Below are 55905 nucleotides of genomic sequence, written 5' to 3'. Positions count from 1 at the left end.
CATCTCTTCCAGGACCAGGTCTGGCCCGCCTACCCGGGCATGTGGATCGCCGAGCTGCACGCGAATCTCGCGATGGTCGGCTACGCGCACGAGGTGGAGCCGGAACTGCTGCCCGCCCTGCGGGCCTTCACCGCGACCGTGGACGAGTTGCCGGTCGAGGTCACGCCGATTCGCGAACTCGTGGACATGGAGCGCTCGTTCGAGCGGGGCGCGATCAACTTCGGGTGGTATCACTTCTCCCTGACCCGGGTCGCGGAACGGTTGTGGGCGGCGGCCGGCGCGGAGGGGCTGCGTGCGTTGTACGAGCACATCCGCGCCGGTGGCAACGCCGAGCATCCGGTGCTGCGCGGGGTTGCGGCGGAGTGGAATCGGCCTGCGCGGATCGGGGCCGGGGGCTGATCGCCGCGGTTTGCGGGGGCGGTGATCGGTGGTCCGGGCCGGTGGGTCGGGGGCTTCGGGTCAGCCGGCGAGTGCGGCCAGTTCGGGGATCGTGCTCAGTTCGGTGCGCGAGACGATGCCGAGTTTGGGATACGCCTTGTAGAGGTGATGACCGACGGTGCGCGGGCTGAGGAAGAGTTGGGCCGCGATGTCCCGGTTGGACAACCCCTGCGCGGCGAGCCGGGTGATCTGCAACTCCTGCGGGGTGAGCAGTGCGAGCACACCGGCGGGCCGTGCGCCCCGGGGGGTCGCGCTGCCGCCGATCGCGCCCAGTTCGGTGCGTGCCCGATCCGCCCAGGACCGGGCGTCGAGGCGTTCGAACTCCTCCAGTGCGGTACGCAGCCGGTCGCGCGCGTCGGTCTTGCGGCGCATTCGACGCAGCCACTCGCCGTACAGCAGCCCGGTCCGGGCCCGCTCCAGCGGTCGGCGCTCGCTCTCGTGTCGGGCCAGCGCGGCCGCCCACGACTCCTCGGCCGTCTCGTCGCTCGCCAACAGCGCGTGGCAGCGCAACACCAGTGCGTCGGCCCAGCGTTGGTCGGCGCGACCGGCCCATTGCTCGAAGCGGGCCAACGGCTCGCGGGCCCGCTCGGGGGCGCCGGACCGCACGGCCGCCTCGACCAGGTCGGGAATCGATCGGGTCGCGCTGATGTGATGCCGCAGCGGTTCCCGGGCGAGCCGCTCCAGCCGGTTCAGCGCCGACTCGGGGCGGCCCAGGCCCAGATCCAGCAACCCCAGCGCCCATGCGGACCACGGCGCGCCCGCCGGCATCGCGCTGCCCACGCCGCCGGCCAGGGCCGCGTCCGCGTGCCGGTGGGCGGCCTCCGCGTCGCCCGAGACGCCCGCCAGGTAGGCCAGCACGCTCTCGAACTGGCTGATCCACTGCTGTTGTCCGCTGTCCTGCGCGATCCGCAGGCCCTCGGACGCGGTGGCCAGCGCGTCGGTGTGTCGGCTCTCGAAGATCTCGGCCTCGGCCACGAAGAACAGGATGGTGGGCAACCGGCCGATGCCGCCGCGCAGTCGGCTCTCCCGGGCGAACAGCGACGCGATGTGGTGCGCGTCCGCGTCCTGACCCAGGGCCAGGCCGACGCCGCAGGCGAGCAGTAGGTCGCGTTGCTCTTCGGTGTCGGTGCGCGGGGCGACCCGGATCAGGTCGCCCAGGCTCGGGCGTTCGGTGTGCAACGGATCGGTGTCCGGGCGCGGGCCGTCCTGCTTCGGGGGGAAGGCGGCGATCATGAATTCGACCACCGGGGTCACCGAGGCCGTCGGGGGCAGCTCCAGGGCAGCCAACTCCAGGAGCGTGGTGCCGAGTTCGGCTTCGCCCAGGTACCACGCGGTGTGGATGGACTGAAGCAGCAGGCGCGCCGCGCGCTCGGGTCGACTCCCGGCGGTGAGCGCGGCGCCCTGAAGCAACAGCTCGTGTGCGTTGGTGAACGCGCCCTGCCAGAAGTCGGACAGCGCGCGCACGTGCAGCAGCCGCGCCCGGATCGCGTCGTCGGCCGCGGCCGACCCGGCGCGTTCGGCGAACGCGCGGGCCTGGTCCAACTCCCCCGCCTCGGAGGCGGCTTCGGCGGCGAGTACCAGGCGGCGGGTGCGCGCCGGCACGTCCTCGCTCAGCCGCGCGGCCTTCTCGTAGGCCAGCGCGGCGGCGAGGTGGCCGCTGCGCTCGCGGGCCCGTTCGCCGGTGCGCTCCAGGGCGCTCGCGGCCGGCTCGTCGACGCCGGTCGCGGCGGCGGCCAGGTGCCAGGCGCGGCGATCCGCGTGGTCGGGCGCGTCGAACGCGTCGGCCAGTGCGCGGTGTGCGGCCAGCCGGCGGTCGATCGGCGCGCGCTGCTGGACCGCGGCCCGGATCAGCGGGTGCCGAAAGCGCAGCCGGTCGTCGTCGACGACGATCAGCGACGCCTCCTCCGCGGCGGCCAGTTCGGGGGGTCCCGCGCCGAATCCGGCACCGGCTCGGAGCAGGATGCCCAGGTCGCCGGAGTCGTCGATCGCGGCCAGCAGCAACAACATCCCGGTCCCCTCGTCGAGCCGGGTGACCCGGCCGTGGAAGGCGATCCGAAGTCGGCTGGTGAGTGGCAGGGCGCCCGGGCGCAGGGTGTCGCCGGCCCGTTCGCCGGTCAGCGAGACCGGCAGTTCGATCAGCGCGAGCGGGTTGCCCCGGGACTCGGCGAGTACGCGGGAGCGGGTGGTCGCGGAGATGTCCCGGGCGTGCTCGTCCAGGAGCGCGCCCGCGTGCTCGGGCTCCAGCGCGGCCAAGGCCAGTTCGGGCAGGCCCTGGACCGGGAAGGCGTGTGCGTCCTCGCGGGCGGCGAAGATCAGCGCGATGCCCTCGGCGTACAGCCGACGGGCGGCGAACACGAGGGCGTCACGGGAGGCCCGGTCCAGCCACTGCGCGTCGTCCACGACGCACAGGAGCGGGTCGTCGCTGGCGTACTCGGACAACAACGACAACACCGCCAGGCCGACGAACATCGGCTCGGAACGCTCGCCCGCGGCGAGGCCGAAGGCGGCCGCCAGGGCCTGTCGTTGCGGGTCGGGCAGCCGGTCCAGGTGGTCCAGGGCCGGGCGGAGCAGCAGGCTCAGCCCGGCGTAGGGGAGTTCCGCCTCGTACTCGACCCCGGTGCCCCGGATCGTGCGCAGGCTCGTGTCGGCGAGCACGTGATCCAGGAGCGCGGTCTTGCCGATGCCGGGTTCGCCGCGCACGACGAGCACGCCGCTGCGGCCTTCCCGGGCGTCGGCGAGCAGGCGCTCGATGGTCCGCAGTTCGGAATCTCGTCCGTACAACATGCCTTGGCGTCCCCCGTGTCCTTCGAGCTTTCGTGCCGATCTCGGTGCCTTGGTCGCGGTGCCGATACCGACTTCTTCGGTGCTCGGGTGCGACGTCGGTACCGGCTTCGATATCGACCCCGATACCGACCCCCGTACTGATCCCTCCTGCGCCAAAGTACCTATGCGGGACTGATTCCGGTCGGTACGCGGCTCCGTAGGTTCATGGCAACGGAGCTCGCCGGAACGGCCGGGAGCCCGGAGGAAGCACAAGGACGGTCGCCATGACCACGAACATCGACTTCACCGCCCTGGCCGAGCGCTACATCGCCACCTGGAACGAGGCGGACCCGGCCGCCCGCCGCAAGCTGGTCGAGGAGGTGTACACCGAGGACGCCCGCTACGTCGATCCGCTGGTGGTGGCCGAGGGCCACGACGCGATCGACGCCACGCTCGGCGCGGTGCAGGGGCAGTTCGGGGGCCTGGTGTTCACGCTCGGCGGTGCGGTGGACGGTCACCACGACCTGGCCCGTTTCACGTGGAACCTCGGCCCGGCGGGTGCGGAGGCCGTGGTGGTCGGGTTCGACGTGATCCAGGTCGCCGCGGACGGCCGGATCGCCCTGGTGAGCGGCTTCCTGGACAAGGTCCCGGCCGGTCTGTGATCCGCTGAGGTCCCCGCTGGACGGATCCGGGGCCGGGGCACGGTAGCGCCCGGCCCCCCGGTGTCCTCGCGGTGACGCGTTTCGCGTCCTCCTCGCATATTCCGCGCGAATTCCGCGCTTTCCTCTCGCGCCGCTCGGCGCCTTCGCCCGGAACGGAAAGGAATCACCCATGTCCGCCACCACGACGGCCACGGCTTCCGCAGCACCGGCATCGACGCCCCGGCAGTCGTGGGGTGCGCTGCTGGTCCTGCTCACCGGAATCTTCATCACCACGCTGGACTTCTTCATCGTCAACGTCGCGATCCCGGCCACCCAGGCGGATCTGCACGCGACGCCGGCCGCGACCCAATGGGTGGTCGCGGGCTTCGGCCTCGCGGTCGCCGCCGGGCTGATCACGGCCGGTCGGCTCGGTGACATCTACGGCAGACGCCGGATGTTCGCGATCGGCCTGGGCTTGTTCACCGCCGCCTCGGCGGCCTGTGGGTTGGCCGGGAACGCGGAGATGCTGATCGCCGCCCGGGTGCTCCAGGGTGCGGCGGCGGCGCTGTTGATGCCGCAGGTGCTCGGGATCATCAACGTGCTGTACGTCGGCGAGCAGCGGATCAAGGCGTTCACCGCGTACGGGCTCGCGATGGGCTTCGCGGGAGTGTTCGGTCAGCTCATCGGCGGTGCGCTGATCCAGGTCGACCTGTTCGGACTCGGCTGGCGCAGCATCTACTGGATCAACGTCCCGGTGGGCCTGATCGCGCTGGCCCTGACCCCGAGGTTGGTGCCGGAACGCCGGGGCGTGGGCGGTACCCGGCTCGACCCGGTCGGCACCGCGCTGATCACGCTCGGCCTGGTCGCCGTGGTGTTGCCGCTGGTCCAGGGCCGCGAGCAGGGCTGGCCGCTGTGGACGTGGCTGTCCCTGGGCATCGCTCCGCTGCTGCTCGGCGCGTTCACGCTGTACCAGCGCGGGCTGGCCGACGGCGGCGGCGCGCCGCTGGTGGACCCGGTGCTCTTCCGCGAGCGGCCGTTCTCGGTCGGCATCACGATGGCGCTGGTGTACGGCCTGGTGAATGCGGCCTTCTTCCTGATCCTGGCGCTCTATCTCCAGCTCGGACACGGGATGTCGGCGCTCGACTCGGGGCTGCTGTTCATCGCGCTGGGGGTCGGCTACTTCCTGTCCTCGGCGATCTCGGGCCGCGTCGCGGAGAAGCTGGGTCGACAGGTGCTGACGGTGGGCGCGCTCGTCCAGGGCCTGGGGCACGTGGTGCTGGTGGAGACGCTGTCCGGGACCCACGCGACGTTGGCGCTGATTCCGGGGCTCGCGTTGACCGGGTTCGGGATGGGCCTGGTGATGGGGCCGATGGCGGCGACGGTACTGGCCGGGATCAAGGCCGGGCACGCCGGTGCGGCGGCGGGCCTGCTCTCCACGGCTCAGCAGGTGGGCGGCGCGCTCGGGGTGGCCCTGGTGGGCATCGTCTTCTACGACACGCTGGGTGACGCGCCGACGGCGGACACCTTCGGGGATGCGTTCGTGAATGGTCTGTGGTTGCTGACGGTCTTCTGCGTGGCGGTGGCGGCGCTGGTGCAGATGTTGCCGGGGCGGCGGCGGGGGGACGGGGCGGAGGTCGTGGGGGACCCGGGGGCCTTGGCGGCCTCGGAGGAGTCGGATGGCTCGGCGGTGAAGGTGGACGTTCCGGTGTGAGTCGGAGCAGCACGAGCGTGTGTGTGGCGATGGGCCCCGGCCGGGTGGTCGGGGCCCGTTTGTTGGTGTTGTGCCGTGGGTGGGCGGGTTGATCGGGGCCGGTGGGTTATCGGTCCGTCGGGTCGTCTGCGGTGGTCGTTTCGGGCCGGGGCGGCGCACCGTGTTTGGCGGCGTAGCGGCGGGCCTTGGTGCGGTTGCCGCATACGCGCATCGAGCACCAGCGGCGGCTGCGGTTTTTGGAGACGTCCCAGAAGACCCAGGCGCAGGCGTGTTCCGCGCAGCGCTTGAGCCGGGTCGATTCGCCGGAGCCGGCCAACTCGCCCCAGGCGATCACCAGTTGGGCCAACGCTCGCTGTACCGGAGGGAGTTCGGGGCTCGGCGTGAAGCCGCCGGGCCGGCCGTCGGGGCCGAGGACGAAGACCACGGGCAGGGTGCGCAGCACGTCGTCGGCCTGCCGGAGCGGCTCCGGGGCGGGGGTGGTGCCGACGGGTACGCCCAGTTTCTCGCGCAGGCCGACGCGTAGTCGCCGGGCCGCGTCGAGGTCCGTGGGGTCGACTCGGGTGTCGGGGCGCCGGCACCTCGACCGACCCCGACTCGGTTGCCCGGCAGATCGGCGCCGGGCTGCGCTTCCTGTGGCGGGATCGGCTGCTCCGCACGATGTCGCTCATCCTCACCGTGCTGTGCGCGAGCTGGGGCGGCTGGTTGGCGCTGATGCCGTTGGTCGCGCACGACGTGATGCGGCTGTCGGCCCGCGAGTACGGGGTGGTGTTGAGCGCGCTGGGTGTCGGCGGTCTGCTCGGCGCGTTGTTGGTCGGGTGGCTCAATCGCCTGATCGGCCACCGGCGGGTGATGCTCGCCGATCTGGTCGGCACCTTCGCGATGATGGCGGTGCCCGCGGTGACCACCGACCTGCGGGCGGTCGCGGGGGGCGGCCTTCGTCGGCGGTCTGGGTGGCACGTCGTGGTCGGTCGACGCCCGGCTGATCGGTCGGAACCTGGTGCCCGAACACATGATGGGCCGCTACAGCGGGGCCGCCCGGCTGCTCGGCTGGGGGGCGATGCCGCTCGGTGCGGGCCTGATCGGCGGGCTTGCGCAGTGCTTCGGGGTGCGCGCCGCGTTCGTGGTGTTCGCGGTTGCCGTGGCGGCCGCGATTCCGGTGTATCTGCGGGTCGTCACCGAGGAGCGCCTGGCGCCCGCCTTGCGGGTGCCGGGGGCGGCGGATGTCGGCTGAACCGGGCCTACCCGGGCGGCTCCGGCCACATGCGCCCCGCCGGCGTGTCCGGGCCGTCGACCACCGCGGTGATCATCCGCAGGTTCGCCGCGAACACCTCGGCCTGCTCGGTGCCGATCGCTCGGCTGATCAGGCTGTCGGCCTCCTTGATCACCCGTCGTCCCTCGGCGACGCCCGCGTTGCCCAGTGCGGTCAGTTCGAGCAGGACCACCCGTCGGTGTACCGGGTGCGGGCGGCGGACGATCCAGCCGGCCCGCTCCAGCGCGGCCACCGCGGTGTTCACGCTCTGCGGGGTGATGTGGTGGGCGCGGGCGAGGTCGGCCGCGGACATCGCGCCGTTCTCGTCGAGTCGGCCGGCCAGGCCCAGTTGGTTGATCGAGACGCCGATGCCTTCCAGTCCCTCGTTGAGCAGCCGGTGCATGGACTGCTGCGCACGCCAGAGCAGATGCGGTAGCTGCTCGCTCCACGCGGGTTCGACGATTTCGTGGTGGGCGGGCATCGCGCGCTTCCCTTCTCCGACTGGCCGGGGCCTGCGCCGCACGGGCGCCTCACCCCGTCACCGTAGGGCACGCCGACGGGCGGCTCGGCACTCGACACCTTGGCAGACGCCGAACAAGATGGCAGTTCTCATACATGTTCTAAGTCTTCTGATAACTTAACAGCCTACGGATAACTTGGAAGGCTGTCGCACCATGCCCACGAACCCCCAGCCCGCTGCTTCGCCGGCCGCGCATGCGCCGCCGACCTCCACCGCGACCCGCCCCGCGCTCACCGTCGTGCTCGCGTGTCTGGGGGTCTTCGCCTCGTACGTGCCGATCGGCGGCGTGGCGGTGTCCCTGCCGACCATCCAGCGCGGGTTGCAGGCGTCCACGAGCGATCTCCAGTGGATCAGCGACTTCTTCATCCTGCCGATGGCGGCGCTGATCCTGACCTTCGGCCTGATCGGCGACCTGTACGGGCGCAAGAAGGCATTCCTGGCCGGCCTGGTCCTGCTCGCGGCCGGCGCCACCACCAACCTCACCGCGCACAGCGTTGCCCAGGTCTGGGTGGGCCAGGCGCTCTCCGGCGCGGGCGGCGCCGCCCTGCTCACCTCCAGCCTGGCCCTGATCAGCCACGCCTACCCGGACTTCCGGGCCCGCGCCAAGGCCATCTCCGCCTGGGCCGCCTCCCTGGGCCTGGGCATGTCGCTGGGCCCGCTGCTGAGCGGGACGATCCTCGAACACGCCTCCTGGCGCTGGATCTTCGCGCCCATCGTGGTGGTCTGCCTGGTCGGCGCGGTGGTCGCGGCGGTACTCCTGGAGGACTCCCGCTCGCCGCACGGCCGGGCGATCGACGTCCCCGGCCAGATCGCCGCGATCATCGCGATCACCAGCCTGATCTACGGCGTGATCGAGGGCGGCACCGTCGGCTGGACCGACGGCCCGGTCCTGGTCGCCTTCGCGCTGGCGATCCTCGGCCTGGCCGCGTTCATCGTGATCGAACACCGCTCGGCGACCCCGATGTTGTCGCTCAAGCTGTTCTCCTCGCGCTCGTTCACCGGCGCCGGCGTGGTCACCATGATCACCATGTTCGGCCTGGTCGGCATCGTCTTCTCACTCAGCCTGTTCTTCGGCAACGTCCAGCACCTGAGCGCGCTCGACGTCGCCTACCGGTTCCTGCTCATCAACGGGCTCACCGTCGTGCTCGGCCCGATCGTCGGCCGGCTGATGGGCCGGATCCCCTCGGGCGCGCTGCTCACCTTCGGCCTGGTGTGCACCGGGATCGGCATGTTGACCCTGAACACCCTGGAGCCGGACACCGGATTCGCCGCGCTGATCGGCCCGCTCGTGGTGATCGGTGTGGGCTTCGCGTTCGTGATGACGCCGATCACCTCGGTCGCGGTGAGCAGCGTCCCGCACCACCTGGCCGGCATGGCCAGTGCGGGCAACAACACCCTGCGCCAACTCGGCGGCGCGCTCGGTCCGGCCGTCCTGGGCGTGGTGCTGACCAACCGCATCACCGCCGCCCTGCCGGAGCACCTGACCGCCTCCGGTCTGGCCCCCGCCGACCGCGAGCACGTCACCTCGGCCGTCTCGGACGAGGGCCTGTCGGCGGCCGGCCATCTGGGGCTGGCGCCCGAGGCCACCGGCAAGGCCCTGTCCGCCGTCGGCGACAGCTTCGCCGACGCGCTGCACCTGTGCATGACCATCGCGGGGCTCGGCATGTTCGTCGCCGCCGCGGTCGCCGTGCTGACGATCGGCGTCCGCCGGCCGAGGACGCCCATCGGCGCGACGGCCTCGCGGGTCCCGGCGTCGGCGTCGGCGTCGGCCCCCGTGGTCGACTCCACCCGAGCCTGAGCCGGCGCCGCTCGCCGATCCGGGTCGATCGGCGAGCGGCGCCAGGCCCTTCGTGCAGCGGCACCGCGCACTATGCGACCGGCACCCGCACCCGCCTGCGCAACCCCACGACGGTCACCACCGCGCCCAGCAGCGCGCCCGCCAGCGGCACGGTCAACGCCACCCGGAAGCCGTCCAGTTCCGAACCGCCCGCCCCGGCCAGCACCGCGGTCACACTCGACAGGCCCAGCGCCGCGCCGAACTGGAAGGCGGTGTACAGCAGTCCGCCGGCCAGACCCTGCTCGTCCTCGTCGATGCCGTCCGTGGCGGCGATCGTGAGCGGCCCGTAGGCCAGCGCGAAGGCGAGCCCGAGCAACAACATCGTCGGGAACATCGCCGCGTAGGAGGTGTCCGCGTCGATGGACAGGAACAGCGCGTACGCCACCGCGGCCAGCAACATCCCGCCCAGGATCACCCGCAGGTTGCCGAACCGCTCGACCAGGCGCGGCGTCACCGTCGGCGCGAGCACCGCGTCCGCGCCGACCGCCAGCAGCGCGAGACTGGTCTCCAGGGTCGACCAGCCGCGTACCTCCTGGAGGTAGAACACCGCGATGAACTGGAAGCCGAAGAACGAGCCCGCGAACAACATCGCCCCCAGGTTCGCCCGCACCAGCGCCCCCGAGCGCAGGATGCCCAGCCGCACCAGCGGGGTGCCGGCGCGACGTTCGGCGGCGACGAAGGCGAGCAGCAACGCGATCCCGCCCGCGAAGACCGCGATCGTCCAGCCCCAGCCCCGCGCCGGGTGCTCCAGCCGAACCACGCCGTACACCAGCAGCAACATCGAGCCGGTCACGCTGATCGCGCCCGCCACGTCGAAGCCCTGACCGGCGCGATCGGGACGCTCGTCCTTGGGGATCAGCGCCAGGGCCGGCACCAGGATCACCGCGGCCAGGGCCACCGGTACGAAGAACACCAGCCGCCAGTCGATCGCGGTCAGCAGGCCACCGATCACCAGCCCCAGCGAGAAGCCGCCCGCGGCGGTGCCCGCGTAGAACAGCAGCGCCCGGTTGCGTCGGGGTCCCTCGGGGAAGCTCGTGGTGATGATGGCCAGCCCGGCGGGCGTCATGAAGGCGGCCGAGGCGCCGGTCACGAAACGCGCGACGATCAACATCCAGCCCTCGTCGGCGAATCCGCCCAGGCCGGAGAACACCAGGAAGACGGTCAGCCAGAACAGGAACATCCGCCGCCGGCCGAGCAGATCGGCGGTACGCCCGCCCAGGAGCATGAGACCGGCGTAGGCGAGTACGTACGCGCTCATCACCCAGCTCACCGCGCCGGTGGACATGCCCAGGTCCTCGCGGATCGTCGGCAGCGCGACATTGAGCATCGCGACGTCGATGCCCTCCAGGAAGATCGCGCCGCACAGCACGATCAACATGCCCCACGCGCGGGCGCCCATCCCCCCGGCGTCGTTCTCCGGCGGCGTGTGCGGCGTTCTGGGCGCTTGCGCCGCGCCCGCTCCGGAAGCGGAGGCGGGCGAGGCGGTGGTGGTGGACGAGGACGTGGATGCGGACATGCGGCAGCCCCTCGGGACGCTGGATGCGGGTGGATGGTGGCGTCGAGGCGCGGGGTCGGTTATCCGACCGAACCCGGTTCCCTCTTGTAACCACCCCCATCCTTCGGCAGCATCGACGTCCATGGAAGAAGGCACTTCAAAGGAACCGACCCCCTGCGTGAGTAACCAGGACGACTACGACGCGCTCCAGTGGGACGTCCGCGAAGGGTGCGAGGTGCGGCAGATCCTCGACCGGGTCGCGGACAAGTGGTCGCTCCTGGTGATCGCGATCCTGGAGAGCCGCACGCTGCGCTTCACCGAGCTGCGTCGGGAGATCGACGGGATCAGCCAGCGCATGCTCACCGTGACGCTGCGCCAGCTCGAACGCGACGGCCTGGTCCGACGCACCGTCTACCCGGTGGTGCCGCCGAGGGTGGACTACGCGCTCACCCCGATGGGCACGACGCTGCACACCACGATCCGGTCCCTGGTCACCTGGACCGAGGAGCACCAGGAACGCATCGCGGAGGCCCGGGCCCGGTACGACGCAAGCGTCGACGCGGAGCCGGCACCCGCCGGTCGCTGAGTCGGGCCGGCCGCGCGGGCGATCGGGAGGGGGCCACCAGGGCGGGTCGGCAAGTGGCGAACGGGGGCGGCCCGTTCTTCGCGCCGATGACCACGGGCCGGATCGGGCGGCGCACCCCGATCCACCGGATCCCGACGGCCGGTCCTGCGACCGACGGACGAGACGACGACCGGGGCGGCGAGTTCGATCACCCCGGCCGACCAGCCGCCGCCGACGTGGGCGCATCGCGACCGTGCGCCGTCGATCGTGGGCGGTCAGATGCGGAGGCCGTCGGTGAGGATCCGCAACTGGCGGTCGTACAGCTCGACCAGGTCCTCGATGCCCTCGTGGTCCACCCAGTACCGCATCACCGCGGTCGAGACGCCGATGATCGCGGCGGAGGCGCACCTGAGTTCCAGGTCGCCCGGGTCGCGGCCGGTGCGCTCGGCCAGCAGCGCGGTGATCCCGTCCTGGGTGCGCAGCAGTTCGTCCATCGCTCGGGCGCGGAGGGCCGGGATGGTGAAGATCATCCGGTTCCGGTACAGGAGTTCGTCCCGGTCGGCGGTGAAGATGTGGGCCAGCGACTCGGTCATCGCGTGCCGGATGGCGGCCACGATCGGTTCGTCCGCCGGCCTGGCGGCCAGCGCGTCGCCGAACACCGAGTCGTACTCGTCGGTGAGGACCACGTCCTCCTTGGTCGGGAAGTAGCGGAAGAACGTGCTGCGGGAGACGTCGGCGGCGGCGGCGATCTCGTCGACGGTGGTCGCGTCGTAGCCGTGTTCGGCGAACAGCCGGTACGCCTGGTGGCGAATGCTTTGGCGGGTCTTGAGCTTCTTGCGTTCGCGCAGACCGGGGGCGGCGGGGCGGTGCGCGGGCTCGGTCGGGGTCTCCCTGGGGCTCATGCGAGCAATTCTCCGTGGCGGGAAGCGAGGGCCGGCGGCGTGGGGGCGGGCGTGTCCGTGCTCTCGCCGGGCAGGCGGACGGCCGCGAGGGCGGCGGCGACCAGTGCGATCGCGCCGCAGACCACCAGAACCAGGTCCATGCCGTGGACGAACGCGTCGTGCGCGGACGCCAGGAACGCGGGATCGTGCGTCTGTACCGCCACCGCGTTCGCGCCGGACAACGAGTCCCGGGCCGCGTCGCCCGCCGGTTCCGGCAATCCGCCCACCGCGAGTCGGTCCAGGTAACCGGCGCTCAGCACGCTGCCCAACACGGCCACCCCCAGCACCCCGCCGACCTGTTGCACGGTCTCCAGGAGGCTTGCGCCCGAGCCGGTGTTGTCGGCGGGCAGCGACCCCATCACCATGCTGGTCGCGGGCACCACGGCCATCCCGAAACCGAGCCCGGCGAGGCCCAGCCAGCCGGCGGTGAACCCGTACCCGTCGCCGCCGTCGGTGCCGGCGCCGAGCAGCGCACCCGCGCCGAGCAGTGCCAGGCCGACCGAGATCACCGGACGGCCGCCGAACCTGGGCACCAGCGTCTCGCTCAGCGTGGCGGACACCAGCAACCCGCCGATCAGCGGCAACATTCGCAGCCCGGTGCCGAGCGCGTCGTTGCCGAGCACACCCTCCAGGTACTGCGGCACCACGAACAGGATGCCCATCACCGCGAAGTTCACGAACACCGCGATCAGCGTGCCCCACCGGAACCGGGCATTCGTGAACAGCCCGAGATCGACCAGCGGACGTGCGAAGCGCCGCTGCCGCAGCACGAATCCGCCCAGCAGCAGCGCCCCGCCGAGCAACGTGCCGAGCACCGGCGGACTGCCCCAGCCGTCCCGCGGCACCAGGATCGTCCCGTAGACCAGCGCGGTGATGCCCGACGCACTCGTCACCATGCCGAGTACATCGACCGGCGCCCGCCCGCCTGCCGCCACCCGCACCCGCTTCGGGTCGGCGGGCAGGAACACCGCGCTCAGCACCAGGGCGAGGGCGACGACCGGGATGTTGAACAGGAAGATCGACCCCCACCGGAAGTGATTCAACAGCCAGCCGCCGACGACCGGCCCGATCGGCATGCCCAGCGCGGTGGCCGCGGTCCAGGTCGCCACCGCCTTCGGCACCTCCGCCGGCCCGAAGATCCTGGGCAGGATCGCCAACGACAGCGGCATGATCATCGCCGCCCCGAGCCCGAGCACGGCCCGCACGGCGATCACCTGCCCCGCCGAACCTGCCCAGGCTCCGGCAGCCGAGGCAAGCCCGAAAACCGTCATCCCGGCAAGCAGCACGCGCTTCAACCCGTACCGGTCGCCCAACAGCCCGATCGGCAACATCGCGGCCGACAAGGCGAGCAGGTAGCCGCCGCCGATCCACTGCAACTGCGCACTGTCCGCGCCCAGTTCGCCGGCGAGGGTGGGCAGCGCCACGTTGATGATCGTGCCGTCGAGACCAATGATCAGCGCGCTCGACACCAAGGCCGCGAGGGCCCACCAGCGGCGGGGGGAGAGGGGCACGGGCGGTGGCGGGGTCATGTCCATCTCCGATTCCATGGGTGACACTCGACATTAGGTCACAACAGAACCTTGGTATCAATAGAACCTGAGTTTCACTTTTAAGTTGTGGCGGCGCGACCTGGGCCTGTCGCGTGACGCAGAACGGGCCATGCGCGACCTGTTGACCTCGATCGACCCGCGAAAGAGGAACGATGAGTAGCAAATTCCTGTCCGCCACCTGGTCCGGCGGCGCCGTGCCGCCCGCCCTCTCGGTCGCCCGCGCGCTGCGCGAACGCGGCTACGACGTGCGGGTGTCGGCCGACAGGTCGCTGCACGACCAGGTCGCCGCCGTCGGTGCGGAGCCGATTGCCTGGCCGTGGACCCGGCGACGATCCGCCCGCCCGGCAACGTCCTGGCCACCGCGGTCGCCGCCGAAACGACCCCCGGCCGCGCAGTCACCGAACTCGAAGCCCTGGTCCCGCAATCGCCCCACCACGCCGGGGCCACCCTCGAACCCGACCCGACAGGGCCCGCACACACGCTGTCGGCCTGACGCGGTGGAACACGGTGCGCGCCCGGGTGGCGGGGTTGTTCGGGCGTGGTGACGCGGCGAGGGAGGCGGTCTCCGGCGTCTTCGCCGAAACCCCGCCCCCACCGGCGGACCGCGGCACGGGGTGGCGCGGCGCGGGGCGGGAAGGCGGCGCGGGGGACGAGCGAGAGCGGGCCGGCGGGCGATTCCGTGGTACGAGCAGACCCTCCACGTGCGGGCGGGGTAGTCGTGACGTTCGAGGTCTTCACCGCTATTCGAACGTGCGTACGATATCGGTGTGGGCAAGGAGAGCGAGTCGGGTGCGCCGGCAGCGGAGAGAATCACCGCCGACCGGCGTGCTCGCGATGCGCAAATGCGGGCCAGGGCGAATGTCACGCGCCGGATCGGCACCGTCCGGCGGCATTCCTGGACGCGAGGGGACGCGGGCACGCGTCCGGTCGTCACCGCGAAACGATCACTGCCGCCCACCGACGACGACCCTTGGCCGGCCGTCGACCCGGTATGGACGGAGCGCACGTTGCCGGGTCTGCTCGACGACGCCGGCATCCCCCACTACCGGCGACACGGGGTGCTCTTCGATCACCCCGCCGTTGCCGCCCACGTGGTCCGCATCCAACTCGCCGCAGACCTCGAAGAGTTGCGCCGAGGCTACGCCACGGCCCGACTCTGGTGCACCGAGAACGGGCTGCCCCCGCAAGCCACCGAGGAACTCCTGACGCTGTACGCGACCCTCGGCCGAGCCCAGCGCGCAAGCATCGACCGCGCCATCGTGTGGGCGTGAGCCCGCCGGGCCACGATCGTGTCGGTGGGCGCGGGCAGCGTTCTGCTGCGGCCTGAGACCTTGCCTCCCGGAGCGCCGGCCCGTGTTGGCGTCCGCGTTGGCGCGGGCGGCCCTGGATGAGCTCGATCCGCGCGGATTTTCGACAGGTGCGGGGCCAATCGTCGGTCCCGATGACCGGCCGGCGACGGGGCGAATCGGGCCTACCACCAAGAAAGACACCCGATTCACCCTCCTGACACAGGCCCGGAGAGCGGCCCTGGGTGTATTCACCTGTGAGGTTGGTGACGCGGCCGGCGGGTGGGTGGCCGTCGAGTGCGGTGTGGCCGCGGTGGTGATTGTAGGTGTGGAGCGGTCCGCGTCGGCGTCCGGCGCGGGCTGCGGTGCGGCTTGGAGGAGCGGTTGATCATCCCGGCCTCGCCGGGCGGGCGGCCCATCGGGCGGCGGTGGTCACCGACACCTGGAAGCGCTCCGCGGCCCGTCGCAACGGCCATTCGTCGTCGACGACACAGCGGGCCGGACGCAGGCGCCCGGGAGCTCCGGTCACCCGGCCCATCATCGATCGTGGGGTGAGCCGTGCGCGGCGCCGGTGGGGCCGAAGGCCACTTGCACGGTCAGGCCGCCGTGAGGGTTTGCGTCGGCGGCGACCTGGGCGCCGTGGGCGCGGGCGATGGCCGCGACGATGGCCAGGCCGAGGCCGACCCCTTCGTCGGGGGCTTGGCGGCGCTGTGTGCTGCGGTGGAACGGTTCGAAGAGGCGTGGCACGGCGTCGGGGGCGATGGTCGCCCCGGTGTTGGTGATGGTGAGTGCGCCGTGGCCGGTGCGGACGGTGACGTGTCCGCCGGGGTGGTTGTAGTGGATGGCGTTGCTGACGAGGTTGTGGGTGAGGCGTTCGAGGAGCACCGGGTCACCTTCGGCCCGCAGGGGTTTCGCGTCGAGGGTGAGGGTGATACGGAGCCGGTCGGCCTCGGGGGCGAGGGTGGCGGCAACGGTGCGGGCGATCTCGTCGATTCGACAGGGGGTGCGTCGGTCGAGTCCGCGTTCTGAGGTGGCGAGGAGCAGGAGCCCGGCGATCAGGTGTTGGCTGTGTTCGCTGATGTCGACGAGTTCGCGGCGGATGTAGGCGACCTGGTCGTGGTCGGGGTGGCCGGCGAGGCCGATCTCGGCGGCGGCGCGTTGTTGTGCGAGCGGGGTGCGCAGTTCGTGGGCGGCGTGGGCGGCGAAGCGGCGCTGGGAGTCGACGAGGTGTTCGATGCGATCGAGCATGTCGTCGAAGGTGTCGGCGAGTTGCTTCAGTTCCCCGGGCGGGGCGTCGAGATCGATGCGTTGGTGCAGCGTGGTCGCCGAGAGCCGTTGGGCGGTGCGGGTGATCGCGCCGACGGGCCGCAGGACCCGGCCTGCCATCCACCAGGCCAGCAGCACGGAAAGGGCGGCGAAGATCGCGAGGGCGATGAGCGAGGCGGTGAGGAGGCGGTTGAGGAAGGCCTGTTCGATGGTGCCGGCCAGGTCGAGGGTTCCGCCGCCCTCGCGCGGGACGCGGGACGCGGGTTCGGGGGTGTTGGGCGCCGGCTCCTCGCCGCCGGTCATGGAACCTCGGATGATGACGTCGGTGATGCTCGCGTAGAGGCCGTGCCGCAGCAGTGTGTACATCACCGCGATGAGCCCGCCCCCGGCAAGGAGCAGCAGCCCGGCGTACGGGAGCGTCAGGCGCAGCCTCTCGTCGGCGTGCGGCCACCACCGCCAGGGCTGCGCTGTGGGCCGGGTCGTCACCGGGGGTCCTCGTCGTCGGCGAGGCGGTAGCCGGCCCCGGGCACGGTTTCGATCACCGGGGGGTCGCCGAGTCTGGTGCGCAGGCGGCTGAGGGTGACGCGGACGACGTTGCTCTGGTAGCCGGCGTCTGCGCCCCAGACGGCCTCGACCAGGTCGTCGTGGCCGACGACGCCGCCGGCCGCGCGCATCACGGTCTCCAGGACGGCGAACTCTTTGAGGGACAGCGTCAGGGGGCGACCGTCGCGGGCGGCTCTGCGGCTGCCCGTGTCGAGGCGGATCCCGGCGCGCTCCAGCACCGGGGGCAGTGCGGGATGGGTGCGGCGGCCCAGGGCCAGGACGCGGGCGAGGAGTTCCTGGTAGGCGAACGGCTTGCCCATGTAGTCGTCCGCGCCCAGGCCCAGACCGGCGACCTTGTCGTAGACGGTGTCGGAGGCGGTGAGCATCAGGACACGGGTGAGGAGTCTTTGGGCGACGACGCGTCGGCATACCTCGTCGCCGTTCAGGCCGGGCAGGTCGCGGTCCAGGACCATCACGTCGTAGGCGCCGAACCGCAGTTTTTCCATCGCGTCGAGCCCGTCCGCGCTCACGTCGACGGCCAGGGCCTCCCGGCGCAGCCCCTCGGAGATCATCTTGGCCAGGAAGGCGTCGTCTTCGACTACGAGCACGCGCATGGGTCCTGTCTACCGGACGTGGGCGTTGCACCGGTGTAACAGCCGCCGTTAGGGAAGCGAGAGCGCGCTGTCGCCCAGCCTGTGGTGCCACGACACCGACCACAGGAGGCGACGGCCATGCGGACCACGCAGATCACCACGACCATGGGGGAGAAGACCGAGAGGGTCACGAAGAGGTACCGGGTACGCCTGGCGGCGGCGGGCGGCCTGTCCGCGCTGGTCCTGTTGGCCACTGCTTGCGGCAGCGACGGCGAGTCCGGCGGCGGATCCGGCGGCGGGAACGGCGGGTCGGCCGGGCAGGACGCCGGGGCGGAGCAGGCCAAGCAGATGGACTGTCTGCGCGGCAAGGGCATGAAGATCGAGGACGCCAAGCCCGGTCAGAAGGGCGCGATCTCGCGGGGGGATCTGACACCGGAGCAGATGGCGCAGGCGCTGGCGGACTGCGGCATCCGGGACAGCTCCGGTCGCGGCGGCGCCGGCGATACGGGCGGGGGTGGGCTGGGCCGGCAGGAGAAGGACAAGTACCTGGCGTATGCGAAGTGCATGCGTGAGGAGGGCATCGACATGCCCGACCCGCAGTTCGTCGACGGCTCGGTCAAGTCGGAGGTCACCGGGGCGCAAGCGGATCCGGCGAAGTACGCGGCGGCGGACAAGGTGTGCGCGCAGAAGGCGGGGTTCTGATGCGGCGGCGTGTGGCGTCCGCCGTGGTGGCGGCCGTGGTCGCCGTGTCCGGCGGCGCGGTCGCCGCGTACTCGCTCGAGGACGGCAAGGGTGATCGCGGGCACGAGCAGGCGGGCCCGCTGCCGCAGGCGGTGGCCGATGTCACCCGGGGCGACATGAACGCCGCGGTGCAGGCGCCGGGCAGGCTCGGCTTCGCGCGCGGGCAGAAGGTCGGCTCGGGCGGCGACGGCGTGCTGACCTGGCTTCCGGAGGCCGGAGCGGAGGTCGGCCGGGGCGGGAAGCTGTACGCGCTGGACGCCGAACCGGTCCACCTGATGTATGGCGCCACGCCGGTGTATCGGGAGATGAAGGCGGGCGACGAGGGGGAGGACGTCGGCCAGCTGAAGCAGAATCTGAAGGCTCTGGGGTTCGGCCCGCAGCTGGCCGCGGACGATGAGTTCACCCCGGGCACCGTCAAGGCGGTCAAGGCCTGGCAGAAGGCGGTCGGTCTGGAGCAGACCGGGACCGTCGGTCCCGGGGAGGTGGTGTTCGCGCCCGGCCCGCTGCGGGTGGACACGTCGGAGGCCCAGGTCGGCGACCGGCTGGTGCCGGGCAAGACGGTGTATTCCGCGTCCGGGGCGGCGCGGCTTGTCGAGGTCGATCTGAAGGTGTCCGAGGCTGGGCAGCGCAAGCCCGGCGACAAGGTCACCGTCCAGCTTCCGGGCGGGGTGAGCGTCCCGGGCCGCGTCTCCTCGGTCGGCGCGTCGGCCGAGGCGCCCCAAGGCGGCCAGGGAGGCGGCCAGGGCAGCGGGGGCGGCAGCGATCCGAAGATCAAGGTGACCGTGGAGTTCGACGACCCCGCGCAGGTGCGGGGCGTGGACCAGGCACCGGTCACCGTGCTGTTCGCGGGCCGGTCGCGGACCGGTGTCCTGTCGGTGCCCGTCGAGGCGCTGGTGGCCCTGCCCGGCCGGGGCTTCGGCGTCCAGGTCGTCGAGAACGGGCGGGTGCGCGACCTGCCGGTCACTCTCGGCCTGTTCGCCGACGGCCGCGTCGAGGTGTCCGGGGACGGCCTGGCCGAGGGCCTCGACGTGGTGGTGCCGACATGACCGCCCACACCACCGCCGACACGCGGGGCCACGCGGGCCCGGTGCGTGGTGGCGAGCCGTGGGAGGGCCGGCCGGTCGTCACGCTCAGCGGGGTGACCAAGGAGTACCCCGGCGGGGTTGCCGCGCTGCGGGGGGTGGACCTGGTGGTCGGCGCGGGCGAGCTGATGGCGATCGTCGGGCCGTCCGGGTCGGGGAAGTCCACCCTGCTGCACATCATCGGCACGCTGGACAGGCCCACTGCGGGCACGGTTACGGTGGCCGGGCACGAGGTGACCCGCATGGCGGACCGACGCCTGTCCGCGTTGCGCGCCCAGCACGTGGGGTTCGTTTTCCAGGCGTTCCACCTCGTGCCCGGCGCCAGCGCGCTGGCCAACGTCGCCGAAGGGCTGCGCTACTCGGGGTTGCCGCGCAATGAGCGGCGGCGGCGGTCCGTCGAGGCGCTTGACCGCGTCGGGCTCGGCGACCGCGTACATCACCGGCCGCACGAGCTGTCCGGCGGCCAGAAGCAGCGCGTCGCGATCGCCCGCGCGGTCGCCGGCGCACCGGACATCCTGCTCGCGGACGAGCCGACCGGTGCACTGGACTCCGCGTCCGGCGACGCGGTGCTGGCGCTTCTGCACGAACTGAACGCGGACGGCGCCACCATCGCGGTGATCACCCACGACCGGGAACTCGCGGCGGCGCTGCCGCGCTGCGTGAGCATCCGCGACGGCGAAGTCGTCGACGACACCCGCACGGTCCGGCCGAAAGAGACGCGATGAACCATGGCACCCGACTGACCCCGGCCGCCCTCACCGCCCGCGACATCGCCCAGGTCGGCTCCGCCGGGCTGCGCGGCAGACCGATGCGGGTGATCCTCTCGGCGCTCGGGATCGCGCTCGGCATCGCCACCATGATCGCCGTGGTCGGCATCTCCTCCTCGTCCAAGGCCAAGCTCATGGACGACCTCGACAAGCTCGGCACCAACATGCTCGTGGTCACCCCCGGGCAGTCGATGCTCACCGGGCAAAGCGCCGTACTCCCCCAGAAGGCACCACAGATGATCGGGAAGATCGACGGCGTCCAGAACACCGGCGCCACCGGCCTGACCGACGCGCACATCTACCGCTCCGAACACATCCCGGTCACCCAGACCGGCGGCCTGTCCGTTCAAGCCGCCACCGAAGATCTCTTGGCCGTCCTGCGCGGCTCCATGGCGGCCGGCACCTGGCTCAACGCGGCCAACGGCCAGTTCCCGGCCGTGGTCCTCGGCGACCAGGCCGCCGCCCGACTCGGCGTCACCCAACCCGGGCAGCAAGTCCTCATCGGCGGCGGGTACTTCACCGTCGTTGGCATCCTGCTCCCGCTCCCACTCGCGGAGGACATCCGCACCTCGGCCCTGGTCGGCTGGCAGGCAGCCAAAGACTTGCTCGGTTTCGACGGCCACCCCAGCGCCGTCTACGCACGCTCCGCGGACGAGGCCGTGGCAGATGTACGCGACCTGCTGGCCCGCACCGCCAACCCCCAGGCCCCGCACGAAGTCGAGGTCTCCAATCCGTCCGACGCGCTGGAAGCCAAAGCCGCCTCCGAGGGAGCCTTCAACGGCCTGCTCCTCGGCCTCGGCGCCGTCTCCCTCCTCGTCGGCGGAGTCGGTGTCGCCAACACCATGATCATCTCCGTGCTCGAACGCCGCCACGAGATCGGCCTGCGCCGCTCCCTCGGCGCCACCCGCGGCCAGATCCGCATCCAGTTCGTCACCGAGTCGTTGGTGCTCTCCAGCCTCGGCGGCCTCGCCGGCATCGCCCTGGGCTCCCTGGGTACGTGGATCTACGCCACCTCCCGCGGCATGCCCTGGGTCGTAGCCCCGACTGCCGCAGCGGGCGGATTCGCCGCCACCCTGCTCATCGGCATCATCGCCGGGCTCTACCCCGCCATCCGAGCCGCCCGCCTGTCCCCGACCCTCGCCCTCCACGCCGTATAACCGACTGCGACACGGCGTGCGGCTCTTCCCCGGCCACCACGTGGGACGAAGGTGAGCCCGAGCCGCCCAGGGGCGCGACCGGGCTCACCTTCGTCGATTCGGGATCGATGGCACGTGCGAGGGAGAACCGATGGCCGGATAGTCGGGCCCTGGATTCGCGCTCGACGGCACGAGCAGGATCGCGTAAGTGGGACGCCCGGCCGGCGTCGGCTCGACATGAAGACGCCGGCTTCGGATGACGACTCGGACCAACCGTCGTGCTCGCTATGTCGGCGTCGGAGCGACTTCACCGGCCACGGGTAGTGACGAAACTCCCTCCATGGCGTGCCCGGTCAGAGGATGCAAGTGAGCACGCAGGTGAGCACGGACGCCCACGGATGAGCTCGACTCGCGCGGATTTTCGACCCCTCGCGCGGATTTCCGGTCCTCGGTCGAATCGGGCGCGGCCCCTCAGGGGGCGCCCAGACAGGTCGGATTTGTACACCTCGGGTGTTCATGGCGCCTGTGGGTCTCAACCGTCCGGATCTACATCTACGCAGGTCACGGCGTGTCCGGGGATACTCGCAGCATGTTCGATCCGATACCGGTACTCTGCCGGTGGGCAAAAAGCGGATCACCGCCGGACGCCCAACGGGGCCGTTAGCTCAATTGGCAGAGCAGCGGACTTTTAATCCGCGGGTTCAGGGTTCGATCCCCTGACGGCCCACCCGCGTCAGGGCCGGGTTTGGGCTGCTGACCAGCAGAAACACTGCGAACCGCAGTCTTTTTTGCCGCCCTGGACCTCTGGTCCGGGGCCGTCTGCGTGAGCGGTTGCGCGCCTGGTCAGCCTGCTGCAGCACTACCTCGACGGCGTCCACAGCACTGATCCACGCGATCTGATCGACGCTCCAGAGGGGGAGTCGTCGCGGTGTCGGTCTCGACCCGTCCGCCGTCCGCAAGCTGGGAGCCCGTCTCGTGCTCAACGCGGAAGCCGGGCCGAAGCGCGGGCAGCGTTCGACGACGTCCCGGCAGTATGGCGCCGGCCCGGCGTCGCGTGCTGACACGCGTCTCGGGCCTGAGTTCCCGCTGACCAGGCGCCTGCTGTCGAGGATCGCGTCGCGCCTGCGCACGGCTGGTGCAAGCCGCGGCGCCGACGAGCACGATCCAGTCGTGCAGATGACCGGATCACGGGAATCGCCTGCGCAAAGGCATCGGCCTCCGGACGGTCCGACCGCGTCCAGGGCCTGCAACACATAGTGCATCGCGTCCCTGGCCTGCACCCTCGAACCCTGGTCCTCCGGGTCGACGGCAAGGGCGTGGTGACGTGCTGCTTGACCTCAACCTTCGTTGAGGTACGAGGGTCGTGTCATCGAACGGCGAGACGAGGAGATTCCGATGACACAGCCCAGGATCCTGGTGACCGGCGCGACCGGAAAGGTCGGCGGCGCGGTGGTGACCCAACTGCACGCGGCGGGCGTGCCCGTGCGGGCGCTGGTGAGAGGGGAGGCGGATTTCCCGGAAGGTGTGCAGGCGGTACGCGGCGATCTCGGTGATCCCGCGTCGCTGGACACGGCTCTGGAGGGCGTCGATTCGGTCTTCCTGGTGTGGCCGTTCCTGAGCGCCGAGGGCGCGTCGGAGGTGATCGACGCGATCGGGAAGCACGCCCGACGGGTGGTGTACCTGTCATCCGCCGGCGTCGGGAGCCAGGAGGAGAAGTCGGGCGAGGCGATCACCATGTTCCACACGGAGTTGGAGCGGCTGATCGAGGCATCGGGCCTGGAGTGGACGGCGCTGCGGCCCACCGGGTTCGCGAGCAACACGCTGGGCTGGGCGGAGGAGGTCCGCACCACCGGTGCGGTACGGGCGGCGCCGGCAAGGTTGGCCCGCCCGCTGATCCACGAGGCGGACATTGCCGCAGTCGCCGTTCAGGCGCTGACGACCGACGCCCTGCTCGGCGCCCGCCCCCTGATCACCGGCCTCGAACTGATCACTCAGGAACGGCAGGTGGCGCTGATCAGCGAGGCGATCGGGCGGCCGGTGCGGTTCGAGGAGATCACTCTGGACGAGGCCGCCGAGCAGATGAAGGCCGCAGGCTACCCAGCGGAGCTGGTGGAGGCCGTGCTGCCGGCCCAGGCGGAGATGCTCGACAATCCGGAGCCGGTCAACGATGAGGTGGAGCGCATCACGGGCACCCCGGCCCGATCCTTCCTGGAGTGGGCGGTGGACCACGCGGCGGACTTCCGCTGAGAGGGACGTCGATACCCGTTGACATAGACGACCGAAGCATCGGATCTCGACTCCGTGTCCCACACGCTTGACGCCCCGTGGTCGGGCTCCCCGCTCAGGCAAGCCCCGAGCGGTTGAACCGTGTAGGTCGGGAGGCCATCTCGCGACCATGGCGTGCCGGACTTGCCGCTGGTGCGCCATCGCTCCCCTGTGGTGTCCAGCCCGGCGACCACCGGTCCGTCGAGGCCGACGACGACGTCCGACTTCCACGTACGCAGGGCAGCCACCGGGGACGGACGGCGAGATTCGGCAGCGTGGACGAGATCTATCGCATCGAGGCTGGACGGGACATTCTCACCGAGCCCACTCTGCTCTTCGCCGACGCCGACGCCGACGCCGACGCCGACGCCGACGCCGACGCCGACGCCGACGCCGAATGCGAAGGCGAAGGTGAGGCGGACGACGAAGCCATGCCGGAGGTGGGCCGCGTAACTCCCGAGCCTGCCTGAGGACTTCCTGCTGCCGCCAGGGAAGGAAGCCCGAGTCCCGGGCGCCCTCGGACCGACGAGACGAGTGGTTCGGGCTGTCGGTCTCCTCGATCGGGGACAGGATCGACCGCCGCCGGCGTCCTGTGCCGGTTCCATCGGGTCCGGGCGGGATTACGTTCCCGTGTGGGCCTGGATGAGACCGTATTTGCCGCTGGTGCGCCACGGCTCCCCGGTGGCGTCCAGCTCGGCGACCATCGGTGCGGCGAGGCCGACGACGACGTCCGACTTCAACGTACGCAGGGCGACCACCGGGGACGGGAAGTGGTCGACCCGCTCGGCGAACGGGGTTGTCGCATCCCAGAGTCGATCTCCGACGAGGCGGCGGTAGTTGAGGTCGCCCTTGCCGATCGTCATCGTGGCCCCGGACAGCTCTGCCCTGAGGTCGGCGGGCATGTCGTGGAACGGCAGCGGTGCGCAGAAGAACCGGTGGGTGCGGACCATGAGGATGTCGTCCTTCATTGCCCGGTGGAGTCGACGGCCGATCAGTCGTGCCTCCTGCCCCGGTGCGAAGCGGAGGCGGTCGAGGGTCGCGAGGACGTCGGCGGTGGTCGCATCCGACACGTAGTAGGGGGCGGGCTTGACGTAGAGGACGACCTCGGCGGCCGGTCCGCTCGTGAGGAGATGGTCGATCAGGACGAGGTCGGGCAGCAGTTCCCGTCCCGCGTTGTCCGCGATGACACAGACCCTAGGGTTGTTCGCGGCAGCGAGTGCGGACCACAGGAGCGGGCTGTCGTCCGCGATCAGGGCGGGGGATCGGGTGTCCGGCGCCGAGGCGGTGATTCGGAAGCCGAGGTCCGCCCGGTTGCCCCAGAGAGCCGACGAGAGCAGCACCTTTGCCCGCTGGTCGGCGGACAAGGATGGCAGGTCGTCGAGAGCCGCCGACTCGGCGTCGACGGCCGGGCCGGCCAACTCGGCGTTCTTCAACGGCGCGAACGGGTCGATGCCCTGCCAGGTCCCGGGTCGGAAGTAGCCGGTGGCTTCGAGCAGCCTGCGGTAGAAGTAGCTCTCGGCCCACAGGAACGGCGCCTCGCCCCACGGCCGTCCGAACAGGCCCTCGCCCCACTCCAGCCACTGCCGATGATCGTGGGCGCTCTCGCCGAGCGGCTCCAGCACGCCGCCGGTGCTCTCGGACAGGAGTTCCTCGACCGCAGCCCGCTCGGTCGGTCCGTATGGCAGAGCGTCGAGTACCCGGCGAATGAGTTTCGGGTGCCGCTCGTGGAAAACGCCCCAGGCGAAGGAGCCGGGGACATCACTCAGGATCGTGGGTGCAGTGGACACGTTCGGGCTCGTCCTTCTCCTCGTCGGCCGTCACCGGGACCCGCGAGCGGACCGGCGCCGGCTCGGTCGACGGCGGGCATGGCGTGGCTCGGCGGCGACGCCGGGCCGGCCGGGCTGCCGACAAGCACCCGACCGGTACCAGGATCGGCGGCTGCGCGGTCCGGCGTTGCATCGACACGGAACTTGGGCACGCTGCCCGCGCAGGGGCCGGAGGTGGGTCGTTACGGTGCCGCGCTCGTGTCGGGAATGTCGTTCGGACGGGCCGTCGGGGGAGTCGGCAAGGCGGCTTCCGGGCGGCCCGGTTGGTGGACGGTCCAGTGGGCGGTGCGCCATGGGTGGGGGTCCAGGTCGTTGGGGAGGTCGACCAGGATCGGTTCGGTGGGCAGGGGGTGTAGGGCGCGTGGGTCGGCGTGGCGGAATTGGGGCCAGGCGGTGGCCAGGACGATGACGTCGGCGCCGTGGCAGGAGGCTTCGAGGTCGGTGGCGTAGTCGAGTTCGGGGTGGCGGGCGGCTGCGGTGGTGTTGGCCTGCGGGTCGTGGACGCGTACGTGGGCGCCTGCGCTCGCGAGTCGGACGGCGAGTTCGAGGGCAGGGGATTCGCGGACGTCGTCGGTGCCGGGTTTGAAGGCGGCGCCCCAGATGGTGATGGCGGCATCGCGCACGGGTTTGCCGTGCAGGGCGTACACGATCAGGTCGAGGGCGCGGGCGGTGCGGGCGTTGTTGATCTGCTCTGCGGTGCGTAGGAGGGTCGCCATCTCGGGCACGCCGAGTCGTTCGGCGTCCGTGGTGAAGGCGCGGATGTCCTTGGGGAGGCAGCCCCCGCCGTAACCGAGGCCCGGGCGCAGGCCGGCGGTACCGATCCGGGAGTCGTGGACGAGTGCTGCCGCGAGGGTCATGGCGTCGGCGTCCGCCGCGGCGCACATGTCGGCGATGGCGTTGATGAAGGAGATCTTGAGACCGAGGAAGGCGTTCGCGGCGCCTTTGGCGAGTTCGGCCGTGGCGGGGTCGGTGACGAGCAGCGGGACGCCGGCGTCGAGGAGTGGTGCGTACACCTCGCGGATGAGCTTTTCCGCCCCGGCATCGGTGACGCCGGCGATGATGCGGTCGGGGTACAGGCTGTTTTCGAGGGCCTCGCCCTCGCGCAGGAATTCGGGATTCCAGACCACCCGGATGTCGATGTCGGGGGCGATGTGTTCGACGAGCGCGGTGAGGCGCGCGGTGGTGCCGACGGCGACCGTGGATTTGCCGATGATCGTGCAAGGCCGGGACAGGTGGCTCGCGAGAGCGCTCGCAGCGGCGAAGAGTCGGCCGGTGTCGTACGTGCGGCCGTCGGCGTCGAGCGGCGTGTCCACGGCGAGGAAGTGCACGTCGGCGAACCACGCGGCCTCGGCGAAGTCCGTGGTGAACCGCAACCGCCCCGACGCCGTGTGCGAGGCCAGCAGTTGCGGCAGGCCCGGTTCGTGGATCGGGGACTCGCCCAGGTTCAGGTGCCCGACGCGAGCGGGGTCGATGTCGACGCCGACCACCTCGTGGCCGAGTTCGGCCATTGCCGTGGCGTGCGGAACGCCGAGGTGACCGCAGCCGATGACGGAGACGCGCATCGTGATCCCTTTCGATGGGGGATGTTGCGGGACGGACCGGCCGACCTCTCGGCCCGGGGCATCGGCGCGGTTCGGTGTGGCGCGATGGGATGGGCGGGTGAGGCGTGGGGTGGAGGAGAGCAATCGGCGGATGCTTCGGGCTCGGGATGTGATGGATCGGGAGTATGCGCGGGCGTTGGACGTGCCGGCGTTGGCTCGGGTCGCGCATGTGTCGGAGGCGCATTTCGCGCGGACGTTTCGGGTCACGTTCGGGGAGACGCCGCACCGGTATCTGCAGCGGCGGCGGGTCGAGCGGGCCATGTTCCTGTTGTGGGAGACCGAGCGGAGTGTGACGGACATCTGCTTCGAGGTCGGGTTCGCGAGTCCGGGGACGTTCAGCCGTACGTTTCGGGACATCGTCGGGCGGTCGCCGCGGGAGTATCGGAAGGAAGCGGTGGCCGCGGGTGTGCCCACCTGCTTCACGATGGCCTGGACGCGGCCGAGCGGGTGAGCGGCGTACCCGCCGGCGAGTGCGCAGTTTTGGATAAGTTTGCAGGTGGCGTGGCGGCCGGCGTTGCTGTCGTGTTCAACGTCATCGCGCAATCGCAGATCTACGTGCTCGACCAGGACGAGGCCCTCGACTTCCATGTCGCCCCGGAGCCCCGCATCCGGGGCGGGACAAGGCGGGCCGGGCGTCGACACGGCCGAACGGCGCCGGCAGGGTGTCCCGATGCGAATACCGAGGCAGGCGGCTCGTGTTGCGGTGCTGGACCCGGGCGGAGCGGTCTTCATGTTCCGGTACGACAACGAGGAAGTCGGCGTGCACTGGGCGATGCCGGGCGGGGGACTGGAGCCGGGCGAGGCACCGCTCCGGGCGGCCGAGCGCGAACTGCGCGAGGAGACCGGCTGGACCGACGTCGAGGTCGGCGCCGTGTTCTGCCTCTGGGAGCACGACTTCACCCGCGCCGGGATCCCCGTCCGGCAGCGCGAACGGATCTTCCTGGCCCGGGGCCCGCGCCGAGACCCGATCGGCGATCTCGTCGCGGCACACGCGGCGGACCGGATTCTGTGGTGGCGCTGGTGGACGCCCGAGGAGTTGGCCGGCGACACCGAGCCGCTGTGGCCGCCGCAACTGCCGGAGTTGCTCGCGGCCGTGACGAACGCCGGCCCGCCGGTACCGCCGATCGACCTCGGTTACGTCCGCAACGGCGCCCCGGGCCCACGATGATGCCCCCGGTTCGGCCGGTGCCACGATCGGCCCCAAAAATCGGTTGGTTCACGACCGGAGCTCGGGGTAGCGTCGATCACATGCTTTTCGTACAGATCTACGGCTGACATCGGCGAGGGCTGTGCCCTCGATCCGCCCGCACCGGGCGGCGCGTGACGTGCGTGCCGACACCCGGGGCGTCGGACTGTCGTGTCCATCCGCCGTAGATCCGAAACGAGAGTGCTCATGTCTCAGCGTCGCCGTGCCCACATCGCGATGATCGGCATCCCCGCCGTCAGCCATGTCCTGCCCAGCCTCGAAGTCATCCGCGAACTGGCCGATCGAGGCCATCGCGTCAGCTACGCCAACGACCCCGCCGTCGCCGACCTGATCGCGCCGACCGGGGCCGAGTTCGTGCCGTACCGCTCCACACTTCCGGTCGCCGACAACGACTGGCCGGCCGATGCGATCGGCGCGATGGGCGTGTTCCTGGACGATGCGATCAAGGCGCTGCCGCAGTTGCGTGCGGCGTACGACCACGACCCCGCGGATCTGTACCTCTACGACATCGGCGCGTATGCCGCCCGGGCACTGGCCGAGAGCCAGGGGCGGCCGATCGTACAGCTCTCGCCGACGTATGTGGCCTGGCAGGGCTACGAGGAAGAGGTGCTGCCCGGGATGAAGCAACTGCCGGGCGCGGACGCGTATTGGGCGCGATTCGCCGCCTGGCTCGCGGACTCCGGCGCGACCACCACGGACGTGGACCTGTTCGGCGGCCGGCCCCGCCGGGTCGTGGCCACGGTGGCGCGCGCGATGCAGCCGAATGCGGAGCGGGTGGACCCGGACGTGGTCGACTTCGTCGGTCCGTGTCCGGGTCGGCGTGCCGATCAGGGGGAGTGGACCCGCCCGGCGGGCGCCGAGCGGGTGTTGTTGATCTCGCTGGGTTCGGCGTTCACCCGGCAGCCGGAGTTCTATCGGCGGTGCCTCGCGGCCTTCGGCGACCTGCCGGGGTGGCATGTGGTGCTTCAGATCGGCCGGCATACCGACCCGGCGGGCCTCGGGGTGATTCCGGACAATGTGGAACTGCACACCTGGGTCCCGCAGTTGGCCATCCTGCGGCAGGCCGACGCGTTCGTCACGCACGCCGGCATGGGTGGTTGCGGCGAGGGACTGACGACCGGTGTGCCGATGATCGCCGTACCGCAGGGTGCCGAGCAGTTCGCCAACGCGGATCGCCTGGTCGAACTGGGCGTGGCCGAGCGCCTGGACACGGCGGACGCCACGCCGGAGGCCCTGCGCCGGGCCCTCCTCGCCCTGACCTCGGACCCGGAGGTGGCCGCCCGCTCGGCCCGGCTGCGGGACCAGGCACGTGCCGAGGGCGGCGCGGTCCGCGCGGCCGACCTGATCGAGGCCGAACTGGGCTGATCCCGGGGCGGCCGGCCGGGCCTACTTCGCTGGGCCGGCCGCTCGGGCTCGGTCTTCCATCGTGCTCTTGATCAGGTCGGCGCCGTGTGCCATCGCCTGCCGCATCGACTCCGCGAGAGTGTCGGGCTGCACGTCGCGGGTCCAGGAGAAGGTGCAGTGACCGGTGGTGGCCGGTCGTACCCGCATGGTTGCCCGGTCGTGGGTGGGTGTGGCGCTGCCGCCGATCACCGCGTAGGTGAAGCTGCGTTCTTCGGGATCGACCTCGATCAGGCGTTCGCGGGCGGTCGTGCCGTTGGCGAAGGTGACGAATCGAATGCCGGGCTCCTCCAATCGACTCTCCACCACGAAGCCCGGAGCCATCCGGACCGGCCCCGTCTCGAATTCGCCGACGATCGCCCAGACGTCCTCGGCGTCGGCCTCGACGATGCGTTCTTCGTGGATGTACGTCATGGGAATTCTCCGGTTCGGACGGGGGCTTCGGCGCGATGTGCGCTCATTTCGAGCCTGCCGGCCGGACCCGCCCGGGTCTTGAACATCCTTGCGCGTAGCGGACGCGGACGCGAAGCGGATGCGGCGCCGAGGGGCGCGGGGCGTGCGGCCTGCGCTGCCGCTGTCGGTTCGCGCGCGTAGCGTGGAAGCGTGTTGTCGTCCGTCGATCTCGTCGCCCGGCCGGCGTTCGTGGTGAGCGCGGTGCGGTGCCTGAGCGACCATCGACACTGGACACCACCCGAGGAACACGACGGTCACCGCATCGTGCTCGTGCGCAGTGGTCGGTTCCGGCGTCGGGTCGACGGTGTGGACGCCGAACTGGATCGGACCGTCGGCTACGTCGGAGTCCCGGGCCAGGAGGAGTGTTTTGCCCACCCCGCCGGCGGCGACGTGTGTACGTCGGTGCGGGTCGCGCCGCAGGTGTGGGCGGATGTGGCGGGCGACCCGGGCCGGCGTCCGAGGTGTTCGGCGCTCTACGTCGACGCGGCGCTCGATCTGGCGCATCGACGTTGCCTGTCGGCCGCCGAGGGCGGAGATGTCGACTACGCGCTCGCCGAGCGGATGTTGACCCTGGTTCGGCATGCGGTCGATCGGGTGGTCGTGCGACCGCGACCGCGTTCGCTCGCGTCGGGGTCCGACGACCGGCGCCTGGTCGCGGCGGCGCGTGAGGCGATCACGAGTGGAGACGCCGCCTCCGGCGCGTTGTTCTCGTTGGCCGAGTCGATCGGGGCGTCGCCGTATCGGCTGAGCCGGGTCTTCTCCCGGGAGATGGGCGTCTCGATCACCCGATACCGGAACCGGGTCCGGCTCGGCCGGGTGCTGGATCGTCTGGCGGCGGGCGAGGGCGACCTGGCCGCGCTGGCGGTCGACCTCGGCTTCGCCGATCAGGCGCACCTTTCCCGGACCGTGCGGACCGAGCTCGGGTACACCCCCACGGCGCTGCGACGACTGCTCGGGCCGGTACCGGGGGAGCCGCACCCGCAGTGAAGCGGCGCGGCCGACGCGCTTCGTCGGCGGGCACCGGGACCGGCCGACCCCGCCACACCCGAAGCGCCCCCGCCGCGGCTCGATGCCGCGACCGGGGGCGCTTCCTCGTCGCCGGTGTCCGGCTCAGCCCTTCAGCGCTGCCGCGACGGTGTCCGCGAGCGGCGTGGTCGGGCGGCCGAGCAGGGTGGACAGGTCGCCGGTGATGCCTTCGAGCGCGCCTTCGGCGATCCGGAGGTCGGCGTCCACGAGCAGCTCGACCAGGAACGAGGGGAGGCCGACGCCGTTGAGGATGCCGGTGTACTGCTCGGCCGGCAGGTTCGCGTACGCGACCTCCTTGCCGGTCTGCTTCGCCGCCTCGGCGGCCAGCTCGGGCAGGCTCCAGTTGTTGTCGCCGGTGAGTTCGTACACCTTCCCGGCCTGGTCGTCGCTCAGCAGCACGATGGCCGCGGCCTCGGCGAAGTCGGCGCGCGAGGCGGAGGCGATCCGGCCCTCGCCGGCGGAGCCCGCGACCGCACCGCGCTCGACGGCACCGGCCAGCGAGCCGGTGTAGTTCTCGGTGTACCAGCTGTTGCGCAGCAGTACGGCGGGCAGGCCGGTGGCGGCGATCCGGGCCTCGGTGTCGCGGTGCACCCGGGACAGGCCGAGCGGGCTCTCGCTCGCGGCGTAGATCGAGGTGTAGATCAGTTGCCCGACCCGGGCCTCGGCGGCGGCGGCGACCGCGGCGGTGTGCTGGGCGATCCGGTCCGCCTCGGGGCCGTTGGAGGACACGAACAGCAGCTTGTCCGCGCCGGTGAAGGCCGGTACCAGGGTTTCGGGCCGCGTGTAGTCCGCCTCGCGCACCTGGACTCCCCGGGCGGCGAGGTCGGCGGCCTTGGCCGGCGTCCGTACCGCGGCGACGATCTCCGAGGCCGGCGTGCCGCGGTCCAGCAGGGCGTCGATGACGAGGCGGCCGAACTGCCCGGTGGCTCCGGTGACGACGATCATGACGAGTTCCTCTCTTCCGTGCCGAACCCGTCGTTCGGCCGCTGCCCAAACGATTGCACTAACTTTTCGAAAGTGCAAGCTGTGAGAAAGTGCAGTACTTTCGAAAGTGCCGGCCCGGGGGTAGCCTCGATCCATACAGACGCGGAAGCAGCCGCAGCAGCCGCAGCCGCGGAGAACGAAGGGGGCAACGATGGAAACCGTGACCGAGACCGGGCCGGATCCCACCCCGGAGTTCGAGTTCGACGTGTTCGCCAAGGAGTGCGTCTCGCGGGCGGCCATGGAGCACATCACCGGCCGCTGGGGCGTGCTGGTCCTGGGCGGGCTGTACGACGGCCCGATGCGTTTCAACGCGCTGCGCCGTCGGGTCGACGGGGTCAGCGAGAAGATGCTGGCGCAGACCCTCCAGGCGCTGGAGCGGGACGGCTTCGTGCTCCGCGAGGTGCACAGCGCGATCCCGCCCCGGGTCGAGTACACGCTCACCGAACCGGGCCACGCGACGGCGGCCAAGCTGCTCGATCTGATCAAGCACCTGGAGAGCCACATGCCACAGGTACTGGCCGCGCGCGAGGAGTACGACCGGACACACGCCTGAGCGCCGCGCACCCGGCCGACGGCCGCGTGGCCGACCGCCGGGCGCACGACGAAGGGGCCGGGACCACGAGATGCACTCTCGTGGTCCCGGCCCCTCGGCCGTTCCCGCCGATCCGGCGGGTCCGCTCCTCAGATGCTCCAGACCCCCGCGCCCAGCATGGACTTGATCTCGCCCGCGAGACCACCCTCCGGGTTGACCCGGAAGTCGAGGTTGTAGCGGGTGCGCATGCGGGCGCTCTCCAGGATCAGGTGCACCGGGTTGTCCCCGGGGTGCGAGGAGAGCACCCGCTTGATGTCCTTCACCAGCTTCTCGTTGACCTTGGTGGTGGGCAGCCGCAGGCACACCGGAGCCTTGCCGCCGTGTTCGGCCGAGCCGATGTCCAGCGGTACCAACTCCGAACCGAACACGCTCAGCGCGCCGTCGCGTTCGTTGAGCCGGCCCTTGATGCTGACCGCGACGTCCTCCTCCAGCGCGTGTGCGACCAGCGTGTAGGACTGCGGGAAGAACAACACCTCGATCTCGCCGTCGTGGTCGGCGAGATTGATCATCGCCCACGGCGAACCGCTCTTGTTGACCTTGCGCTGGATGCCGGTGATCAGGCCCGCCAACTGCACCTGGCCCTCGGTGCGGCCGGAGTTCTTCAGCTCGGTGATCGAGGTGTCGCGATGCCGGGACAGGATGTGCTCGGCGCCGTCGAGCGGGTGCGCGGAGACGTACAGGCCGAGCATCTCGCGCTCGGTGGCCAGCTTGAGCTTGCGCGGCCACTCCTGGTCGGTGAGCGTGAAGTCGAGGCCGACGGCCGGTTCCGCGGCGGTTTCGTCGCCGCCGCCGAACAGGTCGTATTGTCCCGCCGCCTCCTGCTTCTTCAGGCCCACCACCGCGTCCAGGGCCTGCTCGTGCACGTCGACCAAGGCGCGGCGGGTGTGCCCGAGGGCGTCGAACGACCCGGCCTTGACCAGCGATTCGACCGCGCGCTTGTTGCACGCGGGCAGACCGATCTTGGTCAGGAAGTCGGCGAAGGAGCTGAACTTGCCCTTGCCGGTGCGTGCTTCGACGATGTCGTTGATGACGTTGTCGCCCACGTTGCGGATCGCCCGCAGGCCGAACCGTACGTCGGAGCCGACGGCGGTGAAGTCGGCGACGGATTCGTTGACGTCGGGCGAGAGCACCCGGATGCCGGCCGACCTGGCGTCGGCCAGGTACATGCCCATCTTGTCTTTTTCGTCGCCCACCGAGGTGAGCAGGGCGGCCATGTACTCGGCCGGGAAGTTCGCCTTGAGATAGGCCGTCTGGTAGGAGACCAGGCCGTATGCGGCGGAGTGCGACTTGTTGAACGCGTAGCCGGCGAACGGGACCAGCACGTCCCACACCGCCTGGATCGCCTCGTCGCCGTAGCCGCGTTCGCGGCAACCCTCCTGGAACGGGATGAACTCCTTCTCCAGGACTTCCTTCTTCTTCTTGCCCATCGCGCGGCGGAGCAGGTCGGCTTGGCCCAGGCTGTAGCCGGCCAACACCTGCGCGGCACGCTGCACCTGCTCCTGATACACGATCAGGCCGTAGGTGGGGCCCAGGACTTCGGTGAGCGGCTTCTCCAACTCCGGGTGGATCGGCGTGATCTCCTGCTGGCCGTTCTTGCGGAGCGCGTAGTTGATGTGCGAGTTCATGCCCATCGGGCCGGGCCGGTACAGCGCGGAGACGGCGGAGATGTCCTCGAACTCGGTCGGCTTCATCAGCTTGAGCAGTGCGCGCATCGGGCCGCCATCGAGCTGGAACACGCCCAACGTGTCGCCGCGGGAGAGCAGTTCGAACGTGGTCGGGTCGTCGAGCGGAATCTTCTCGATGTCGACGTCGACGCCGCGGTTGGCCTTGATGATCTTGATGGCGTGATCGATGATGCCCAGGTTTCGCAGACCCAGGAAGTCCATCTTGACCAGGCCCATCGATTCACACGACGGGTAGTCGAAGCCGGTGATGATCACGCCGTCCTTGTCCCGCCGGTGCAGCGGGATCAGGTCGATCAGCGGGGTCGAGGACAGGATCACCGCGGCGGCGTGCACGCCGGTGCCGCGGGTCAGGCCCTCGATACCGCGCGCGGTGTCGATCACCATCTTCACTTCGGGGTCGGACTCGTACAGCGCGCGGATCTCGCCGGCCTCGGTGTAGCGCGCGTGATCCTTGTCGAACATGCCCGCCAGCGGCATCGACTTGCCCATGATGTCCGGCGGGTACGCCTTGGTGATCCGGTCGCCGGTGGCGAACGGGAAGCCCAGGATCCGGCTGGAGTCCTTGATCGCGGCCTTGGCCTTGATCGTGCCGAAGGTGTTGACCTGGGCGGTGTAGGCCGAGCCGTACTTCTCGGTGACGTAGCGCACCATCTGGTCGCGCTGGCGGTCGTCGAAGTCGATGTCGACGTCCGGCGGGTTGATCCGCTCGGGGTTGAGGAAGCGCTCGAACAGCAGGTCGTAGTCGAGCGGATTCAGGCCGGTGATGCCGGTGAGGTAGGCCACCATCGAACCGGCCGCCGAGCCTCGACCGGGTCCGACCGGGATGCCGTTGTCCCGGGCGTACTGGCAGATGTCGGCGACCACGAGGAAGTAGGAGTCGAAGCCCATGGGCGTGATCACGCCCATCTCCAACTCGATCCGGTCCAGTACCTCCTGGCTCGGGTCGTCGCCGAAGCGGTGCTTCAGGCCCGTGGCGATCTTCTTGCGCAGGTACGTCGCCTGCGTCTCGCCTTCCGGGACGTCGAACTGCGGCATCCGGTTGACCTCGGCGAACACCTCGTCGTAGGGCTGGATGCGTTCGGCGATCGCGAGGGTGTTGTCGCACGACTCGGGCAGTTCGCCGAACAGCCGGCGCATCTCGTCCGAGGTCTTGATGTAGTAGCCGGTGCCGGCGAACTTGAACCGGTTCGGGTCGGCCTTGTTCTTGCCCACGCCCACGCACAGCAGCGAGTCGTGCGCGTCGGCTTGGTCCTCGGTGACGTAGTGCGAGTCGTTGGTGGCCAGGAGCGGGATGCTCAGCTCCTTGGCGATCCGCAGCAGGTCCTGACGCACCGTGCGCTCGATGTCGAGGCCGTGGTCCATCAGTTCCAGGAAGTAGTTCTCCTTGCCGAAGATGTCCTGGTACGCGGAGGCGGCCTTGATCGCCTCGTCGTACTGACCCAGGCGCAGCCGGGTCTGCACCTCGCCGGAGGGGCAGCCGGTGGTGGCGATGATGCCCTCGTGGTGCAGGGCGATCAGCTCGCGGTCCATCCGGGGCTTCATGTAGTAGCCCTCGATGGACGCGAGGCTGGAGAGCCGGAACAGGTTGCGCAGGCCCTGCGCGTTCTCCGCCCACATCGTCATGTGGGTGTACCGGCCGCCACCGGAGACGTCCTTGCCGCCCTCGCCGTCCTCGCTCGGCGCGCGCTTGCCGCCGGGGGCCCAGAACTCGGGGCGGCGGGCGTGCCGGGTGCTGGGGGCGACGTACGCCTCGATGCCGATGATCGGCTTGACGCCGTGTTTCTTGGACGTGCCCTGGAACTCGTAGGCGCCGAACATGTTGCCGTGGTCGCTCATCGCCACCGCGGGCATGCCCTGACGGGCCACCTCGGCGAACAGCTTGTCGTTCTTCGCCGCTCCGTCCAGCATCGAGTATTCGGTGTGGACATGCAGGTGAACGAACGAGTCAGACACGGTGTGTGAGGCTCCTCGGAGGGGGCGGCGGGGACCATCCACCATAACGCGGCGGAGGCCGGCAACCGGGTGTCCGAGGCAGGTGTCCGCAGCCGCCGGCGAAGGCTTTTCCGGGTCGTTTCCGAGCTGTATCCGAGTGGCCCCACAGTGGCCTGCGACGGGGTTTTCGTGGGGGTTCGTCGGGGTTTGGTGGGGCTGTTGCGCGGCTTTTGCGGAGCGCCGCGCGGGTTGTGAGGGGTGCGGGGCGTCGCGTCGCGTCGGGCCGGTCGCGGGGCCGTCAGTGCGTGTGGGCGGGGGCCTCGGCAGGGGTCTCGGCGGCGGCTCGGGCGGCGGCTTCGCGGCGGCGCAGCGGGGGGAGGGTGGGGGGTGGTTGGCGGCGCTCGGGGAGTTCGGCGAGCAGGGTTCCGTGGCCTCGGCGATGGCGGCCACGGCGCGTTCGACGGCCTCCTCGGTGCGGGGTGACGTGGTCTGCACGCCACCTACTTTGCGGACGTATTGGCGGGCGGCGGCTTCGATCTCCACGTCGGTGGCGGCGGGGTCGAGTCCGCGGAGCGTCGTGATGTTGCGGCACATACCTTTCAGGCTAGGCGGGGCCGGTGACATTCGCCGGGGGCGGCGGTGGCGGGGTTGGCCGCCCTGCCGGTCCTCGCGCCGGACGGGCCGAGTGGATGGCCTGGCCTGCGGCGCTTGTCCTCAAACGCCGGACGGGCTGGATTCGGGTTGGTGGGTTGGGTTGCGGTGGGTTGCCGTGCGGGCCCGTCGGGGGTTGGCCGGCCTGCTTGTCCTCAAGCGCCGGACGGGCTGGGTGTGGGTGGGTTCGCGGGTTGGGTTGGGGTGAGTTGCCGGGTCGGGCCCGTCGGGAGGCCGGCCTGTGGCCCGCTTGTCCGCAAACGCCGGACGGGCTGGAGGTGGCTGCTTTGGCGGTTCGGGGTGCGGTGGGTTGCTGGGTCGGGCCCGTCGGGAGGCCGGCCTGCGGCCCGCTTGTCCGCAAACGCCGGACGGGCTGGAGGTGGCTGCTTTGGCGGTTCGGGTTGTGGTGAGTTGCCGTGCGGGCCCGTCGGGGGTTGGCCGGCTTGCGGCCTGTTTGTCCTCAAGCGCCGGACGGGCTGGAGGTGGGTGGGCTGGTGGGTCGGGTTGCGGTTGGTGGGCGGGGCTTGGTTGGGGTGCTGGTTTTTTGGTGTCGGGCGGGGTGGAGTCGGCGGTTCGGGGTGTGGTGGGTGGGTGTTCGGCGTAGTGGCCGTTGCCTTGTGGGGGTTTGGGCGTTGGGCCTGGTGTGGCGGAGTCGTGGATGGGTGCGGTGGGTGCGGGGCCCGGGCGGCTGGTGGTTTCTTCGGGGACGCGTGATCACCGGTACGACCCGGCGACGGCCTGGCGGGTGTATCAGGGCGAGGACGGCAGCCTGACGGTCAGCACGGACGCGTGGCAGGAGGATGCGCACACGCTGATGGCGATCCGCACCGACTGGTACGCCGACGCCGCGGCGGCCTCGGCGGCGGGCGGCCTGCCGCCGGACGTGGCCGGCCGGGTCACCCGCGCATTGGGTGCCGAGCCGGTTCCGCCGCCGCCGTACCGCGACTTCGCGGAGGCGTTTCGCGCGGGCGTCACGCCGTCCCACCCGGAGCCGGTCGCCGGCCTCGAACTGGCCGTCCGGCACCGACCCGCGCAGGACGAGTTCGGCGTCGGCGGCGACTGGTACGACGTCTTCACGCTGGACGACGGCCGGGTCGCGCTGGTGGTCGGCGACGTCCAGGGCCACGGCGCGGGCACGGCGCCGATCATGGCCAGGATTCGTACCCTGCTGCACGCGTACGCCGTGGTCACTCCCGATCCCGGCCGCACGCTCGCGCTGGTCAACGACTTCCTGGACCGGTTCCCCGGTCCCGCCCACGCCACCTGCACGCTGGCCTACCTGGACCCGGCGACCGGCAGCCTGCGGGTCGCGCGGGCCGCGCATCCGCCGCTGCTGCTCGCCGATCCGGCCGGGACGCCGCGGATCGAAGACGTCGAGGGCGGCCTGCCGCTGGGCATGCTGGCCGATCAGGGCTATCCGTGCACGACGCTGGCCGTGGCGCCCGGGGAGACCCTGGTCCTGGTCACCGACGGCCTGGTCGAGGGCCCGCAGTTGGCGCTGGACCGGGGCATGGAACGGCTCGCGCACCGCTTCAAGCGCAGCCGGGGCCTGGATCTGGAGGCGACCGCGGAGCGGTTGTTCGGACTCGCCGACCTGACCGGTCATCGGGACGACGTGACGTTGTTGCTGGCGCGGACGAAGGCGGGCTGACCGTGCCGCATTTTCCCGTGTCACAAGATCTCGGGTAATCGGCGCCGGTGATTGTCGATCACCCTTCGATTTCGGGCCGACCGGTGTTTTCCCACGCGTTTCCGGGCCGCTTCCGTCGGGTGCGATCAGGGGTGTCGCGGGCCACAAAAGGCCGTTCCCCTGGATCTTCCGTCTTGGGCGCGAGAGGATCTGACTATGCGTCAGCTCGATGTCCCGGGCGGCGCCTGGCATCTGACGTGACGTTAGCCACGTGTAAACAAAGTTCCGGCCGACGCTCGCATACTGTCCCGTACGCAGACCTCATACAGGCGTATGCAGCGCTGGTTGAACCAGGCGATTTTGGGAGGCTCCACGTGGAGTTCGGCATCTTCCTGAACGGGTACACCCCCGGTCCGGCCGCTCACGATCGCGCGAGCGAGCACCTCGTGCTCATGCGCGAGATGGAATTGGCCATCAAGGCCGACAAGCACAACTGGAAGTACGCCTGGTTCGGCGAGCACCACGGTCTGGTCGAGTACAGCCACATGTCGGCTCCCGAGGTCGTCATCGGCTACGTCGCGGGCAAGACCGAGCGCATCCACCTGGCGACCGGCATCAACAGCCTGTCGCCGCGCAAGGAGCACCCGGTCCGCTACGCCGAGCGCGCCGCGATGATGGACCACATCACCGAGGGTCGCTTCGAGTGGGGCACCGGCCGCGGCGCGGGCAGCCACGAGATGGCCTCGTTCAACATCATGGACAAGAACTCGACGAAGACCGAGTGGGACGAGGTCGTTCGCGAGATCCCCCGGATGTGGGCGCAGACGGACTACACGTTCGAGGGCGACCACTTCACGGTGCCGACCCCGCACGACATCCACCCGAAGCCGTACGGCGAGTCGCACCCGCCGATCTGGGTCGCCTGCGGCAACCCGGCCACCTTCGGCAAGGCCGGCTCGATGGGCATCGGCGCGATCGCGTTCAACTTCGAACCGGTCTACAACCTCAAGGGCCGCATCGAGGCCTACAAGGAAGCCGCCGAGAACCCGGTCGAGATCATCGGCGACTACCAGAACAACAACGTGATGATGACGAACGCCGTCATCTGTCTGTCCGACCGCAAGCGCGCTCGCGAGATCGCGCTCAGCAAGGGCCGCGGCTACCTGGTCACCCTGGTGAACCTGTACCACGACACCATGCCGAAGTCGGCGGACGCGATCACCTGGCCGTCGCCCACGTTCGACCTCTCGATGGGCGGCGACGAGCTGCTCGACCAGCTCATCGAGGGCGGCTTCATGCTCGTCGGCACCCCCGACGAGGTGTGCGAGCAGGTCAAGGCGTACCAGGAGGTGGGCTGTGACCAGCTCGTCTTCGGTATCAACGACGGCATGACGCACGAAGAGAACCTCGAGATGATCGAGCTCTTCGGCAACCAGGTCATCCCCGAGTTCGACAAGGACCCGGAGCACTCGACCACCAAGTACCGCCGTACCGCGGTGCCGAAGTTCGGTCGTTTCCAGGGCGCGGGCCCGGACCCCGACCTCAAGGTCGAGGTGCTCCCGACGAGCGCGGTGCTGCCGCTCCCGTACCCCTCGGCGTAATCCGAGCGCACATCGAACAGGTCCGAGGCCATCGGGGAAATCCCGGTGGCCTCGCGCTTTTTCGGATCGAATCCTCGTTTCGGAAAGGGCCGGCGAATCCGCCGCGAGCCCTCATCCGGCGCGTGGTTCGATCTCCTCGTGCGATCGGCCGTCCGGACTCTCGCCCCGCTCGGCGCCGCGCCGCCTGCGTCGATTGCGGGCGGCGAGGATCCGCCGGACGACCTCGACCAGCACGGTGATCAGTGCGGCGGTGGCCAGGCCCGCGCCGACGCCCTTGATCGGGCTGTCCTTGAACGCCGTCCCGCCCCAGAAACCCAGCAGCACGCCGTAGATCGCCCAGGTCAGGCCCGCGAACGCGGTGAACGCCCGAAACCGGGCGGGCGGATACCCGACCATGCCCGCCACCAGCGAGACCGCGGTGCGGCCGCCGGGGATGTACCGGCCGACCACGATCATCACGCCGCCGCGTTCGGTCAACCAGCGTTCCGCCCGGTCCCGGGCCCGTCGGCCGCGCTCGCCCTTGAGCATGTGCCGATTCGCGAACGGTTCGGCCCGGCGGCCGATCGCGTAGGTGATGTTGTCGCCGAGGAACGCGCCGAGCGCGCCGGCCAGGATCAGCAGGAAAAGATTGGGCGAGAAGCCGGTGACGGTGGCGAACACGCCGCACGCGATCAGCGCGCTCTCACTCGGCAGGATCGGCAACATCGCGTCCAGCAGCGCGGTGAGGAAGACGATCGGGTAGGCCCACGGGGAACCCGTGAAGGACATGATCGGATCGAACCACGCGTCCACGATCGCTCCCTCGCAGGTGTTCGGAACCGGTTCGTGGGCGACCGCGACGGTCGTCGCGTCTGGTCGCCCGTTCGGCGGCTACCCACCGCGCGCACAAACCAGGCACCGTGCGCCGATCGGTTCGGCGTCTGTCACGCTTGATCCCTTCGACTCGACCTCTCATTCGAGACGGATCATTCGACGCACAACGAACAACGCGAGGGACGTGGCATGGACGCCGTTCACGAAGGTCTGGACGCCGTGCGGGCGGAGCTGGTCGGCCTCGATCGCCCCGTCGTGCGCCTGCTGGAACCGGGCCTGCCGGCCGAGGCGGTGCGGACCCGGGTGGGTGCCGAGGTGCCCGCCGAGCTGGTCTCCTGGTTCGGCTGGGCGGACGGCACCCGCGAGGAGCCGGACCAACTGGTGGACGAGGCATCGTTCATACCGGGCTACGTCCTGGTCAGCCTGGCCGAGGCGCTGGAGTTCCGGGACGAGGTCGAGATGGACCAACCGGAAGGGGTGCAGTGGCTGCCGCTGCTCGTGTCGCCGGCCGCCGACTTCTACGCGGCGGTCTGGGACGGCGAGGACGTGCAGGTGGCGAGCTACGTGCAGGGCGCGGACGAGCCGATGGTGTACGCGTCGATCCCGCTGATGTTGCGCACGGTCACCGAGAGCTTCCGGACCGGGGCCTTCGAGGTGGACGAAGAGGGCTACTTCGACATGCATCCCGAGCTGTGCGACCGGGTCTATGAGGCCCTGAACGGCTGATTCGTTGCACGCGGGTGAGGTAATTCACGTCACGCTCGGTCGTACGTACGGGCGCGTACGTCGCTGGGCTACCTTGTCCGCGTGCATATACCCCGCCGCCGGTCCGTCGCGCTCGGCCTCGCTCCGTTGCTGATCGCCGGTCTCGCCTCCTGCGGGCTGCTGTCCGACTCCGACGACTCGCCGGGCAAGACCGAGAACGCCGCGGACGCGAATCCGGTGGTCGGTACGGGCGGCTCCTCGGGGGCGCCGGGCACCGGGTCCGCGGCGCCGTCGGCTCCGGCCGTACCGGGCACCGCGATCTCCGTCGCGTTCGCGGGTGACGTGCACTTCTTCGAACGCACCGTGCCCCGCCTGAACGCGGGCGCCGAGGGTGCGCTGGGCCCGATCGGCAAGACGCTCTCGGCCGCCGATCTGGCGATGGTCAATCTGGAGAGTGCGATCACCGAGCGCGGCACGCCGGAGAACAAGACGTACCACTTCCGGGCCCCGGCGAAGGCGCTGACCGAGCTGAAGGCGGTCGGGATAGACACGGTCAGCATGGCCAACAACCACGCCGTGGACTACGGCAAGGTCGGCCTGGAGGACTCGATCGCCGCGATCCAGGACCCGCCGATCGGCGTGGTGGGCATCGGCAGGGACGCGGCGCAGGCGTACCGCCCGGTGATTCGGGAGGCCAAGGGCGTCAAGGTCGCGTTCCTGGCCGCGAGTCAGGTGCAGGACATCACCAACCAGCTCTATCAGGCCGGGCCGAACAAGCCCGGGATAGCCACCGCGTTGCAGACCGACCGGCTGGTGCAGGCCGTGCGGGAGGCGAAGAAGCAGGCCGACGTGGTGATCGTCTACATGCACTGGGGCATCGAGGGCGACAAGTGCCCGAGCGCGGACCAGAAGAGCGTGACCCGCAAGCTCGCGGACGCGGGCGCGGCGGCGATCCTGGGCACCCACGCGCACGTGATGCAGGGCGCCGGTTGGCTGGGCGACACCTATGTGGGCTACGGCTACGGCAACTTCCTCTGGTACGGCACGTCTCCGTACCCGAACTCGAACGACACCGGCGTGGCGACGCTGACCATCAAGGACGGCAAGGTCGTCGACGAGAAGTTCACCCCGGCCTCGATCGACAAGCGCGGCGTGCCGATGCCGGTGACCGGCGCCGAGGCCAAGCGCATCCTGGACCGCCGGGACACCTTGCGGCCGTGCACCGGATTGACCGCGGCCCCGAAGAAGTAGGTCCGCGAGGGGGCGCCGATGTCGGTGCGGCGGGCCGAAAACGGGCCGGCCGGGGCCGGGGCGCGCTTGGTAGGTTGGCGGGCATGTTCCTCCTGTGTGCGTAGGACCGCCGCGACCGGGCCCTGACGGGGTCGGTCGCTTTCGGCGTCCACGCAGGCCCTTCGGCGCGGCTCTCGTCGTGCCGACTTCGCGGAGGAACTCCCGACATCGTGGCTGCCAAGCCCTCTTGCGTTCCTGCCGACGCGCGTCGTGCGCCGGCTCCCTCCTATGCCGCCGTGTTGCGGATCCCCGGTGCCCGACGGGCGTTCGGGGCCGCGCTGGTGGGGCGACTGTCCTACGGGATGATCGCGTTGTCGTTGTTGTTGGCGGTCAAGGCCGGCACCGGGTCGTACGCGGTGGCGGGCACGATCATGGCGTCGTTCGGGGCGACCAGTGTGTTCCTGTCGCCGATGCGGGCCGCGTTGGTCGACCGGTACGGGCCGCGGCGGGTGTTGCCGCCGCTGGTCGCGGTGTACGCGACGCTGCTGGTGGTGATCGCGGTGCTGACCTGGCGGCCGGGGGTCTCCGGGGTGTGGTTGGGGGTCACGGTCGCGGCGGCCGGGGCCTGTACCCCGCCGGTCGGACCGGTGATGCGGGTGTTGTGGAGCGAACTGGCGCCCGATCCGGGGTTGTTGCAGCGGGCGTACAGCCTGGACGGGGTGGCCGAGGAGATCCTGTTCGCGTTCGGGCCGTTGCTGGTGGGCGTGTTGGTGGGGCCGGCGCCCGCGGCGGCGGGGGTGGCGGTCAGCGCCGGGCTGATCACGGTCGGGACGCTCGCGCTGGTGACGTCGCCGGCGGTGGGCCGGTCGACGGCGCGGGCCGGACGAGTCGACGGGGAGGGAGCCGGGGATCATCCCGCGCCGGTCCGAACCGGGTTGTGGCGTGCGGTGGTCGTCGCCGCCGGGGTCGGGCTGTGTCTGGGTGCGATCGACCTGCTCGCGGTCGCGTTCGCCGACGCGCGGGGGCACGCGGCGGCGGTGGCCTGGATCCTGGCCGCGCTCTCGATCGGCAGCGCGGTCGGCGGCCTGGCGTACGGCGCGGTGCCCTGGCGGATCGCGATCGACCGCCGCCTGCCGCTGCTCGCGCTCGGGCTCGGCCTGTCCCTGGGCGCGGCCGGCCTGTCCCCGAACCTCTACGTCCTGGCCGCGACCGTCGCGGTCACCGGCCTGTTCGTGGCGCCGGCGATCACCACGGCCTACCTGCTGGCCGACGCCTGCGCCGCGGCGAACACCCGGACCAGGGTCGGCGCCTGGGTCAACACCGCCCTCAACGCGGGCGCCTCGGGTGGCACGGCGGCCGGCGGCCTGTTGATCGACCGGGCCCCGCTGCCGTTGGTCTTCGCGGTGGCCGGGTTGCCGGCGCTGATGGCCGCCGCCGCCACGGTGCGGCCGATCGCCCGCCCGGCACTCGAAGAGCCGCGAAACGAGGTGGCCTCGCCGGCTTCGTGACCCCCGGGGACCGTGCGCCTTCGTGGGGGATCGGGCGGTTGTCTCCGTCTGCCGCGTGCTCGCCGCGATCTTGCTTCGGAAGCGAAAGGCGAGGCGGTACCGGCCCGTTCACAGGGACCAGGAGGCCGCTTCGCCACCGCGACCGGTCGGGCGCGGGGCGGTGGATTCGGGTACTCGCGCGTGCTGTTCGCCATCTGCGGACACCGTCCAGCCGAAGGCTTCGATGCCGGGGCGGCCCGCGGCGCACCAGCGGGACCACGCCGCCTCGATCTCGTTCCACAGGTGGCGCGGGCCGTGTTGGCGGACGGCGAAGTCGGTGAGTCGGTGTCCGTCGTGGTCGACGCTCGCCCACGACGTGCCGGCCTCGTCGCCCAGCCACAGGCGGGTGTGTACGCCGTCGACGTCGCCGTCCTCGTCCCAGTGGTGCCAGACGCCGGGCGCGCTCAGGCCGATCGCGAACTCGGCGACGGGGTCGCCGCCGGCCACGGCCCAGGGGGACAGCGTGGTGGTGCTCGGTGTGGCGGCGTGCTCCGGGGAGACGACTCGGCCGATGTCGGTGCTGCGGGAGCGGTGTCCGCGCAGGTGCATGAAGGCGCCGCCGGTACGGAAGCGGCCGTGCGCACGGCCTCGATCGTCGACTTCGGCCACCAGGGTGCCGTTGGCGGTCCACGCGCTTGCCCAGGGGGTGACGATGACGGCTCCTGGCCGGCACTGCCGAATCCAGGCGGGCGGGAGGTGGGTCACGGCGGCGGTGCACACGATGCGGTCGTAGGGCGCGCCGGTCGCCCAGCCCTCGGCGCCGTCTCCCCACACGACGGTGGGGTGCCGGTCCAGGGCCGCCAACCGGCTTCGGGCGATTCGGGCGAGATCGGCGTGCACTTCGATCGTCACGAGGCGGTCGTCGCCCACCCGGTGGGCAAGCAGTCCGGCGTTCCATCCCGTCCCGGTACCGATCTCCAGCACGCGGTGTCCGTCGGCCACGTCCAGCGCAACCAGCGTGGCCGCCACGATCGAGGGTTGCGAGGCCGCGGACGACGGCCACTCGGGCCCGCCGGGCCGGGGCGCGTCGCCGTCGCACACCTGCACCACCACCGGAGTGTCCGCGTACGCGGCCGTCCACCAGCGCTCCGGCTCCGACACCCGCTCGCAGCGCTCGTGCCGGTCGCCGTCGGGGCGGCGCAGCCACACCACGTCCGGGAGGAAAACGTGCCTCGGCACCCCCAGAAACGCCTCCCGCCACACCTGGGGCAGCACCCCGACGGCCACCTCGACCCGCCGCAGCAAATCGACCCGGGCCCGCCACAGGGCCCTCGCCTCGACCGACATCCGCCTCACCGCCCCTTCGACGAGCCGGGATTCGCCCGCGGAGCGAGCTTTTCCGGCTGGTGTCCGTCGTCGGTCGCGGGGTTTCGGTGCTTTCCCATGGAGATCTCCCTCTTGCTTGAGATGCCCATCAAGCTAGCCGCGGCACGGGCGCTTCACCGACCGATTTCCCGCTCCGTCAAGAACTCGTCTCGAATTCCCTCCAGGGCGGAGCGCATAGGTTCGCCGCACAGAGCCGAGGCGGCGAAATCTTCGAATTTTCGGACGTACAGCTTGATATCACGGGGATCGGTGACAACGAGCTCGGCGTGAATGGCCTCGATCGTCACCAGGTGGTCGTCCCTGATTACGAACGAGTGATTGGCGATATCGGTCTGCGTTGCGTTCATGGGGACGACGCGGATGTCGACGTTCGGAAGACGGGACACCGAAACGATCCGGTCGAGCTGACCGGCCATCATTCGCGCCGGGATGATCCGCCATCGAAGGACCGATTCCGTGACGACGAAGCGCAAAGACTTGGTGCCGTCATGCAGGATGCCTTGTCGCTCCAGGCGCCCGGAAATCGTTCGGGTGAGAGCGTCCTCGCTCAGTCCGTGGCGGCCGAGAACCGCACGAATGTACTCGGGTGTCTGGAGCAGTCCGGGGACGAGTGCCGGTTGAAAGAGCCGGAGCATCGACATCTGCGCGTCGAGTGCCTGCGCCGCCTGCTGCCCCCGGTGGGCGCCGGCGCGCTTCAGGTGACGCCAGGCGATCGCCTCGGTGGCCGCTTCTCGGGCCGCCTCGATGTACTCGTGCCTGGCCTCGGCGGATATCCCGATAGCGGCCAGAATGCGTCCGACGTCGGTCACGCTCGGTGTCAGTCCGGCGTTTTCGATCTTGCTCAGCTTGCTTTGCGACATGAGGGCGCCCCGGGCGACGACCTTGGCTTCCTTGCCGGATGCCTGTCGTACGGCCCGGAGCGCTGCGCCGAGCTGCCCCTTGTTCACTCCCCGTACTCGGCCCACCAGGTGGTGAACGGTACGGCGTGATCGAGGGCGGTGTCGCGATGCGCCACGAACTCCGGCGTGCGGTCCTCGGGCAGCACATCCGCGCCGCTGAAGCCGCCCGCACCGTCGTAGTTCATGACCGCGGTGACTTCTGCGTCGAAGAGCCAGAAGTCCGGGACCCCGAGCAGTGGATTCGGACGATCCGTGACATCGAGGATGAAGAACTCCTCGCCGGCGGTCATGTTGGTCCGGTATCCCCAGCCGAGCTCGAACCTCAGGTAGGAAGACAGCGGGCGGGACACGATGTGGACGCGGTACACGCGTTTTCCCGCGCCGGTGTGTGCATTCAGCTCGGACAGCCAGCCGGCGTTGTAGCCGTCGGGCTTGGGTCCGCCGGCCAAATATGTTTTGTAGGCGTTCACATTTCCTGATCGACCGTAGTCGTCCAGCGTCTCCAGCCGGAAAGCTTCGCGGTCGAATGTGTCGAAGAGGTCGGTGAAGCCGCTAGATGAGGTGGTCACGAATTGCCCTCCGAACCAGATCCATGGGGATCTCGACCAGGGCTTCGTGGGCGGGAATGGTCAGGCCGTGGTCCGACGGCGTTTCCCCTTGGACGAGAAGCGTGTCCCGGTCCGTGGCATACAGCGTGGGGCAGTCCTTGAAATCGCACGTGCTTACGAGCTTGGTGACCTTGACAGGCATGGTCCGTCCCATCGCCGAAATCTCCCACCTTCCCGCTCGATGCTCCTGGTGCGGCGGCGGGAACGTCAAGGCGTTCCGATTGAGACAACGGGAAATCGGGAGAACCCTCGCGATCACCGAGAGAAACCTTGCCGTCGGCTCAGCTTTGGGCCAAGCGGGTCAAGGCGGGGCCGGTGAGGCGGTAGCCGATCCATTCGCGTTCGGGGGTGGCGCCGAGGGAGTCGTAGAAGGCGATGCTGGGGGTGTTCCAGTCGAGGACCGCCCATTGGAGGCGGGCGTAGTCGCGGGTTTCGCAGATCGTGGCGAGGTGGCGGAGCAGGGCTTTGCCGTGACCGGCGCCGCGGGCCCCGGGGCGGACGTACAGGTCTTCGAGGTAGATGCCGTGTACGCCCTCCCACGTGGAGAAGCTGAGGAACCACAGGGCGAAGCCGACCGCCTCGCCGGTGGTGTCGTCCTCGGCGATCAGGGCGAAGGCGGCCGGGTTCGGGCCGAACAGGGCCGTGTGCAACTGGGCCTCGGTGGCCTTGACCTCGTGCAGCAGCTTCTCGTAGTCGGCGAGTTCGCGGACCAGGGTGTGGATGGCGGGGGTGTCTGCTGCGGTGGCTTCGCGGATCATGCTCCGAAGCTACCCCGGCCCGCTACGCCGTCGGCGCGACGTACATGTAGGACTTCTCCTCGCTGCGGGAGGCGATCCGCCACTCGCCGGCCACCCGCGTGAAGGTGTCGAGGTACCACAGGCCGCAGAACATCACCGGGCCCGGCGTCTGGTCGTCCTCGCCCTTGAAGACCATCGGGTTGTGGCACATGGTGCGGCCCGTGGCGGTGTTCCCGTCGACCGTGATCGACGAGTTCGATATCAGGTGTTGGTAGGCGCCGAAGCCCGGCATCACCGAGGCCAGGAACTCCTTGGTCTCCTTCAGGCCGCCCTTGGAGCCGCCCATCGCCGAGTAGTCGATGTGCGCGTCGGCGGTGAAGACCGTGTCCAGCGCGTCCCAGTCGCCGGTGTCCACGGCGTGCGAGTACCGGACCATCAGGTCCTGGATCTCCATCCGGTCCGAGATCTCCTGAAGCGTCAGCATGTGCGTGCCCACCCTCTCCGGCGCTGCGGCGTCGTTCCGTGCTCGCGGGGACGACGTGAGGGGCCAACTTGACACGAACAAGCACATGGCGAAAGGGGCATGACCTCGGCGGGACGGTGAAAAGTCCGATCCCGGGGTTAGTACGAAGAATGGCCGGGGGACCCGCCCCGCTATCGGCAACCGAGCCGTCGCCGGCGGCAAGGCGGCAGCCGCCGTACCCGAGGGAGACATCGTGGGCAGGACGACGCGGCGACGGGCCACGGGCGCGCTGACGGCCATCGCGATCGTGCTGGGCGGCGGGCTGAGCGCGTGCAGCGACGACGACGATTCGAAGAAGGGTTCGAGTGCGAGCAGTGGCACCGCCGCGTCCGGCTCGACCGCGCCGAGCAACGGGCCCGCGAACGACCTCCAGGCGCAGTACCAGCAGGTGGTGCGCAACGTGTTGCCCTCGGTCGTGCAGATCACCACGACGACCGGTCTGGGCTCCGGGGTCGTCTACGACGACAAGGGCAACATCGTCACGAACGCGCACGTCGTCGGTCAGGCCACCAGCTTCGAGGTCACCCTCCCGAACGCGAGCAAGCCGGTCACCGCCAAGCTCGTCGCCGCCTTCGCCCCGGACGACCTCGCGGTGATCCGCCTGGACAACCCGCCCAACGACCTCAAGCCCGCCCGGTTCGGCGATTCCAGCAAGCTCCAGGTCGGCCAGATCACCATGGCCATGGGCAATCCGCTGGGTCTGGATTCCAGCGTCACCGAGGGCATCGTCTCGGCGATCGGCCGCACCGTCAGCGAGCCGCAGGCCGCCGACTCGCCGGGCGCGACCATCTCCAGCGCGATCCAGACCTCGGCCGCGATCAACCCGGGCAACAGCGGCGGCGCGCTCGTCGACCTGGACAGCCGGGTGATCGGCATCCCCACCCTGGCCGCGACCGACCCGGAGAACAACGGGGCGGCCCCCGGCATCGGCTTCGCCATCCCCGCCAACACGGTCAAGTCGATCACCGACCAGATCATCAAGAACGGCAAGGTGGACAACTCGGGCAAGGCCGCGCTCGGCGTGACGGTGCGCACCGTGGCCGGGCCGAACGGCCGGCCCGCCGGCGTCGGCGTGGTCTCCGTCCAGGACGGCGGCGCCGCCAAGGCCGCGGGCATCGCCCCGGGCGACGTGATCACCGCGATCGACGACCAGGAAGTCCCGGACGTCGCGGCCCTGTCCGAGGTGCTGGGCGGCAAGCAGCCCGGCGACAAGGTCAAGGTGAGCCTGATCCGCGCCGGCGACGGCGACAAAACCACCGTGGAGGTGACCCTGGGCGAGCTCAAGAGCTGATCGCATCACCGAAGAACAGGTCCCGAATTCGTCCGCCGACCCGACGGAAGGGACGATCTACGCGATAACGTCCCGCTCATGACGATCCCCCAGCCCCCACGCGGGCCAGGGTCGCCGTACGGGGAACAACCAACCGTCGACGGTGATCCACACCTGTCCTGGCACCAACCGCCCGCGGCCGCACCGTCCCTGATCCCGGGTCAGGGACAGCCGCTCGCAGTGCGGCCGTTCGCCCCGGGCCACCCGCCGCCCGGCACGCCGCCGCCGTTCCCGACCTCGATGCCGGCCGACGCCGACCGACTCCCGCTCGCGTCCCGCACCATGCGCCTGATCGCCCGCACCGCGGACTACCTGCTCACCACCGCACTCGTGCTGCCGCTGTGGTTCCTGGCCTACCACTACCTCCAGACCAAGGCCGCGGATCTGCCCACCAAGGTGGTCCGTACCGCGTTCCTGGACGTCGTGTTCGGTCGAGCCGGCGAGGCCCAACGCGCGCCGCTGGAGGCGGTGGACGGCCTGTGGGGCACCACCAAGACGCTGCTGCTCCTGCTGATCCTCGCGCACCTGCTGGTGCCCGCCCTCTACGACTGGTTCATGCACGCGCGGTTCGGCCGCACGTTGGGCAAGATCATGGTCGGCGCGAAGGTGGTACCGGTCGGCACGTCGGCGCAGGCGGTCGGCGGCCGGGTGCCGGTCGGCGGATGGCGGGCGGCCCGGCGCACCCTGGTGGCCGTGGTGGTGCCGTGGGCCGCGCTGTTGCTCACCTGGTACGAGGTCGCGCTGCGCCAATGGGGCACGGCGGGCCTGTTCGCGCTGCTGACCCTGATCGGCTTCCTGGACCCGCTGGCCGTGCTCGGGCCGCGTCGACGCACCTGGCACGACCGGACCGCCGGCACCGTCGTGGTGAACGTCCGGCTGCTCGCCCGGGGTTGGTCGGCCACCCGCAACGCGTCCGCGGCGATGGTCCAAGGGGCGCGCGGCGCGTCCGGGATGATGGCCCAGGGCGCCCGCGGCGCCCGCGACCGGTGGCAGTCGAGTCGAACCGCCGGGGCCCGGCCCGAGGACGTGAACCGGCCCGGGGAGGGCTGACGCCCCGCCCCGACCCGGCACCGCGTCACTCCTGGATCGAGATGGCTCGGGTCGGACAGACCCGGGCCGCCTCCTCCACCTGCGACCGCAACTCCCGCCCGGGGTTTTCGTTCAGGATGTAGAGGAAGTTGTCATCCCGGACCTCGAACACCTCGGGTGCCTCGGCCATGCAGAGTGCGTTGCTCTTGCACTTGTCGAAGTCGACGACGATCTTCACGTTCGGCCCTTCGGTCGTGGAAGCGGAGCGATGCGGCATTACCTCGAAACGCTGCCGGACGACGGCGGTCCCAGCCGGTGCGTCCCGAAGGTCGCACCGGCCGATCCGCGAACCGTCGTCCCACGCCGAGGCGTTGCCACACCCGGCGCAACCGCTGGCCTATCACGCACCCCCTCGGGTAAGGCGAGCCTTTTCGCCCGAACGGGGAACCAGCCGGTGCCCTGGGGAGGTCACAAGACCGGATGAGAGGATTCCATCCCGGTACGGCCGCAGCGGCGGGCCGGCGAACCAACACGGGAGGCACGTCCATGACGGCCGATGGCGGCGCCGAGATACGTTCGTTGCGTCCGGGTGATCCGCAGCACATCGGACCGTTCCGGATCACCGGCAGACTCGGCGCGGGCGGAATGGGCGCGGTGTACGCGGGCCTGGACGACTACGAACGCCGGGTCGCGGTCAAGGTGGTGCACGCGCAGTACGCGGACGATCCCGAATTCCGGGCCCGGTTCACCCGCGAGGTCAACCTGCTGCGCGCGATCAAGGGCACCTGTACGACGCCGGTGCTGGACGCCGATGTCGACGCCGAGACACCGTGGTTCGCGACCGAGTACGTGCCGGGGCCGACCCTGGACGTGCGGGTCAACCAGGGCGGCCCGATGCACGGCGACGAGTTGCTGGGCCTGGCGGCCGGACTCGCCGAGGCACTGGTCGCGTTGCACGACGCGGACGTGATCCACCGCGACCTCAAGCCGCAGAACATCATCTGTTCGCCCGCCGGGCCGCGGGTGCTCGACCTGGGCATCGCCCGGTCCATGGAGGACAGCGGGCTGACCCGCACCGGCATGATGATCGGCTCACCCGCGTGGATGAGCCCGGAGCGCTTCAAGGGCCACGACAGCACGCCCGCCGCCGACGTGTACGCCTGGGCCATGCTGATCACCTACGCCGCCACCGGAGTCATTCCGTTCGGCACCGGCGCACCCGAAGTGGTCGCGCTGCGCGTGCTCCAGGAGGAGGCCGACCTGTCCGGCGTGCCGGACGTACTGCGCCTGATCGTCAAGCGGGCTTCCGACAAGGAACCGCACTACCGCCCGCACGCCCGTGAGTTGCTGGCCTCGGTCACCCACGTGTGGCGCGGCGCGCTCGGCAACGCCGCGGCGCCCTCGCTCGACCCGGTGGCCGATGCCACGTCGTTGATCGGGCAGTTGTGGACCACGCCCGCGACCGGCGGCCCCTGGCAGGTTCAGCAGAGCCCGCCGCCGCAGACGCCGCCGCCCGTGCAGCCGCGGGTGTACGAGCCGCCGCGCGGTCCCGCGCGCTCGGGTGGCACCGCCGCGTTCGGCGCGCCCGCGGTGCCACCGCCGCCGGCCGGGCCCGGCCGGCCCTCGCACGACCCGTACGGCGCGTCCCCGACGCAACCGCCGCTCTACCGAGACACCCCGACCTCGGGCGCGCACGGCGTCCCGCCGCAGCCCTCCGGGCAATACGGGGCGTCCTCCGGCCAGTACGGCGCCCCCTCGGGCCAACACGGCGCCGCTTCCGGCCAGTACGGTCCGCCCTCCGGTCAGTACGGCCCGCCGTCCGGTCAGCACGGTGCGCCCTCGGGCCAGTACGGAGCCCCTTCCGGGCAATACGGCACCGCCGGGCAGGGCCACCCGGCGAATGTCCATCAGGCGCCCACCGCCCACGGCGCCCACGGCACGCCGCCCACCGGTCGGGCCGCGGCCCGGCAGGGCGGCTCCGGCGGCTCGGGCGGCGGCTCCGGCCGGCGGCGCCTGTTCGTCCTGGGCGGCAGCGTCATCGCGGTCCTGGCGATCGGGGCCGGCGCGGTGTTCGCGCTGCGCGGCAAGGACGAGGACCCCAAGAAGCCGGAGACGAAGAAGAGTCCGACCGCCGAGGCCCCCAAACTCACCGGCAAGGCGGGCGGCTTCACCCAGGACATCAAGGGGATGAAGTTCGCCGTGCCGGCCACGTGGGAGCTCAAGCAGGTCAGCGACACCGAGGTGTGTGTACTGCCGAGCGCGACGCCGGCCGCGCAGCGCACCACGTGCGAGCGCGCCGGCCTGCGGATCTGGGTCGGCAAGTCCGGCGAGCGCAAGGTCGACTTCAAGGATCAGGCGGGCTGGACCCTGGGGGCGAAGCCGACCTGCATCCCCAAGACCGCCGACACGGCGCCGCCGACCAGCCGGAGCGATGGGAAGAAGTTCGTCGAACCGGGCAAGAACAGCCTGACGTTCGAGTACGCGTCGTTCACCGTGACGTGCAAGGGCGGCGACTCGTTCCAGCCCCAGGTGTGGTGGCTGCCGCAGTCGATGATCTCGTTCTCCACGGCGGGGCTGTCCCGCGAGTACGACACGGACCTGAACAAGATCCTGGCGTCGGTGAGCCTGACGGGCTACAAGAAACCTGCTGCGTAACCCGCCACGCCCAACGCAACCAAGACGCCGCGGAGGTCGAGGCTAGAAGTCGGCCGCCGCGGTGACCGGCAGGAACGGGTTCTCCGGTCCGGCCGGGAACGAACTCCAGCTCTGCTCCTCGTACAGGTTCATCAACTCGTGCTCGGACTCCTCGGTGTCCGGCCACTCGGCGTTGACGACCACGTGTACCGAGGGCTGGGGATACTGCTCCCACCACTGGACTATGTGGCCCTCGCCGTCCACCGGAACCGGGTGGTGCTCGACCCGGTGGACCATCATGTATGGACCGCCGGTCCACGGCCCTATGTGCGCACCGCCCAGCGGGATCGCCGAGATCGAGTCGCCGCCGCGCGGCAGGGCCGGTCCGGCGAAGTCGCCCGAGAGCAACGAGCCCACGTACCCCGTCGGGGGACGGTCCGGTGGGACGTCCTGGTAGAAGTCCACCCGGACCCTGTACCGGATCACTCGCGTCCCCTCCGCTTCCACTTCGTATCGTGCTCGCATCGAGCCCGGCCAGCTTGTTGCGATCGGTAATACGTATACCAGCCGGCGACGGTTCCGTTCCTCCGATCGGGTGGGGGCTGGACTTCCCGACGGGGCGCGGGCAGGATCACGCGCACCGGAGGCGGCAGGCAGCGCCCGGAATTCTCCGGGCGTCCGACCCCGCCGGGACCGATGCGGGGAGGCACGATGGGCGGCACCCGGGACGAGGCGGCGGCACTCGCGCGGAACGAACCGGTCGACGGCGATGTGGGCGCCTGGGTGCGCCGATTCACCGAATGGACGATGATCGACGGCGATCTGACCTGTCGCTACGTCTGGCTCAACCTGCCGGACCCCACCGGGGGCACCGTGCGATACACCGTGCCCGGCACCGAGATCGTGCGGCGCCTGGGCGCCGGTGATCGCTTCGAGACGGTGGGCGAATTCCGCAACGGCGACGGCGTGGACGCGATGATCGCGCGCTGGCGGGGGGCGGGCGGCCCGGCGGCCGGGCACGACGGCGCGGAACTGCGCGGCATCGTGGGCTGGGCGCCGGAACCACTGTCGGTGCCGATTCCGCGCGAGGAGATCCGGCGGGCCTTCGGCGACTTCGCGGCGCGTCTGGCCTCGGCCTCGGCGGGCGGCGAATGGGCGCCGCTGGCGGCGGTGTTCACCGACGAGGTGCGGGTGCGCGACCACGTGGTCGGCTTCGTCGAGGGCCGGCACGCGTTGAGCGCGTACATCCGGGACGGCGTTCGGCGTTCGCCGTTCAGCCGCTACCGGGTCCGGCTGCGCATCATCGACGGCAACCGGGTCTCGACGGTGCTGCGCGCCGAGGGACCCTTTGGCGGGCTGGACGTCAACGTGGTGTTGCACTACGCGGGCGGACGCCGCTGGTCGTATGTGGAGGTCGTGTACAACCCGCAGGAGATCGTTCGTACCGGAGCCTGACAGGGTGTCGGTTCATGGACGACGTACAACGGCTGCTGGCCCATGAACAGATCCGTCAACTCGCCGCGCGCTACGCGCTGGCCCTGGACAGCCGGGACCTGGACGCGTTGTGCGGGCTGTTCGTGCCCGACGTGCGGGTGAGCCGGGAGGAGCACGGGCGCGCCGCGTTGCGTGCCTCGTTCGCGGCCCAACTGGCTCCGTTGGGGGTGACCATCCTCAACGTCGGCACGCACGTGATCGACCTGCTGGACGCGGACCACGCGACCGGACACGTGTACTGCAAGGCCGAGATCCAGGAGGGACCGCGCTGGTTGCACCAGGCGATCCTGTACCGCGACGTGTACGAACGGCGGGACGGCGTGTGGTACTTCGCCCGCCGTCGGCACGACCTGTGGTACGGCGCGAATGTCGGCGCGAACCCTGCGGGGCTGCCGCCGGCGAACTGGCCGGAACGCTCGTTCGGCTCGGGCACGGTGCCGGCCATCTGGGAGACGTGGCGGGAGTTCCATCGTTCCTCGGACGAGTCGGGCGGATCGGGTTCCGTCCACGCATGACGGGGCAGGCGAGGAGCAACCGGTTACTCGGCGGCAGACTGCCTACTCGGCGGCGGGAAGGTCGGCCATGGCGCGCGACAGGCTTCCGGACGGCGCGAGAAACGCGGCGGCGCGCACCGGTGTGCTCCTGGCGCTGACCATCGTCGCGGCGATGGTCGCCCTGCTCGGCGTCTGGGCGCACACCTGGTTCTGGGTGTGGGCGATGCTCTTCGTCGGCCTGGGCATGCTCGGCATGGCCTGGAGCGCGCTGGAGATCCTGATCGCGCTCCAGGTGGCCGAGGAACAGCAGGACCGGGACCGCGGTGTCTACCGGGTCCGACCGGTCGAGATGCGTCCTCGGCGGCGCACCGACCGCTGACACCGGCCCGGCGGGCGGCCCGACCGGGCTTTGTCGGACCGGGCACAGCCGGGGCGGGGGCCCCGGGGGGGGGGCGCCCCCCCCCCGGGGGCCCGGGGGGGGGGGGGGGCGCCGCCCCCCCCCCCCCGCCCCCGTGGGGCCCGAGGGGGGGGGGCCCCCCCCAGTTTGTATCGGGGAGG

General features: G+C 70.8%; 51 protein-coding genes, 1 tRNA gene and 4 pseudogenes (1 of these 56 only partly in view). 32 read left to right on the top strand and 24 right to left on the bottom strand.

Features of this window, described 5'->3' with window-relative positions:
- Window positions 1–399 carry the 3' portion of a hypothetical protein gene (locus ACH4U8_RS36235; protein ID WP_395782556.1) on the top strand. Its footprint begins 387 nt before the window's first position, so only the last 399 of its 786 coding nucleotides appear in the window; its start codon lies beyond the left edge, outside the window; the stop codon is at window positions 397–399.
- A 60-nt stretch (window positions 400–459) separates the two neighbouring features.
- On the opposite strand, the gene ACH4U8_RS36230 is transcribed toward ACH4U8_RS36235, so the two are convergent.
- Window positions 460–3222 carry an AAA family ATPase gene (locus ACH4U8_RS36230; protein WP_395782555.1) on the bottom strand — a complete coding sequence of 921 codons (2763 nt, stop codon included), beginning with the start codon at window positions 3220–3222 and terminating at the stop codon, window positions 460–462.
- 263 nt (window positions 3223–3485) lie between these two features.
- Here ACH4U8_RS36230 and ACH4U8_RS36225 point away from each other — a divergent pair, with 263 nt between their 5' ends.
- Both ACH4U8_RS36225 and ACH4U8_RS36220 read left to right on the top strand, forming a co-directional pair.
- Window positions 3486–3863, top strand: coding sequence for a nuclear transport factor 2 family protein (locus ACH4U8_RS36225; protein ID WP_360312082.1), 378 nt, complete (start codon window positions 3486–3488; stop codon window positions 3861–3863).
- Between the two features lie 169 nt (window positions 3864–4032).
- Complete coding sequence (locus ACH4U8_RS36220) at window positions 4033–5553, top strand: MFS transporter (protein ID WP_395782554.1); 1521 nt, start codon at window positions 4033–4035, stop codon at window positions 5551–5553.
- Between the two features lie 106 nt (window positions 5554–5659).
- Here ACH4U8_RS36220 and ACH4U8_RS36215 read toward each other — a convergent pair whose 3' ends face one another.
- Window positions 5660–5995, bottom strand: a complete 336-nt coding sequence (locus ACH4U8_RS36215) for a CGNR zinc finger domain-containing protein (protein ID WP_395782553.1) — start codon at window positions 5993–5995, stop codon at window positions 5660–5662.
- 167 nt (window positions 5996–6162) lie between these two features.
- Here ACH4U8_RS36215 and ACH4U8_RS36210 point away from each other — a divergent pair.
- Window positions 6163–6402 (top strand): annotated as a pseudogene (locus ACH4U8_RS36210) (MFS transporter); the annotation flags it as partial.
- 148 nt (window positions 6403–6550) lie between these two features.
- Entirely contained in the window at window positions 6551–6784 is a 234-nt protein-coding gene (locus ACH4U8_RS36205) for a hypothetical protein (RefSeq protein WP_395782552.1), read from the top strand.
- A 7-nt stretch (window positions 6785–6791) separates the two neighbouring features.
- On the opposite strand, the gene ACH4U8_RS36200 is transcribed toward ACH4U8_RS36205, so the two are convergent.
- Complete coding sequence (locus ACH4U8_RS36200) at window positions 6792–7283, bottom strand: MarR family transcriptional regulator (protein WP_360312074.1); 492 nt, start codon at window positions 7281–7283, stop codon at window positions 6792–6794.
- A 193-nt stretch (window positions 7284–7476) separates the two neighbouring features.
- Between ACH4U8_RS36200 and ACH4U8_RS36195 the strand changes: the two genes are divergently transcribed.
- Entirely contained in the window at window positions 7477–9120 is a 1644-nt protein-coding gene (locus tag ACH4U8_RS36195; RefSeq protein ID WP_395782551.1) for an MFS transporter, read from the top strand.
- Between the two features lie 70 nt (window positions 9121–9190).
- Here ACH4U8_RS36195 and ACH4U8_RS36190 read toward each other — a convergent pair whose 3' ends face one another.
- Window positions 9191–10558 carry an MFS transporter gene (locus tag ACH4U8_RS36190; RefSeq protein ID WP_395782581.1) on the bottom strand — a complete coding sequence of 456 codons (1368 nt, stop codon included), beginning with the start codon at window positions 10556–10558 and terminating at the stop codon, window positions 9191–9193.
- Window positions 10559–10796: 238 nt separating this feature from the next.
- Between ACH4U8_RS36190 and ACH4U8_RS36185 the strand changes: the two genes are divergently transcribed.
- Window positions 10797–11240: a helix-turn-helix domain-containing protein gene (locus ACH4U8_RS36185; protein WP_360312070.1), complete on the top strand. Its 444-nt coding sequence runs from the start codon at window positions 10797–10799 to the stop codon at window positions 11238–11240.
- A gap of 254 nt (window positions 11241–11494) precedes the next feature.
- Here ACH4U8_RS36185 and ACH4U8_RS36180 read toward each other — a convergent pair whose 3' ends face one another.
- Window positions 11495–12121, bottom strand: a complete 627-nt coding sequence (locus ACH4U8_RS36180; protein WP_395782550.1) for a TetR family transcriptional regulator — start codon at window positions 12119–12121, stop codon at window positions 11495–11497.
- Window positions 12118–13707: an MFS transporter gene (locus tag ACH4U8_RS36175; protein ID WP_395782549.1), complete on the bottom strand. Its 1590-nt coding sequence runs from the start codon at window positions 13705–13707 to the stop codon at window positions 12118–12120. The genes ACH4U8_RS36180 and ACH4U8_RS36175 overlap by 4 nt, the downstream gene beginning before the upstream one ends.
- A gap of 319 nt (window positions 13708–14026) precedes the next feature.
- Here ACH4U8_RS36175 and ACH4U8_RS36170 point away from each other — a divergent pair, with 319 nt between their 5' ends.
- Entirely contained in the window at window positions 14027–14203 is a 177-nt protein-coding gene (locus ACH4U8_RS36170; protein ID WP_395782548.1) for a hypothetical protein, read from the top strand.
- A gap of 274 nt (window positions 14204–14477) precedes the next feature.
- Complete coding sequence (locus ACH4U8_RS36165) at window positions 14478–14981, top strand: hypothetical protein (RefSeq protein ID WP_395782547.1); 504 nt, start codon at window positions 14478–14480, stop codon at window positions 14979–14981.
- A gap of 350 nt (window positions 14982–15331) precedes the next feature.
- Here ACH4U8_RS36165 and ACH4U8_RS36160 read toward each other — a convergent pair.
- The 3 genes and pseudogenes from ACH4U8_RS36160 to ACH4U8_RS36150 all read right to left on the bottom strand — a co-directional run.
- A pseudogene (locus tag ACH4U8_RS36160) lies at window positions 15332–15537 on the bottom strand (leucine zipper domain-containing protein); the annotation flags it as partial.
- Window positions 15534–16748, bottom strand: a complete 1215-nt coding sequence (locus ACH4U8_RS36155; protein WP_395782546.1) for a sensor histidine kinase — start codon at window positions 16746–16748, stop codon at window positions 15534–15536. The gene ACH4U8_RS36155 and the pseudogene ACH4U8_RS36160, both read right to left, overlap by 4 nt.
- On the bottom strand, window positions 16745–17419 hold the full coding sequence (locus tag ACH4U8_RS36150; protein WP_395782545.1) for a response regulator transcription factor: 675 nt from the start codon (window positions 17417–17419) through the stop codon (window positions 16745–16747). The genes ACH4U8_RS36155 and ACH4U8_RS36150 overlap by 4 nt, the downstream gene beginning before the upstream one ends.
- Window positions 17420–17536: 117 nt before the next feature.
- Here ACH4U8_RS36150 and ACH4U8_RS36145 point away from each other — a divergent pair, with 117 nt between their 5' ends.
- From ACH4U8_RS36145 to ACH4U8_RS36115, 7 genes and pseudogenes are all read left to right on the top strand, one after another.
- Entirely contained in the window at window positions 17537–18100 is a 564-nt protein-coding gene (locus ACH4U8_RS36145) for a hypothetical protein (protein WP_395782544.1), read from the top strand.
- The gene (locus ACH4U8_RS36140) at window positions 18100–19185 is read left to right on the top strand and encodes a peptidoglycan-binding protein (RefSeq protein ID WP_395782543.1); all 1086 of its coding nucleotides are present in this window, start codon (window positions 18100–18102) and stop codon (window positions 19183–19185) included. Before ACH4U8_RS36145 ends, ACH4U8_RS36140 begins: the two co-directional genes overlap by 1 nt.
- Window positions 19182–19946, top strand: a complete 765-nt coding sequence (locus tag ACH4U8_RS36135; protein ID WP_360312052.1) for an ABC transporter ATP-binding protein — start codon at window positions 19182–19184, stop codon at window positions 19944–19946. The genes ACH4U8_RS36140 and ACH4U8_RS36135 overlap by 4 nt, the downstream gene beginning before the upstream one ends.
- A complete protein-coding gene (locus ACH4U8_RS36130) occupies window positions 19943–21145 on the top strand; it encodes an ABC transporter permease (RefSeq protein ID WP_395782542.1) in 1203 nt (400 codons plus the stop codon). Before ACH4U8_RS36135 ends, ACH4U8_RS36130 begins: the two co-directional genes overlap by 4 nt.
- Window positions 21146–21778: 633 nt before the next feature.
- Window positions 21779–21851: transfer RNA gene (locus ACH4U8_RS36125), tRNA-Lys, on the top strand.
- A 668-nt stretch (window positions 21852–22519) separates the two neighbouring features.
- On the top strand, window positions 22520–23371 hold the full coding sequence (locus tag ACH4U8_RS36120; RefSeq protein WP_395782541.1) for an NAD(P)H-binding protein: 852 nt from the start codon (window positions 22520–22522) through the stop codon (window positions 23369–23371).
- A 278-nt stretch (window positions 23372–23649) separates the two neighbouring features.
- A pseudogene (locus tag ACH4U8_RS36115) lies at window positions 23650–23760 on the top strand (adenylyl cyclase); the annotation flags it as partial.
- 249 nt (window positions 23761–24009) lie between these two features.
- Here ACH4U8_RS36115 and ACH4U8_RS36110 read toward each other — a convergent pair.
- The gene (locus ACH4U8_RS36110) at window positions 24010–25176 is read right to left on the bottom strand and encodes a damage-control phosphatase ARMT1 family protein (protein ID WP_395782540.1); all 1167 of its coding nucleotides are present in this window, start codon (window positions 25174–25176) and stop codon (window positions 24010–24012) included.
- A 221-nt stretch (window positions 25177–25397) separates the two neighbouring features.
- Complete coding sequence (locus tag ACH4U8_RS36105; RefSeq protein WP_395782539.1) at window positions 25398–26777, bottom strand: UDP-glucose dehydrogenase family protein; 1380 nt, start codon at window positions 26775–26777, stop codon at window positions 25398–25400.
- Between the two features lie 97 nt (window positions 26778–26874).
- Between ACH4U8_RS36105 and ACH4U8_RS36100 the strand changes: the two genes are divergently transcribed.
- The 3 genes from ACH4U8_RS36100 (at window position 26875) to ACH4U8_RS36090 (ending at window position 29388) form a co-directional block, all read left to right on the top strand.
- Window positions 26875–27267: a helix-turn-helix domain-containing protein gene (locus ACH4U8_RS36100; protein ID WP_395782538.1), complete on the top strand. Its 393-nt coding sequence runs from the start codon at window positions 26875–26877 to the stop codon at window positions 27265–27267.
- Between the two features lie 219 nt (window positions 27268–27486).
- Complete coding sequence (locus ACH4U8_RS36095; protein WP_395782537.1) at window positions 27487–27984, top strand: NUDIX hydrolase; 498 nt, start codon at window positions 27487–27489, stop codon at window positions 27982–27984.
- A 225-nt stretch (window positions 27985–28209) separates the two neighbouring features.
- Window positions 28210–29388 carry a macrolide family glycosyltransferase gene (locus ACH4U8_RS36090; RefSeq protein WP_395782536.1) on the top strand — a complete coding sequence of 393 codons (1179 nt, stop codon included), beginning with the start codon at window positions 28210–28212 and terminating at the stop codon, window positions 29386–29388.
- Window positions 29389–29409: 21 nt separating this feature from the next.
- Here ACH4U8_RS36090 and ACH4U8_RS36085 read toward each other — a convergent pair whose 3' ends face one another.
- On the bottom strand, window positions 29410–29838 hold the full coding sequence (locus ACH4U8_RS36085; protein WP_379990084.1) for an SRPBCC family protein: 429 nt from the start codon (window positions 29836–29838) through the stop codon (window positions 29410–29412).
- A gap of 189 nt (window positions 29839–30027) precedes the next feature.
- Between ACH4U8_RS36085 and ACH4U8_RS36080 the strand changes: the two genes are divergently transcribed.
- Window positions 30028–30864 (top strand): helix-turn-helix domain-containing protein, encoded by an 837-nt coding sequence (locus ACH4U8_RS36080; protein WP_395782535.1) that lies wholly within the window; start codon window positions 30028–30030, stop codon window positions 30862–30864.
- Window positions 30865–30987: 123 nt separating this feature from the next.
- Here ACH4U8_RS36080 and ACH4U8_RS36075 read toward each other — a convergent pair whose 3' ends face one another.
- Window positions 30988–31848 carry an SDR family oxidoreductase gene (locus ACH4U8_RS36075; RefSeq protein ID WP_395782534.1) on the bottom strand — a complete coding sequence of 287 codons (861 nt, stop codon included), beginning with the start codon at window positions 31846–31848 and terminating at the stop codon, window positions 30988–30990.
- Window positions 31849–32038: 190 nt separating this feature from the next.
- Here ACH4U8_RS36075 and ACH4U8_RS36070 point away from each other — a divergent pair, with 190 nt between their 5' ends.
- The gene (locus tag ACH4U8_RS36070) at window positions 32039–32440 is read left to right on the top strand and encodes a helix-turn-helix domain-containing protein (protein ID WP_360312032.1); all 402 of its coding nucleotides are present in this window, start codon (window positions 32039–32041) and stop codon (window positions 32438–32440) included.
- A gap of 128 nt (window positions 32441–32568) precedes the next feature.
- On the opposite strand, the gene dnaE is transcribed toward ACH4U8_RS36070, so the two are convergent.
- Window positions 32569–36117 carry a DNA polymerase III subunit alpha gene (gene dnaE / locus ACH4U8_RS36065; protein ID WP_360312030.1) on the bottom strand — a complete coding sequence of 1183 codons (3549 nt, stop codon included), beginning with the start codon at window positions 36115–36117 and terminating at the stop codon, window positions 32569–32571.
- A gap of 462 nt (window positions 36118–36579) precedes the next feature.
- Window positions 36580–36690: pseudogene (locus ACH4U8_RS36060) on the bottom strand (DUF2277 family protein); the annotation flags it as partial.
- Window positions 36691–37405: 715 nt separating this feature from the next.
- On the opposite strand from ACH4U8_RS36060, the gene ACH4U8_RS36055 reads away from it, so the two are divergent.
- Together ACH4U8_RS36055 and ACH4U8_RS36050 are read left to right on the top strand one after the other, a co-directional pair.
- Window positions 37406–38398 carry a PP2C family protein-serine/threonine phosphatase gene (locus ACH4U8_RS36055; RefSeq protein ID WP_395782533.1) on the top strand — a complete coding sequence of 331 codons (993 nt, stop codon included), beginning with the start codon at window positions 37406–37408 and terminating at the stop codon, window positions 38396–38398.
- A gap of 353 nt (window positions 38399–38751) precedes the next feature.
- Window positions 38752–39978: an LLM class flavin-dependent oxidoreductase gene (locus ACH4U8_RS36050; RefSeq protein WP_360312024.1), complete on the top strand. Its 1227-nt coding sequence runs from the start codon at window positions 38752–38754 to the stop codon at window positions 39976–39978.
- Between the two features lie 111 nt (window positions 39979–40089).
- Here the strand turns inward: ACH4U8_RS36050 and ACH4U8_RS36045 are convergent, their stop codons facing one another.
- On the bottom strand, window positions 40090–40770 hold the full coding sequence (locus ACH4U8_RS36045) for a DedA family protein (RefSeq protein ID WP_395782532.1): 681 nt from the start codon (window positions 40768–40770) through the stop codon (window positions 40090–40092).
- Window positions 40771–40980: 210 nt separating this feature from the next.
- Between ACH4U8_RS36045 and ACH4U8_RS36040 the strand changes: the two genes are divergently transcribed.
- The 3 genes from ACH4U8_RS36040 (at window position 40981) to ACH4U8_RS36030 (ending at window position 44234) form a co-directional block, all read left to right on the top strand.
- Window positions 40981–41517: a hypothetical protein gene (locus tag ACH4U8_RS36040; protein WP_360312020.1), complete on the top strand. Its 537-nt coding sequence runs from the start codon at window positions 40981–40983 to the stop codon at window positions 41515–41517.
- Window positions 41518–41598: 81 nt separating this feature from the next.
- Window positions 41599–42747, top strand: coding sequence for a CapA family protein (locus tag ACH4U8_RS36035; protein ID WP_395782531.1), 1149 nt, complete (start codon window positions 41599–41601; stop codon window positions 42745–42747).
- Window positions 42748–43022: 275 nt separating this feature from the next.
- Window positions 43023–44234, top strand: a complete 1212-nt coding sequence (locus ACH4U8_RS36030) for an MFS transporter (protein ID WP_395782530.1) — start codon at window positions 43023–43025, stop codon at window positions 44232–44234.
- A 108-nt stretch (window positions 44235–44342) separates the two neighbouring features.
- On the opposite strand, the gene ACH4U8_RS36025 is transcribed toward ACH4U8_RS36030, so the two are convergent.
- The 6 genes from ACH4U8_RS36025 to ACH4U8_RS36000 form a co-directional block, all read right to left on the bottom strand.
- On the bottom strand, window positions 44343–45560 hold the full coding sequence (locus ACH4U8_RS36025) for a methyltransferase domain-containing protein (protein ID WP_395782529.1): 1218 nt from the start codon (window positions 45558–45560) through the stop codon (window positions 44343–44345).
- Between the two features lie 152 nt (window positions 45561–45712).
- The gene (locus ACH4U8_RS36020; RefSeq protein ID WP_395782528.1) at window positions 45713–46546 is read right to left on the bottom strand and encodes a helix-turn-helix domain-containing protein; all 834 of its coding nucleotides are present in this window, start codon (window positions 46544–46546) and stop codon (window positions 45713–45715) included.
- A complete protein-coding gene (locus ACH4U8_RS36015; protein WP_395782527.1) occupies window positions 46543–47067 on the bottom strand; it encodes a DUF6879 family protein in 525 nt (174 codons plus the stop codon). Before ACH4U8_RS36015 ends, ACH4U8_RS36020 begins: the two co-directional genes overlap by 4 nt.
- A complete protein-coding gene (locus ACH4U8_RS36010) occupies window positions 47051–47248 on the bottom strand; it encodes a hypothetical protein (RefSeq protein ID WP_395782526.1) in 198 nt (65 codons plus the stop codon). The genes ACH4U8_RS36015 and ACH4U8_RS36010 overlap by 17 nt, the downstream gene beginning before the upstream one ends.
- 139 nt (window positions 47249–47387) lie before the next feature.
- Window positions 47388–47864, bottom strand: coding sequence for a GNAT family N-acetyltransferase (locus ACH4U8_RS36005; RefSeq protein ID WP_360312008.1), 477 nt, complete (start codon window positions 47862–47864; stop codon window positions 47388–47390).
- A gap of 22 nt (window positions 47865–47886) precedes the next feature.
- Window positions 47887–48327, bottom strand: coding sequence for a nuclear transport factor 2 family protein (locus ACH4U8_RS36000; protein WP_395782525.1), 441 nt, complete (start codon window positions 48325–48327; stop codon window positions 47887–47889).
- A gap of 232 nt (window positions 48328–48559) precedes the next feature.
- Here ACH4U8_RS36000 and ACH4U8_RS35995 point away from each other — a divergent pair, with 232 nt between their 5' ends.
- Both ACH4U8_RS35995 and ACH4U8_RS35990 read left to right on the top strand, forming a co-directional pair.
- Window positions 48560–49657 carry a S1C family serine protease gene (locus ACH4U8_RS35995; RefSeq protein WP_379989873.1) on the top strand — a complete coding sequence of 366 codons (1098 nt, stop codon included), beginning with the start codon at window positions 48560–48562 and terminating at the stop codon, window positions 49655–49657.
- 78 nt (window positions 49658–49735) lie between these two features.
- Complete coding sequence (locus ACH4U8_RS35990; RefSeq protein ID WP_395782524.1) at window positions 49736–50746, top strand: RDD family protein; 1011 nt, start codon at window positions 49736–49738, stop codon at window positions 50744–50746.
- Between the two features lie 25 nt (window positions 50747–50771).
- Here ACH4U8_RS35990 and ACH4U8_RS35985 read toward each other — a convergent pair whose 3' ends face one another.
- A complete protein-coding gene (locus ACH4U8_RS35985; protein ID WP_360312000.1) occupies window positions 50772–50963 on the bottom strand; it encodes a ferredoxin in 192 nt (63 codons plus the stop codon).
- Window positions 50964–51271: 308 nt separating this feature from the next.
- Between ACH4U8_RS35985 and ACH4U8_RS35980 the strand changes: the two genes are divergently transcribed.
- Window positions 51272–53380: a serine/threonine protein kinase gene (locus ACH4U8_RS35980; RefSeq protein ID WP_395782523.1), complete on the top strand. Its 2109-nt coding sequence runs from the start codon at window positions 51272–51274 to the stop codon at window positions 53378–53380.
- 42 nt (window positions 53381–53422) lie between these two features.
- Here the strand turns inward: ACH4U8_RS35980 and ACH4U8_RS35975 are convergent, their stop codons facing one another.
- Window positions 53423–53845 (bottom strand): hypothetical protein, encoded by a 423-nt coding sequence (locus tag ACH4U8_RS35975; RefSeq protein ID WP_360311996.1) that lies wholly within the window; start codon window positions 53843–53845, stop codon window positions 53423–53425.
- Between the two features lie 225 nt (window positions 53846–54070).
- On the opposite strand from ACH4U8_RS35975, the gene ACH4U8_RS35970 reads away from it, so the two are divergent.
- The 3 genes from ACH4U8_RS35970 (at window position 54071) to ACH4U8_RS35960 (ending at window position 55726) form a co-directional block, all read left to right on the top strand.
- Window positions 54071–54814, top strand: a complete 744-nt coding sequence (locus tag ACH4U8_RS35970; RefSeq protein ID WP_360311994.1) for a nuclear transport factor 2 family protein — start codon at window positions 54071–54073, stop codon at window positions 54812–54814.
- A gap of 14 nt (window positions 54815–54828) precedes the next feature.
- The gene (locus tag ACH4U8_RS35965; protein ID WP_395782522.1) at window positions 54829–55368 is read left to right on the top strand and encodes a nuclear transport factor 2 family protein; all 540 of its coding nucleotides are present in this window, start codon (window positions 54829–54831) and stop codon (window positions 55366–55368) included.
- Window positions 55369–55435: 67 nt separating this feature from the next.
- Entirely contained in the window at window positions 55436–55726 is a 291-nt protein-coding gene (locus tag ACH4U8_RS35960) for a hypothetical protein (RefSeq protein WP_360311990.1), read from the top strand.
- Window positions 55727–55905 lie beyond the last annotated feature (179 nt).

The organism is Embleya sp. NPDC020886 (assembly GCF_044333915.1).
Lineage (GTDB): Bacteria > Actinomycetota > Actinomycetes > Streptomycetales > Streptomycetaceae > Embleya.
The sequence above is the reverse complement of the archived record's forward strand: the minus strand, read 5'-3'. Positions and strand labels throughout refer to the sequence as shown.

Bases quoted from the DNA above. Each gene is read 5' to 3' on its own strand.
- ACH4U8_RS36230 (WP_395782555.1), bottom strand. From the start codon at position 3,222: ATGTTGTACGGACGAGATTCCGAACTGCGGACCATCGAGCGCCTGCTC.
- ACH4U8_RS36225 (WP_360312082.1), top strand. From the start codon at position 3,486: ATGACCACGAACATCGACTTCACCGCCCTGGCCGAGCGCTACATCGCC.
- ACH4U8_RS36220 (WP_395782554.1), top strand. From the start codon at position 4,033: ATGTCCGCCACCACGACGGCCACGGCTTCCGCAGCACCGGCATCGACG.
- ACH4U8_RS36200 (WP_360312074.1), bottom strand. From the start codon at position 7,283: ATGCCCGCCCACCACGAAATCGTCGAACCCGCGTGGAGCGAGCAGCTA.
- ACH4U8_RS36195 (WP_395782551.1), top strand. From the start codon at position 7,477: ATGCCCACGAACCCCCAGCCCGCTGCTTCGCCGGCCGCGCATGCGCCG.
- ACH4U8_RS36190 (WP_395782581.1), bottom strand. From the start codon at position 10,558: ATGGGCGCCCGCGCGTGGGGCATGTTGATCGTGCTGTGCGGCGCGATC.
- ACH4U8_RS36185 (WP_360312070.1), top strand. From the start codon at position 10,797: ATGGAAGAAGGCACTTCAAAGGAACCGACCCCCTGCGTGAGTAACCAG.
- ACH4U8_RS36180 (WP_395782550.1), bottom strand. From the start codon at position 12,121: ATGAGCCCCAGGGAGACCCCGACCGAGCCCGCGCACCGCCCCGCCGCC.
- ACH4U8_RS36175 (WP_395782549.1), bottom strand. From the start codon at position 13,707: ATGGAATCGGAGATGGACATGACCCCGCCACCGCCCGTGCCCCTCTCC.
- ACH4U8_RS36150 (WP_395782545.1), bottom strand. From the start codon at position 17,419: ATGCGCGTGCTCGTAGTCGAAGACGACGCCTTCCTGGCCAAGATGATC.
- ACH4U8_RS36145 (WP_395782544.1), top strand. From the start codon at position 17,537: ATGCGGACCACGCAGATCACCACGACCATGGGGGAGAAGACCGAGAGG.
- ACH4U8_RS36140 (WP_395782543.1), top strand. From the start codon at position 18,100: ATGCGGCGGCGTGTGGCGTCCGCCGTGGTGGCGGCCGTGGTCGCCGTG.
- ACH4U8_RS36135 (WP_360312052.1), top strand. From the start codon at position 19,182: ATGACCGCCCACACCACCGCCGACACGCGGGGCCACGCGGGCCCGGTG.
- ACH4U8_RS36130 (WP_395782542.1), top strand. From the start codon at position 19,943: ATGAACCATGGCACCCGACTGACCCCGGCCGCCCTCACCGCCCGCGAC.
- ACH4U8_RS36120 (WP_395782541.1), top strand. From the start codon at position 22,520: ATGACACAGCCCAGGATCCTGGTGACCGGCGCGACCGGAAAGGTCGGC.
- ACH4U8_RS36105 (WP_395782539.1), bottom strand. From the start codon at position 26,777: ATGCGCGTCTCCGTCATCGGCTGCGGTCACCTCGGCGTTCCGCACGCC.
- ACH4U8_RS36095 (WP_395782537.1), top strand. From the start codon at position 27,487: ATGCGAATACCGAGGCAGGCGGCTCGTGTTGCGGTGCTGGACCCGGGC.
- ACH4U8_RS36090 (WP_395782536.1), top strand. From the start codon at position 28,210: ATGTCTCAGCGTCGCCGTGCCCACATCGCGATGATCGGCATCCCCGCC.
- ACH4U8_RS36085 (WP_379990084.1), bottom strand. From the start codon at position 29,838: ATGACGTACATCCACGAAGAACGCATCGTCGAGGCCGACGCCGAGGAC.
- ACH4U8_RS36075 (WP_395782534.1), bottom strand. From the start codon at position 31,848: ATGATCGTCGTCACCGGAGCCACCGGGCAGTTCGGCCGCCTCGTCATC.
- ACH4U8_RS36070 (WP_360312032.1), top strand. From the start codon at position 32,039: ATGGAAACCGTGACCGAGACCGGGCCGGATCCCACCCCGGAGTTCGAG.
- ACH4U8_RS36055 (WP_395782533.1), top strand. From the start codon at position 37,406: ATGGGTGCGGTGGGTGCGGGGCCCGGGCGGCTGGTGGTTTCTTCGGGG.
- ACH4U8_RS36040 (WP_360312020.1), top strand. From the start codon at position 40,981: ATGGACGCCGTTCACGAAGGTCTGGACGCCGTGCGGGCGGAGCTGGTC.
- ACH4U8_RS36025 (WP_395782529.1), bottom strand. From the start codon at position 45,560: ATGTCGGTCGAGGCGAGGGCCCTGTGGCGGGCCCGGGTCGATTTGCTG.
- ACH4U8_RS36010 (WP_395782526.1), bottom strand. From the start codon at position 47,248: ATGCCTGTCAAGGTCACCAAGCTCGTAAGCACGTGCGATTTCAAGGAC.
- ACH4U8_RS36005 (WP_360312008.1), bottom strand. From the start codon at position 47,864: ATGATCCGCGAAGCCACCGCAGCAGACACCCCCGCCATCCACACCCTG.
- ACH4U8_RS36000 (WP_395782525.1), bottom strand. From the start codon at position 48,327: ATGCTGACGCTTCAGGAGATCTCGGACCGGATGGAGATCCAGGACCTG.
- ACH4U8_RS35990 (WP_395782524.1), top strand. From the start codon at position 49,736: ATGACGATCCCCCAGCCCCCACGCGGGCCAGGGTCGCCGTACGGGGAA.
- ACH4U8_RS35980 (WP_395782523.1), top strand. From the start codon at position 51,272: ATGACGGCCGATGGCGGCGCCGAGATACGTTCGTTGCGTCCGGGTGAT.
- ACH4U8_RS35970 (WP_360311994.1), top strand. From the start codon at position 54,071: ATGGGCGGCACCCGGGACGAGGCGGCGGCACTCGCGCGGAACGAACCG.
- ACH4U8_RS35965 (WP_395782522.1), top strand. From the start codon at position 54,829: ATGGACGACGTACAACGGCTGCTGGCCCATGAACAGATCCGTCAACTC.
- ACH4U8_RS35960 (WP_360311990.1), top strand. From the start codon at position 55,436: ATGGCGCGCGACAGGCTTCCGGACGGCGCGAGAAACGCGGCGGCGCGC.